At 61.0% G+C, this 56,044-nt stretch carries 54 protein-coding genes and 1 other RNA gene (2 of these 55 cut by a window edge); 24 read left to right on the forward strand and 31 right to left on the reverse strand.

Annotated features, from left to right (window positions below; translation table 11 throughout):
* The 4 genes from GXB78_RS13235 to GXB78_RS13250 all read right to left on the reverse strand — a co-directional run.
* A protein-coding gene (locus GXB78_RS13235; RefSeq protein ID WP_329515697.1) for a sulfonate ABC transporter substrate-binding protein crosses the window boundary here: on the reverse strand, positions 1-543 show its 5' portion. The gene continues 432 nt to the left of window position 1, outside the view; the window shows 543 of its 975 coding nt (coding positions 1-543); it begins with the start codon at positions 541-543; the stop codon falls past the left edge of the window.
* Between the two features lie 89 nt (positions 544-632).
* A complete protein-coding gene (ssuE, locus tag GXB78_RS13240; protein WP_042607062.1) occupies positions 633-1,226 on the reverse strand; it encodes an NADPH-dependent FMN reductase in 594 nt (197 codons plus the stop codon).
* Positions 1,227-1,541: 315 nt separating this feature from the next.
* Entirely contained in the window at positions 1,542-2,180 is a 639-nt protein-coding gene (locus tag GXB78_RS13245; protein ID WP_024014725.1) for a peroxiredoxin, read from the reverse strand.
* Between the two features lie 292 nt (positions 2,181-2,472).
* Entirely contained in the window at positions 2,473-3,846 is a 1,374-nt protein-coding gene (locus tag GXB78_RS13250) for an OprD family porin (RefSeq protein WP_329515698.1), read from the reverse strand.
* 364 nt (positions 3,847-4,210) lie between these two features.
* On the opposite strand from GXB78_RS13250, the gene tauA reads away from it, so the two are divergent.
* Positions 4,211-5,200 carry a taurine ABC transporter substrate-binding protein gene (tauA, locus tag GXB78_RS13255; protein WP_329515746.1) on the forward strand — a complete coding sequence of 330 codons (990 nt, stop codon included), beginning with the start codon at positions 4,211-4,213 and terminating at the stop codon, positions 5,198-5,200.
* Between the two features lie 84 nt (positions 5,201-5,284).
* Here the strand turns inward: tauA and argA are convergent, their stop codons facing one another.
* Both argA and argE read right to left on the reverse strand, forming a co-directional pair.
* Positions 5,285-6,586 (reverse strand): amino-acid N-acetyltransferase, encoded by a 1,302-nt coding sequence (gene argA, locus GXB78_RS13260; protein ID WP_016772647.1) that lies wholly within the window; start codon positions 6,584-6,586, stop codon positions 5,285-5,287.
* 262 nt (positions 6,587-6,848) lie between these two features.
* Positions 6,849-8,003, reverse strand: a complete 1,155-nt coding sequence (gene argE, locus GXB78_RS13265; RefSeq protein WP_329515699.1) for an acetylornithine deacetylase — start codon at positions 8,001-8,003, stop codon at positions 6,849-6,851.
* 156 nt (positions 8,004-8,159) lie between these two features.
* Here argE and GXB78_RS13270 point away from each other — a divergent pair, with 156 nt between their 5' ends.
* Positions 8,160-9,530, forward strand: a complete 1,371-nt coding sequence (locus GXB78_RS13270; RefSeq protein WP_329515700.1) for a CYTH domain-containing protein — start codon at positions 8,160-8,162, stop codon at positions 9,528-9,530.
* A gap of 89 nt (positions 9,531-9,619) precedes the next feature.
* Here GXB78_RS13270 and GXB78_RS13275 read toward each other — a convergent pair whose 3' ends face one another.
* Positions 9,620-10,084, reverse strand: coding sequence for an Lrp/AsnC family transcriptional regulator (locus tag GXB78_RS13275; RefSeq protein ID WP_024014730.1), 465 nt, complete (start codon positions 10,082-10,084; stop codon positions 9,620-9,622).
* 126 nt (positions 10,085-10,210) lie between these two features.
* On the opposite strand from GXB78_RS13275, the gene GXB78_RS13280 reads away from it, so the two are divergent.
* The 3 genes from GXB78_RS13280 to GXB78_RS13290 all read left to right on the forward strand — a co-directional run bounded on the left by GXB78_RS13280 (position 10,211) and on the right by GXB78_RS13290 (position 12,811).
* Positions 10,211-10,549, forward strand: coding sequence for a hypothetical protein (locus tag GXB78_RS13280; protein WP_329515701.1), 339 nt, complete (start codon positions 10,211-10,213; stop codon positions 10,547-10,549).
* Positions 10,550-10,641: 92 nt separating this feature from the next.
* The gene (locus tag GXB78_RS13285) at positions 10,642-12,426 is read left to right on the forward strand and encodes a GspE/PulE family protein (protein ID WP_329515702.1); all 1,785 of its coding nucleotides are present in this window, start codon (positions 10,642-10,644) and stop codon (positions 12,424-12,426) included.
* A gap of 64 nt (positions 12,427-12,490) precedes the next feature.
* Positions 12,491-12,811 carry a DUF2388 domain-containing protein gene (locus GXB78_RS13290; protein WP_172667868.1) on the forward strand — a complete coding sequence of 107 codons (321 nt, stop codon included), beginning with the start codon at positions 12,491-12,493 and terminating at the stop codon, positions 12,809-12,811.
* A gap of 139 nt (positions 12,812-12,950) precedes the next feature.
* Here the strand turns inward: GXB78_RS13290 and gcvP are convergent, their stop codons facing one another.
* From gcvP to GXB78_RS13335, 9 genes are all read right to left on the reverse strand, one after another.
* Positions 12,951-15,824, reverse strand: a complete 2,874-nt coding sequence (gcvP, locus tag GXB78_RS13295) for an aminomethyl-transferring glycine dehydrogenase (RefSeq protein WP_329515703.1) — start codon at positions 15,822-15,824, stop codon at positions 12,951-12,953.
* A gap of 236 nt (positions 15,825-16,060) precedes the next feature.
* The gene (gene gcvH / locus GXB78_RS13300; protein WP_329515704.1) at positions 16,061-16,444 is read right to left on the reverse strand and encodes a glycine cleavage system protein GcvH; all 384 of its coding nucleotides are present in this window, start codon (positions 16,442-16,444) and stop codon (positions 16,061-16,063) included.
* A gap of 49 nt (positions 16,445-16,493) precedes the next feature.
* On the reverse strand, positions 16,494-17,576 hold the full coding sequence (gene gcvT / locus GXB78_RS13305; protein WP_329515705.1) for a glycine cleavage system aminomethyltransferase GcvT: 1,083 nt from the start codon (positions 17,574-17,576) through the stop codon (positions 16,494-16,496).
* A gap of 155 nt (positions 17,577-17,731) precedes the next feature.
* Complete coding sequence (locus GXB78_RS13310; protein WP_329515706.1) at positions 17,732-19,348, reverse strand: ABC transporter permease; 1,617 nt, start codon at positions 19,346-19,348, stop codon at positions 17,732-17,734.
* Between the two features lie 244 nt (positions 19,349-19,592).
* On the reverse strand, positions 19,593-20,597 hold the full coding sequence (locus GXB78_RS13315) for an extracellular solute-binding protein (RefSeq protein WP_329515707.1): 1,005 nt from the start codon (positions 20,595-20,597) through the stop codon (positions 19,593-19,595).
* A gap of 221 nt (positions 20,598-20,818) precedes the next feature.
* Complete coding sequence (locus GXB78_RS13320; protein WP_329515747.1) at positions 20,819-22,036, reverse strand: 2-octaprenyl-3-methyl-6-methoxy-1,4-benzoquinol hydroxylase; 1,218 nt, start codon at positions 22,034-22,036, stop codon at positions 20,819-20,821.
* 109 nt (positions 22,037-22,145) lie between these two features.
* Positions 22,146-23,333, reverse strand: a complete 1,188-nt coding sequence (ubiH, locus tag GXB78_RS13325) for a 2-octaprenyl-6-methoxyphenyl hydroxylase (RefSeq protein ID WP_329515708.1) — start codon at positions 23,331-23,333, stop codon at positions 22,146-22,148.
* Positions 23,330-24,664, reverse strand: coding sequence for a Xaa-Pro aminopeptidase (gene pepP, locus GXB78_RS13330; protein WP_329515709.1), 1,335 nt, complete (start codon positions 24,662-24,664; stop codon positions 23,330-23,332). Before pepP ends, ubiH begins: the two co-directional genes overlap by 4 nt.
* Before the next feature lie 27 nt (positions 24,665-24,691).
* Positions 24,692-25,252, reverse strand: a complete 561-nt coding sequence (locus tag GXB78_RS13335; RefSeq protein ID WP_329515710.1) for a YecA/YgfB family protein — start codon at positions 25,250-25,252, stop codon at positions 24,692-24,694.
* Between the two features lie 125 nt (positions 25,253-25,377).
* On the opposite strand from GXB78_RS13335, the gene GXB78_RS13340 reads away from it, so the two are divergent.
* The 4 genes from GXB78_RS13340 (at position 25,378) to GXB78_RS13355 (ending at position 26,796) form a co-directional block, all read left to right on the forward strand.
* Positions 25,378-25,587: a TIGR02449 family protein gene (locus GXB78_RS13340; RefSeq protein WP_007911197.1), complete on the forward strand. Its 210-nt coding sequence runs from the start codon at positions 25,378-25,380 to the stop codon at positions 25,585-25,587.
* A complete protein-coding gene (locus tag GXB78_RS13345) occupies positions 25,584-25,901 on the forward strand; it encodes a cell division protein ZapA (RefSeq protein ID WP_042607079.1) in 318 nt (105 codons plus the stop codon). The genes GXB78_RS13340 and GXB78_RS13345 overlap by 4 nt, the downstream gene beginning before the upstream one ends.
* A gap of 30 nt (positions 25,902-25,931) precedes the next feature.
* Positions 25,932-26,110: non-coding RNA, 6S RNA (ssrS, locus tag GXB78_RS13350), on the forward strand.
* An 80-nt stretch (positions 26,111-26,190) separates the two neighbouring features.
* The gene (locus GXB78_RS13355; protein ID WP_024014742.1) at positions 26,191-26,796 is read left to right on the forward strand and encodes a 5-formyltetrahydrofolate cyclo-ligase; all 606 of its coding nucleotides are present in this window, start codon (positions 26,191-26,193) and stop codon (positions 26,794-26,796) included.
* Positions 26,797-26,831: 35 nt separating this feature from the next.
* On the opposite strand, the gene GXB78_RS13360 is transcribed toward GXB78_RS13355, so the two are convergent.
* On the reverse strand, positions 26,832-26,987 hold the full coding sequence (locus GXB78_RS13360) for a hypothetical protein (protein ID WP_007911192.1): 156 nt from the start codon (positions 26,985-26,987) through the stop codon (positions 26,832-26,834).
* Between the two features lie 197 nt (positions 26,988-27,184).
* Between GXB78_RS13360 and GXB78_RS13365 the strand changes: the two genes are divergently transcribed.
* Positions 27,185-27,637, forward strand: coding sequence for an EVE domain-containing protein (locus GXB78_RS13365; RefSeq protein WP_329515711.1), 453 nt, complete (start codon positions 27,185-27,187; stop codon positions 27,635-27,637).
* 141 nt (positions 27,638-27,778) lie between these two features.
* Here GXB78_RS13365 and GXB78_RS13370 read toward each other — a convergent pair whose 3' ends face one another.
* Entirely contained in the window at positions 27,779-28,186 is a 408-nt protein-coding gene (locus tag GXB78_RS13370) for a flagellar basal body-associated protein FliL (protein ID WP_253497019.1), read from the reverse strand.
* A 150-nt stretch (positions 28,187-28,336) separates the two neighbouring features.
* Here GXB78_RS13370 and GXB78_RS13375 point away from each other — a divergent pair, with 150 nt between their 5' ends.
* Both GXB78_RS13375 and glpT read left to right on the forward strand, forming a co-directional pair.
* A complete protein-coding gene (locus tag GXB78_RS13375; protein WP_329515712.1) occupies positions 28,337-29,314 on the forward strand; it encodes an NADPH:quinone oxidoreductase family protein in 978 nt (325 codons plus the stop codon).
* Between the two features lie 256 nt (positions 29,315-29,570).
* Entirely contained in the window at positions 29,571-30,920 is a 1,350-nt protein-coding gene (glpT, locus tag GXB78_RS13380) for a glycerol-3-phosphate transporter (RefSeq protein WP_329515713.1), read from the forward strand.
* On the opposite strand, the gene GXB78_RS13385 is transcribed toward glpT, so the two are convergent.
* The 6 genes from GXB78_RS13385 to GXB78_RS13410 all read right to left on the reverse strand — a co-directional run bounded on the left by GXB78_RS13385 (position 30,896) and on the right by GXB78_RS13410 (position 37,095).
* Positions 30,896-31,564 (reverse strand): gamma-glutamylcyclotransferase, encoded by a 669-nt coding sequence (locus GXB78_RS13385; RefSeq protein ID WP_186530856.1) that lies wholly within the window; start codon positions 31,562-31,564, stop codon positions 30,896-30,898. The genes glpT and GXB78_RS13385 overlap by 25 nt on opposite strands.
* 195 nt (positions 31,565-31,759) lie before the next feature.
* Positions 31,760-32,728, reverse strand: a complete 969-nt coding sequence (locus tag GXB78_RS13390; protein WP_329515714.1) for a CDP-6-deoxy-delta-3,4-glucoseen reductase — start codon at positions 32,726-32,728, stop codon at positions 31,760-31,762.
* Positions 32,728-34,194 (reverse strand): 4-hydroxy-3-polyprenylbenzoate decarboxylase, encoded by a 1,467-nt coding sequence (ubiD, locus tag GXB78_RS13395; protein WP_329515715.1) that lies wholly within the window; start codon positions 34,192-34,194, stop codon positions 32,728-32,730. The genes GXB78_RS13390 and ubiD overlap by 1 nt, the downstream gene beginning before the upstream one ends.
* A 239-nt stretch (positions 34,195-34,433) precedes the next feature.
* Positions 34,434-35,693, reverse strand: coding sequence for a transcription termination factor Rho (gene rho, locus GXB78_RS13400; RefSeq protein WP_003229334.1), 1,260 nt, complete (start codon positions 35,691-35,693; stop codon positions 34,434-34,436).
* Positions 35,694-35,940: 247 nt separating this feature from the next.
* On the reverse strand, positions 35,941-36,270 hold the full coding sequence (gene trxA, locus GXB78_RS13405) for a thioredoxin TrxA (protein ID WP_003206727.1): 330 nt from the start codon (positions 36,268-36,270) through the stop codon (positions 35,941-35,943).
* Positions 36,271-36,390: 120 nt separating this feature from the next.
* Complete coding sequence (locus GXB78_RS13410; protein ID WP_329515716.1) at positions 36,391-37,095, reverse strand: FadR/GntR family transcriptional regulator; 705 nt, start codon at positions 37,093-37,095, stop codon at positions 36,391-36,393.
* Positions 37,096-37,351: 256 nt separating this feature from the next.
* Here GXB78_RS13410 and GXB78_RS13415 point away from each other — a divergent pair, with 256 nt between their 5' ends.
* The 5 genes from GXB78_RS13415 to ppx all read left to right on the forward strand — a co-directional run bounded on the left by GXB78_RS13415 (position 37,352) and on the right by ppx (position 41,899).
* The gene (locus GXB78_RS13415; RefSeq protein WP_329515717.1) at positions 37,352-38,137 is read left to right on the forward strand and encodes a transporter substrate-binding domain-containing protein; all 786 of its coding nucleotides are present in this window, start codon (positions 37,352-37,354) and stop codon (positions 38,135-38,137) included.
* A gap of 21 nt (positions 38,138-38,158) precedes the next feature.
* On the forward strand, positions 38,159-38,827 hold the full coding sequence (locus tag GXB78_RS13420; RefSeq protein ID WP_329515718.1) for an amino acid ABC transporter permease: 669 nt from the start codon (positions 38,159-38,161) through the stop codon (positions 38,825-38,827).
* A complete protein-coding gene (locus GXB78_RS13425) occupies positions 38,824-39,474 on the forward strand; it encodes an amino acid ABC transporter permease (RefSeq protein ID WP_016772621.1) in 651 nt (216 codons plus the stop codon). The genes GXB78_RS13420 and GXB78_RS13425 overlap by 4 nt, the downstream gene beginning before the upstream one ends.
* The gene (locus GXB78_RS13430) at positions 39,461-40,198 is read left to right on the forward strand and encodes an amino acid ABC transporter ATP-binding protein (protein WP_007911148.1); all 738 of its coding nucleotides are present in this window, start codon (positions 39,461-39,463) and stop codon (positions 40,196-40,198) included. Before GXB78_RS13425 ends, GXB78_RS13430 begins: the two co-directional genes overlap by 14 nt.
* A 198-nt stretch (positions 40,199-40,396) precedes the next feature.
* Positions 40,397-41,899: an exopolyphosphatase gene (gene ppx, locus GXB78_RS13435; protein WP_329515719.1), complete on the forward strand. Its 1,503-nt coding sequence runs from the start codon at positions 40,397-40,399 to the stop codon at positions 41,897-41,899.
* 347 nt (positions 41,900-42,246) lie between these two features.
* Here the strand turns inward: ppx and ppk1 are convergent, their stop codons facing one another.
* Both ppk1 and hemB read right to left on the reverse strand, forming a co-directional pair.
* A complete protein-coding gene (ppk1, locus tag GXB78_RS13440) occupies positions 42,247-44,472 on the reverse strand; it encodes a polyphosphate kinase 1 (RefSeq protein WP_312999760.1) in 2,226 nt (741 codons plus the stop codon).
* An 18-nt stretch (positions 44,473-44,490) separates the two neighbouring features.
* Positions 44,491-45,504, reverse strand: a complete 1,014-nt coding sequence (gene hemB, locus GXB78_RS13445) for a porphobilinogen synthase (protein ID WP_329515720.1) — start codon at positions 45,502-45,504, stop codon at positions 44,491-44,493.
* A gap of 207 nt (positions 45,505-45,711) precedes the next feature.
* Between hemB and GXB78_RS13450 the strand changes: the two genes are divergently transcribed.
* Together GXB78_RS13450 and elbB are read left to right on the forward strand one after the other, a co-directional pair.
* Entirely contained in the window at positions 45,712-46,371 is a 660-nt protein-coding gene (locus GXB78_RS13450; protein ID WP_329515721.1) for a DedA family protein, read from the forward strand.
* A gap of 167 nt (positions 46,372-46,538) precedes the next feature.
* A complete protein-coding gene (elbB, locus tag GXB78_RS13455) occupies positions 46,539-47,207 on the forward strand; it encodes an isoprenoid biosynthesis glyoxalase ElbB (RefSeq protein WP_016772616.1) in 669 nt (222 codons plus the stop codon).
* Positions 47,208-47,312: 105 nt separating this feature from the next.
* On the opposite strand, the gene GXB78_RS13460 is transcribed toward elbB, so the two are convergent.
* The 3 genes from GXB78_RS13460 to GXB78_RS13470 form a co-directional block, all read right to left on the reverse strand.
* A complete protein-coding gene (locus GXB78_RS13460; RefSeq protein WP_042607095.1) occupies positions 47,313-47,768 on the reverse strand; it encodes a YaiI/YqxD family protein in 456 nt (151 codons plus the stop codon).
* A gap of 103 nt (positions 47,769-47,871) precedes the next feature.
* A complete protein-coding gene (locus GXB78_RS13465) occupies positions 47,872-49,770 on the reverse strand; it encodes an FTR1 family protein (RefSeq protein ID WP_329515722.1) in 1,899 nt (632 codons plus the stop codon).
* Positions 49,771-49,828: 58 nt separating this feature from the next.
* On the reverse strand, positions 49,829-49,960 hold the full coding sequence (locus GXB78_RS13470) for a hypothetical protein (protein WP_329515723.1): 132 nt from the start codon (positions 49,958-49,960) through the stop codon (positions 49,829-49,831).
* A gap of 61 nt (positions 49,961-50,021) precedes the next feature.
* On the opposite strand from GXB78_RS13470, the gene GXB78_RS13475 reads away from it, so the two are divergent.
* The 5 genes from GXB78_RS13475 to GXB78_RS13495 all read left to right on the forward strand — a co-directional run bounded on the left by GXB78_RS13475 (position 50,022) and on the right by GXB78_RS13495 (position 54,770).
* Positions 50,022-51,410: a COG3014 family protein gene (locus tag GXB78_RS13475; RefSeq protein WP_329515724.1), complete on the forward strand. Its 1,389-nt coding sequence runs from the start codon at positions 50,022-50,024 to the stop codon at positions 51,408-51,410.
* A gap of 207 nt (positions 51,411-51,617) precedes the next feature.
* Positions 51,618-53,012 (forward strand): COG3014 family protein, encoded by a 1,395-nt coding sequence (locus tag GXB78_RS13480; RefSeq protein WP_329515725.1) that lies wholly within the window; start codon positions 51,618-51,620, stop codon positions 53,010-53,012.
* A 16-nt stretch (positions 53,013-53,028) separates the two neighbouring features.
* Positions 53,029-53,400 (forward strand): YcfL family protein, encoded by a 372-nt coding sequence (locus GXB78_RS13485; RefSeq protein WP_329515726.1) that lies wholly within the window; start codon positions 53,029-53,031, stop codon positions 53,398-53,400.
* Positions 53,401-53,435: 35 nt separating this feature from the next.
* Positions 53,436-54,023 (forward strand): penicillin-binding protein activator LpoB, encoded by a 588-nt coding sequence (lpoB, locus tag GXB78_RS13490; protein WP_039757415.1) that lies wholly within the window; start codon positions 53,436-53,438, stop codon positions 54,021-54,023.
* A 3-nt stretch (positions 54,024-54,026) separates the two neighbouring features.
* Positions 54,027-54,770: a penicillin-binding protein activator LpoB gene (locus GXB78_RS13495; protein WP_329515727.1), complete on the forward strand. Its 744-nt coding sequence runs from the start codon at positions 54,027-54,029 to the stop codon at positions 54,768-54,770.
* 59 nt (positions 54,771-54,829) lie between these two features.
* Here GXB78_RS13495 and GXB78_RS13500 read toward each other — a convergent pair whose 3' ends face one another.
* On the reverse strand, positions 54,830-55,462 hold the full coding sequence (locus tag GXB78_RS13500; protein ID WP_329515728.1) for a LysE family transporter: 633 nt from the start codon (positions 55,460-55,462) through the stop codon (positions 54,830-54,832).
* Positions 55,463-55,613: 151 nt separating this feature from the next.
* Positions 55,614-56,044: the 3' portion of a mechanosensitive ion channel family protein gene (locus tag GXB78_RS13505; protein WP_101161538.1), read on the reverse strand. It continues 151 nt past the right edge of the window; only the last 431 of its 582 coding nucleotides appear in the window; the start codon falls outside the window, past its right edge — the gene reads right to left on this strand; the stop codon is at positions 55,614-55,616.

Genomic DNA, 56,044 nt, shown 5'->3' on the forward strand with positions numbered 1-56,044 from the left:
GTCGACACTGCCACGTTCGAACGCGGCGCGGGCATCGGCCGGCGGCAGGAACACGGTCTGGATGTCGCTGTACTTGAGACCGGCGTCTTCCAGTGCGCGCACCAGCAGGTAGTGAACGTTGGAGCCTTTGTTCAGGGCGACTTTCTTGCCCTTGAGATCGACCACCGATTTGATCGGCGAGTCTTTCGGCACAAGGATCGCTTCGCTGTTCGGCGCTGGCGGCTCGTAGGCAACGTAGAGCAGATCAGCGCCAGCGGCTTGAGCAAAGACTGGCGGAGTTTCGCCAGTAACGCCGAAATCGATCGAGCCGACGTTGAGGCCTTCGAGCAGCTGCGGGCCGCCGGGAAACTCAGTCCATTGCACGTCGACGCCTTGCGCCGCCAGACGTTTTTCCAGCGTGCCTTTGGCTTTGAGCAGCACCAGTGTGCCGTACTTCTGATAACCGATCCGCAATGTCTCGGCTTGGGCTTGAGTGATGGCGCCGAAGGACACAGCCGCAGCAAACAGAGCGACCAGACCACGACGCAAAAATACAGTGCGCATAGCGCTCTCCTTTTTGCTGTTGGGTTTTGGCTGCACCTGCTTGCCCGTTGGCGGGCGAGTAAGGCCAGTACTTCAAATTCCGATGAGGCTTAAATGCTCCAGCGAGCACTCAACAAACGTTCGTTCAACAGGCCCGGCTCCAGCGGTTTCGGCCGACGCGCCATGGCGCCGATGAACTGGTCCAGCGCCTCGTGCAACCGTTGCTCGAGGGCCGGGGCCAATTGCGCGGCGGCACTGCCTTCGCCGTAAGCGATCTGGCTGTCCTCGGCGAAAATGCCCTGGAGCATTTCCTGGGCCTTGAGTGCCGACAGCACAGGCTTGAGGGCGTAATCGACCACCAGCATGTGGGCGATGCTGCCGCCGGTGGCCATCGGCAAGACGATCTTGTGGTTCAAGGCGCGCTCGGGGAGCAGATCCAGCAGAGTCTTCAGCGCACCGGAAAACGACGCCTTGTACACCGGTGTGGCGATCAGCAGGCCATCGGCGTTTTCGATCTGTTGCAGCAGGTCGAGGACCTTCGGGCTGTCGAAGCGGGCGTGGAGCAGATCCTCGGCCGGGAAGTCCCGTACCTGATAACTCACCACTTCCACCCCTTGCTGTTGCAACCAGCGTTGCGAACGCTCCAGCAGCACCCCGGAACGGGAGCGCAGGCTGGGGCTGCCACCGAGTGAGACGACCAGCATTGCAGATTCCTTTAAGCGTTACAGGCGATTCGCAGGCTGCGATCTCGCTTCAATGGCAGTGACCTTACCAGCTGATTTATATATCCATAAATCATATTTATTCATTTGGTTATGCATTTAAGAGATATACCGTTCAGCAGATTTCAGGCGAAAAAAAAGGCCGTCGAAACGGCCGAAATTCCCCTGCGTTGTGATTCCGGATTCTCAATTGCCTGGGCTGGCGCCTTCGCGAGCAGGCTCGCTCCCACAGGGGAATGCATTGCAAATGTGGGAGCGAGCCTGCTCGCGAAAGCGGCGGTGGCTACACCGCTGAAATTATTTGTTCGGCTGCGGCGTCAGGCGCAGGTACGGCTTCACCGCGCGATAGCCTTTCGGGAAGCGCTGCTTGATCTCGTCTTCGTCCTTGAGCGACGGCACGATCACTACTTCTTCACCGTCCTGCCAGTTGGCCGGAGTGGCGACTTTGTAGTTGTCGGTGAGTTGCAGCGAGTCGATCACCCGCAGGATCTCGTGGAAGTTGCGCCCGGTGCTCGCCGGATAGGTGATGGTCAGGCGGATCTTCTTGTTCGGATCGATCACGAACAGCGAACGTACGGTCAGCGTGTCATTGGCGTTCGGGTGGATCAGATCGTAAAGATCGGACACCTTGCGATCGGCATCGGCGAGGATCGGAAAGTTGACGATAGTGTTCTGGGTTTCGTTGATGTCCTCGATCCACTTGTGGTGCGAGTCCACCGGGTCGACCGACAGCGCGATGGCCTTGACGCCGCGCTGGCTGAACTCATCCTTGAGCTTGGCGGTGAACCCCAGCTCGGTGGTGCACACCGGGGTGAAATCCGCCGGATGGGAAAACAGCACGCCCCAGCTATCGCCCAGCCATTCGTGAAAACGAATCTTGCCGGCGCTGGAGTCCTGTTCGAAATCGGGGGCGATGTCGCCGAGTCTGAGGCTCATGGTGCTGCTCCTGATGAGGGATGGGAGACAACAACTGTAGCTCGGGATCGATCAGTGTGAAAAAGAATAAATAACTAGATATCTAGATCATTTAAGAATATTAAACATCTGTTCATTGGACACCGGCCGGCATCGCGACGAACATCCAGCGCAAGGTTCGAGAAGGCCTTGAGTTGCAGCAAAGAGGGAATCGAGAAGGGCTTACGGGGGTGAGCCTGACTCGAAACGCAAAAGCCCCGTCCGGCGCGATGCCGGACGGGGCTTTTTTTGCTTCAGTTACTTGAGCGCGCGATTACAGCAGCGGGATCGAGTAGCTGAGGATCAGGCGGTTTTCGTCCTGGTCGCGTTGACCGGCGATGTCGTTGCGCCACGTAGCGTTTTTCCACATGAAGCCGACGTTCTTCAACGGGCCTTCCGGAACAACGTACGCCACGGTCAGATCACGTTCCCACTCGGAAGCGCCATTGGAGGTCTGAACGCGACCAGCGTTGTAGGTATCAATGTTGTCGCCACGCAGGTAAACCATACCAGCGGTCAGGCCAGGTACGCCAACCTTGGCGAAGTCATACGAGTAGCGCGCTTGCCAGGTGCGCTCGCCGGCACGGTTGAACTTCTGGATCTGCATGTCGGTTATGGTGTAGTTCGACGAACCGTCGCCCTGGTTCAGCCACGGGAAGTCGCTGCTGCCATTGCTCACCTGATAACCGCCACCAAAAGTGTGACCAGCAACGGTGTACAGGAACAGGCCGCTGTACAGGTTGTTGTCGACTTTGCCTTTGCCGTTTGCCGCGTGGCTGTAGGCGCCAGAACTGAAATACGCAGGGTCGTGACCATTTGCGCCATCGTCGGAACTGTTGAAGTAACGGAAGTCAGACTTCAGCACGCCTGGACCGATTGCCCAATTATGAACGAGGCCCAAGAAGTGTTGCTTATAAAAGTCTTCCAGGTTGCCGTAGTAATACTGCGCGGTCAGGTCTTTGGTGATTTTGTAATCGCCACCAGCGTAGATGAACTTGTTGCTATCCCGACCCGTAATAGTAGGACTGTTGGCACCGCCGATGGATAGTTGTTCTTGGTTGCTCGAATTTCGGCCTTTGACGGACTCAATCTGGCCACCGACCAGAGTCAGGTCTTTGATGTCGCCCGAAGTGATTTGACCGCCCTGCCAGGTTTGCGGCACCAGACGACCGTCGTTGGTTACGATGACCGGGTTCTTCGGCTGCAGTGTTCCCAGTTTCAACTCAGTCTGAGAGATCTTGGCTTTGGCAGTCAGACCCAGGCTGGAAAAATTATCAACTGCTTCGCCGTTGGACTTGCTCGGAAAGACGGTACCGCCATACGAGGTGGCTGTTGCGCCGTTGGTGCCGCCACCCGAATCAAGCTTGATGCCCAACAGACCGATGGCATCGATACCGAACCCGACAGTGCCTTGGGTATAACCGGAGATAAAGCGAAGATCGAAAGCCTGGCCCCATTCTTCGTTTTTGCTCTGTACGCCGTTGGCCTTGTTGGCCGGAGTACCAGCAGCGCTATCACGGTTATCGTTGTTGATGTAGAAGTTGCGCAGACCCAGAGTAGCCTTGCTGTCTTCGATGAAACCGGCGGCGCCTGCCTGCTGCGCCATAACCCCAACGGCCACAGCCAGGGCCAAGGTGGACTTGTTCATGTATCGCTCCTCTCGTTCTAATTCTTGTGTTCCTGGTTCGGGGTCGATTTGCCCTGAATCCTAAGATTCGCGATTAGCGCCAGACCGTGACTGCCAAGTCAATCGTAACCTTGTATGTCTACGACCATCGTCTAATCGCAAGTGATTTGGTCCCTGCAGCGTAAAGACTTCCTGATAATCCCAAAAAGAATTTATTCATTCTTTTTCATACCATTCGGGTATATGGCCCATTAATGGCCATCCGCGCCGGGAAACAGCGTATCGGCGCCTAAGCTCATTCCTAAATGGTATTTGCTGACCTTTTTTTAGATCGATTAGCTTTGCCGTACTCCCAACACGGCAAAACCCATCGAAAAGGCGACGCATCATGGCGAAACGCGCACTATCAAGTCAATTTGTTACAGTTTGTGTGTCGGCACTGTTTTCTTTTTCCGCACACGCCGCCGGTCTGACTGTGGGCTATCAAACCGGCATCGATCCGAGCAAGGTGCCGCAGGCCGACGGCGTCTATGAGAAAACCATTGGCGAGAAGATCGACTGGCGCCGCTTCAACAGTGGTCCGGAAGTAGTGACAGCCATCGCCTCCGGCGACGTGCAGATCGGCAACCTCGGCTCGAGTCCCTTGGCTGCGGCGGCCTCCCGTAATCTGCCGATCGTCGCGTTTATCGTTTCGGCACAGATCAATGCCGCCGAAGCCTTGGTGGTGCGCAACGGCAGCGGCATCGAAAAACCGCAGGATCTGATCGGCAAGACCATCGCCACACCGTTCGTGTCGACCTCGCACTACAGTCTGCTCGGCGCACTGAAGCACTGGGGCCTGAATACTTCGCAAGTCAAGGTGGTCAACCTGCAACCAGCAGAAATCGCCGCTGCGTGGAAGCGTGGCGACATTGACGGGGCGTTTGTCTGGTCACCGGCGCTGGGTGAGATCCGCAAGACCGGCAAGACCCTGACCGACGCCGCACAAGTCGGCCAGTGGGGTGCGCCGACCTTCGAAGTGTGGGTGGCGCGCAAGGACTTTGCCGAGAAGCATCCCGAGGTGGTGGCCAAGTTTGCCAAGGTCACCCTGGACTCCTTTGCTGATTACGCCGCGCACAAGGACAGCTGGACGACCGACTCGGTGCCTGTGCAGAAAATCGCCAAACTGACTGGTGCCAACGCGGCGGATGTTCCAGAACTGCTCGCCGGTTCGGCATTCCCTGACGCGAAGGCGCAGCAAACCACTGCGCTGCTGGATGGCGGCACCGCGAAGGCAATTGCTGAAACGGCGAAATTCCTGAAGGAACAGGGCAAGGTCGAGACGGTGCTGCCGGATTACTCGCCGTACGTCAGCGCCAAATTCATCACACAGTAACAAGCTTCGCGAGCAGGCTCGCTCCCACAGGGAAATGCATTCCAATGTGGGAGCGAGCCTGCTCGCGAATGGAGCGACACGGTTTTACAGAGTCTTTTCGAATATCTTCGAGTTGCGCTGATAGTTGTACAGCGACGCCCGCGCCGCTGGCAGGCGTTCGACGCTGCTTGGCTCGAACCCGCGCTCGCGGAACCAGTGCGCGGTGCGAGTGGTGAGCACGAACAGGGTTTTCAAACCCTGCGCCCGCGCCCGGGTTTCGATGCGCTCGAGCAATTCGTCGCCGCGTCCGCCATGGCGATACTCCGGATTCACCGCCAGACACGCCAGCTCACCGGCATCGGAATCGGCAATCTGATACAGCGCCGCACAGGCGATGATCATCCCTTCACGCTCGACCACGCTGAATTGTTCGATCTCGCGCTCCAGCACTTCCCGCGAGCGGCGCACCAGAATGCCTTGCTCTTCCAGCGGACTGATCAGGTCGAGCAGGCCACCGACGTCTTCAATCGCCGCCTCGCGCACCAGTTCGAATTGCTCTTGCGCCACCAGCGTCCCGCCACCGTCACGGGTGAACAATTCGGTCAACAAGGCACCGTCTTCGGCATAACTGACGATGTGGCTGCGCGCCACGCCGCCACGGCAGGCTTCGGCGGCGGCATCGAGCAACTCGGCCTGATAGTTGCTCATGCCGAGGCGCTGCAAATGTGCCGGCACTTGTTGCGGGCGCAGTTCACGTACCAGTTTGCCGTTCTCGTCGATCAGGCCAAGCTCGGCGCCGAACAACAGCAGCTTGTCCGCGCCCAGATCGATCGCAGCGCGGGTCGCGACGTCTTCGCAGGCAAGGTTGAAGATCTCGCCGGTCGGCGAATAGCCCAGCGGCGACAGCAGCACGATCGAGCGCTCGTCGAGAAGGCGGTTGATGCCCTTGCGATCAACCCGACGCACTTCACCGGTGTGGTGATAGTCGACACCTTCCAACACACCGATCGGCCGCGCGGTAACGAGGTTGCCGCTGGCCACGCGCAGGCGCGAGCCCTGCATCGGCGACGAGGCCATGTCCATCGACAGCCGCGCTTCGATGGCGATACGCAGTTGGCCGACGGCGTCGATCACACATTCCAGGGTCGCGGCATCGGTGATGCGCATGCCGTGGTGGTAATGCGGGGTCAGGCCACGGGCGGCGAGGCGGGTTTCGATCTGCGGGCGCGAGCCGTGGACCAGCACCAGACGCACGCCGAGGCTGTGCAGCAGGACCAGGTCGTGGACGATATTGCCGAAATTCGGATGCTCGACGCCGTCGCCGGGAAGCATGACGACGAAGGTGCAATCGCGGTGGGCATTGATGTAGGGAGACGCGTGGCGAAGCCAATTGACGTATTCGGGCATGAACCTGGGCCTGTAATAAAGAGCAGCCGAAAAAAGGGGCGAAACGAAAAACGCACAGCGGGCTGATGGTTATCGTCGGAACAGGCTTGGCGACACGCGCGCTCTCCTCATGAATACGGGTTGGGGTACAGGCAATTTACCGGGTTGATGCAAGACATTTAACCCTGTGGGAGCGAGCCTGCTCGCGAAAACGGTGGATCAGGTTGATCAACGGCGACTGACGAAACGCTTTCGCGAGCAGGCTCGCTCCCACACAGGGCCATCATCGTTCGTCTGTCGTCAGGCAGTAATGTTCAATCAACTGCCGAATCAGATGCACGGTAGGCTGCAAACGTGACATTTCAAGGTACTCGCCCGGTTGATGCGCGCAGGCGATGTCGCCGGGGCCAAGCACAATGGTTTCGCAGCCGAGGCGCTGAAGATAAGGCGCTTCGGTGCCAAACGCTACTGCTTCGGCACGATGGCCGGTGAGCTTTTCGGCGATGCGCACCAACTCCGCATCTGCGCCCTGCTCGAAGGGCGGCACTTCCGGAAACAGTGGCTTGTAGTCGATCTTCACCTTGTGCCGCTCGGCCACCGGGTTGAGCTTGCGCAGGATTTCCGCACGCAGCACGCTCGGGTCCATGCCCGGCAGCGGCCGCAGGTCGAACTCCAGCGAACACTGGCCGCAGATGCGATTGGGGTTGTCGCCGCCATGAATGCAGCCAAAGTTCATCGTCGGTTGCGGCACGCTGAATTGCGCATTGCTGAATTCGCGCTGCCACAACAGGCGCAGGCCGCGCAGTTCGCCGATGGCATCGTGCATCGCCTCAAGGGCGCTGTGGCCCAGACGCGGATCGGACGAGTGGCCGCTCTGCCCGAGGATGTCGATGCGCTCCATCATGATGCCCTTGTGCATGCGGATCGGCTTGAGCCCGGTCGGTTCGCCGATCACCGCCGCGCGGCCCAGCGGTTGCCCAGCCTCGGCCAGCGCGCGGGCGCCGGACATTGAGCTTTCTTCGTCGCAGGTGGCGAGAATCAGCAGCGGTTGCCTGAACGGCTGATCGAGCAGCGGCCGTACGGCTTCTATGATCAGCGCGAAGAAACCTTTCATGTCGCAACTGCCCAGCCCGATCCAGCGGCCATCGACTTCGGTGAGTTTCAGCGGGTCGGTTTGCCAGAGCGCATCGTCGTAGGGAACCGTGTCGCTGTGCCCGGCCAGCACCAGGCCACCGGGGCCGCTGCCGAAGCTGGCGAGCAAATTGAATTTGCCGGGGCTGACCTGCTGGATATCGCAGCTGAAACCCAGGTCACCGAGCCAACCCGCCAGCAGATCGATGACGGCGCGGTTGGATTGATCGAGGCTCGGCTGGGTACAGCTGACCGACGGCGCAGCAATCAGCGCGGCGAATTGATCTTGCATGGACGGCAATGGCATCACTGACTCCAACTCCCGGATTGAGGCCCACTATAGAACCATCCGGCGCGGGGAATAAACCGCCGCAGGGCGTAGGAAGTTTGACTCCTGTACACTGCACGGCCTTGGCAGCCACACATTCCCCCGGCTGCGCTCCCGATTCTGGATGTTCCGGCCATGCAAAAAGAAACCGAAATCAAACTCCGCGTCAGCCGCGAAACCCTCGCTGCCCTGCGCGAGCACCCGCTGCTGAAGAAACGCAACAAAAGTGGCTGGGAACGCCGTGAGTTGATGAACCAGTATTTCGACACCCCCGAGCGCGATCTGGCCCAGGCCAAAGTCGCCCTGCGCCTGCGCAAGGACGGTGACGAAGTGATTCAGACCCTCAAGACCCGTGGCCACAGCGTCGCCGGTCTGTCCGAGCGTAACGAGTACGACTGGAAACTGCCGAAAGCCAAACTCGACGTGAAGAAACTCGACGGCGAATGCTGGCCCGAGGCGCTGGCCGAGCTGGACAAGAAAACCCTCAAGCCGATCTTTACCACTGATTTCGTCCGCGAGCGCGCTGAACTCGCCTGGGGCCGGGGCAAGACCAAAGTGGTCATCGAAGCGGCGCTGGACCTCGGCCACGTGGTGGTCGGCAAGCAGAAGGAAGAAATCTGCGAGCTGGAACTGGAACTGCGCGAAGGCGAACCTGCCGCGCTGCTGGAACTGGCTGCCGAACTGGCCGAAACCCTGGCGCTGATGCCATGCGATATCAGCAAGGCCGAGCGCGGTTATCGTCTGCACGACGCCAACAGCTACTCGCTGAGCCTGCCAGCGCCGCAGCTGACCACCGAAACCCGTCTCGACGACGCCTTTGCCGCGCTGAGCTGGCATTTGCTCGGCAGCAGCCAGCGTCTGGCCGAGCAATATCGCTTCAACGGCCACTGGCGTCTGTTGCAGGACTGGGTCGAGAACCTCGCGGAAATGCGCGCCCTGCTCAGCAGTCTCGGCCAGGCCGCGCCGCGTCAGTCGACTCACGATTTGCGCGTGGCCCTCGATGCCTTGCTGGAAGACTGGCGTCCGCTGGTGCAGGTCGGCATCGAAGACGAGGACGTGCGCAAAGCCGCGCCCGAGCAGTTCCTCGAAGAGCTGGAAGACCCGCGCTGGGGCCAGTTCTCGCTGAACGCTTCGCGCTGGTTGCTGGCGCGCACCTGGACCGCCGACCGCAACACTCGCGGCAATCGTCAGGGTGATGCGCAACTGCACAGCTGGCTGCCGCGTCTGTTGGGCGAAGAAGCCACCGCTCTGCAGTTGCAACGCTATCAGCAGCAGCCGGAAGATCTTGCTGAACAACTGCCGCGTATCGAGCGCATTCAGGTCTGGTTGCACCACGCGCGCAACGTGCTGGACATTCCGGAAATGGATCGCCTCTACGGCGAGCTGAACAAACTGGCGCAACTGGCCAACGAGCCGACCATCACCGACGAACTGCTCGATGCGCGCAAGCATCAGGCGATTGCGGTGTACCAGAATCGCGCCTGGAAGATCCTCCTGCGCATGTAATACCGCTTTCGCGAGCAGGCTCGCTCCCACATTGGAATGCAATCCCCAGTGGGAGCGAGCCTGCTCGCGAAGAGGCCAGCTGCCTTACCTCAGACCGGCAGGCTGGTGGTGGACTTGATCTCCGACAGCGCCACGATCGAATTCACTTCCTGTATCCCCGGCACCAGCGACAGCTTCTCGAAGAAGAACCGCTCGTACGCCTCGATGTCCGCCGCAACGATGCGCAACATGAAGTCCACCGCGCCCATCAGCACATAACACTCCAGCACTTCCGGAAAGCCGCGAATCGCCTCGGTGAATTCGGTGAAGTTCGACCGGCCGTGGGCGTTGAGTTTGATCTCGGCGAAGATCTGCGTGTTCAGGCCGATCTTCTTGCGATCCAGCAAGGTCACCTGACCGCGAATGATGCCCTCCTCTTTCATCCGCTGAATCCGCCGCCAGCACGGCGATTGCGACAGGCCCACCTGTTCGGCGATCTGCGCGCTCGACAGCGAAGCGTCTTCCTGCAGCAAGGCGAGGATCTTGCGGTCGTAGGCGTCCAGCTCGCTGTGCATAAAAAATCCTCAAATATCAGCTTTGGCGAATCATGTCTTTCGATAATTCGCTTTAAACGCCGATCATAGCCAAGAAATACCCCGCACCGAATGTAAAAATTTCTCCAGTGATTCTGGAGACTCGCCATGCCACACCTTGAAGCCGTGAACAGCCCCGCCACTCGCGCCGATGTCTGGAACATCAGTAACGCGCACTGCCTGGCGCAATACCAGATCCTCGCCGAGGCCGAGCCGGATCTGCTGGTGCGGGTATTGAATCTGTTCGCCTTGCAGTTCCTGACGCCGGAGCAGGTCAACGTCCAGCGGCAGGACGACCTGCTGTCGATCGATCTGCTGATGAGCGGCCTGAGCTGGCATCGCGCGCAGGTGATCGCGGAAAAACTGCGCAACCTGATCAGCGTCTGCTCGGTGGATCTGCACAACGCCGACGCGGCGTGGCAGGCAACCGTGCAAGCCGCCGGCTGACAAATCCGGCAACGGCTTCGTCGGGTAGTGGCCCAACGGTCAGCAGGGCCACGACTATCCTTTTGTGCATGTCGTTCAAAAAGGAAAGCCGCATGTCCGTTCAATTTGTCACCCAGGACCGCTGGCTGGACCTCAACGATGTACTGCGTGAACTGGTCGCCCAGGGCTTCATCTGCCAGGACGCCGCGGAACAGGCGCTCAATGCCCGCCGGCGCCATGCTGCTCACGGGCAGATGCATCCGCTGGAGTTCATCGCCAGCCAGCAACTCGACGACCTCAGCCGTCCGGGCAAACATCTGGATCTGGAAAGCCTGACCCTGTGGCTGGCGCAACAGGCCGGCCAGCCGTATTTGCGCATCGATCCGCTGAAGATCAACGTCGCAGCGATCACGCCACTGATGTCGTATGCCTTCGCCCAACGGCACAAGATTCTTGCCGTCGCCGTGGATCGCGATGCGGTGACCGTGGCCAGCGCCCAGCCTTACGTCAACGGCTGGGAAGCCGACCTGACCCACGTATTGAAGCTGCCGATCAAACGGGTCGTGGCCAACCCGGTGGATATCCAGCGCTTCAGCGTCGAATTCTTTCGTCTGGCCAAGTCGGTCAGCGGCGCCAGCAACGCCGACGCCCAGGGCGGCAACCTCGGCAACTTCGAACAGCTGCTCAACCTCGGCGCCAGCGACCAGGAGCCGGACGCCAACGACGCGCACATCGTCAACATCGTCGACTGGCTGTTCCAGTACGCCTTCCAGCAGCGCGCCAGTGATATCCACATCGAACCGCGCCGCGAGCACGGCACCGTGCGTTTTCGCATCGACGGCGTGCTGCACAACGTCTATCAATTCCCGCCGCAGGTAACCATGGCGATCGTCAGTCGCCTGAAAAGCCTCGGTCGCATGAACGTCGCGGAAAAGCGCAAACCCCAGGACGGCCGGGTCAAGACCAAGACCCCGGACGGCGGCGAAGTGGAGTTGCGTCTGTCGACCCTGCCGACGGCGTTCGGCGAAAAAATGGTCATGCGGATTTTCGATCCGGAAGTCCTGCTGAAGAATTTCGACCAGTTGGGTTTCAGCGCCGACGACCTGCGCCGCTGGCAGGACATGACTCGTCAGCCCAACGGCATCATTCTGGTCACCGGGCCGACGGGTTCGGGCAAGACCACCACCCTCTACACCACGCTGAAAAAACTGGCGACGCCGGAGGTCAACCTCTGCACCATCGAAGACCCGATCGAAATGATCGAGCCGGCCTTCAACCAGATGCAGGTGCAGCACAACATCGAACTGACCTTCGCCGCCGGGGTGCGCGCGCTGATGCGACAGGACCCGGACATCATCATGATCGGCGAGATCCGCGATCTGGAAACTGCGGAAATGGCGATTCAGGCCGCGCTCACCGGGCACCTGGTCCTGTCGACGCTGCACACCAACGATGCGCCGAGCGCCATCAGCCGTTTGCTCGAACTCGGCGTGCCGCATTACCTGATCAAGGCGACTGTGCTGGGGGTCATGGCCCAGCGTCTGGTGCGCACATTGTGCCCGCATTGCAAGGCACCGCTGACGCTCGAGGATGAAGACTGGCAAACCCTGACCCGGCCCTGGCAGGCGCCGCTGCCGAGCCATGCGCAGCGGGCGATCGGTTGCCTGGAATGTCGCGACACCGGCTATCGCGGCCGCGCCGGGGTCTACGAAATCATGCAACTGAGCGACAGCCTGAAAGCGCTGATCACCCCGGATACCGACCTCACCGCGATCCGCCGCCAGGCCTTCAAGGAAGGCATGCGCAGCCTGCGCCTGTCCGGCGCGCAGAAAGTCGCGGCGGGGCTGACCACGGTGGAGGAAGTGTTGCGGGTCACACCGCAAAGTGAGTTGAAATAAGTCGGCACGGAACTGGATTGGGGATCGGCTATCCAACGCCGTAGTCAATCCCAGGAGTCACCTCATCATGCGTCTCAAACTTGCTGTCGCCACCTTGGCCCTGCTGTCGCTTCCCGTTGGTTCGGCCATGGCGGACAGCTTTTGGCGTAACGTCATCTCCTCCGGTGCCACCACCGGTTCGACCTACCTGACCTTCAAGGACCACAAGCTGATCGTCGCCGCCCAGGACGACGCCGGCAGCTTCGTCGCCAGCGACGGCGGCATCCGTGGCCCGTACCTGGAAGCAGCGATGCAAAAAGTCCGCGCCGACAACCCGGGCCTGCAGGCTTCGGACATGGAACTGGCGAACGCGATTCTGGCGAAGAACGCCGTGGCGTCCGAGTAAGCCTCACCCCATGAAAAATACCGCTCAAAAGAGCGGTATTTTTTTGCGCCAGAATCAAAAGATCGCAGCCTTCGGCAGCTCCTACCTTTGGAATGCATTCCTACTGTAGGAGCTGCCGAAGGCTGCGATCTTTTGATCTTCAGCGGTAATCATCCACCGGCACACAGGCGCAATACAGGTTGCGATCGCCGTAGACGTTATCCACCCGATTCACTGCCGGCCAGTACTTGTGCGCCCGAGTGTGCGCATCCGGGGTGATGGCCTGTTCGATACTGTAGGGCCGTTCCCAGATTCCAGTGACATCGGCCAGGGTATGCGGCGCGCGTTTGAGCGGGTTGTCTTCGCCCGGCCAGTTGCCCTTCTGCACTTCATTGATCTCGGCACGAATGCTCAACATTGCGCCGATAAATCGATCCAGTTCCGCCTTCGATTCGCTCTCGGTCGGCTCGACCATCAACGTGCCCGGCACGGGGAAAGACATGGTCGGCGCGTGGAAACCGTAATCCATCAGACGTTTGGCTACGTCTTCCTCACTGATGCCGGTCTGCGCCTTCAGTGGGCGCAAATCGAGGATGCATTCATGTGCCACCCGACCATTGCGCCCGGTATAGAGCACCGGGAACGCGCCGGACAAATGCTGCGCCAGATAATTCGCCGCCAGAATCGCCACCTCGCTGGCGTCCGCCAGTTGCGGGCCCATCATGGCGATGTACATCCAGCTGATCGGCAAAATGCTCGCGCTGCCCCACGGCGCTGCGCTGACTGCACCGTTCTGCGCCAGCGGCCCGTCAATCGGCACCACCGGGTGGTTGGCCACAAACGGCGCCAGATGCGCGCGAACTCCGATCGGGCCCATGCCCGGCCCACCGCCGCCATGGGGAATGCAGAACGTCTTGTGCAGGTTCATGTGTGACACGTCGGCGCCGATGTCCGCCGGCCGGGCGAGACCAACCTGGGCATTGAGGTTGGCGCCATCCATGTACACCTGGCCGCCATGCTGGTGAATCACTGCGCAGATTTCGCTGATGCCCTCTTCATACACGCCGTGGGTCGATGGATAGGTCGCCATCAGGCACGACAACTTGTTCCCGGCCTCGGCGGCTTTCAGCTGCAAATCATCCAGATCGACATTGCCGGCCTCATCGCACTCGACAATGACCACGCGCATTCCGGCCATCTGCGCCGATGCCGGGTTGGTGCCATGGGCCGACGACGGAATCAGGCAGATATCCCGCGCGCCCTCGCGTCGGCTCTCGTGATATTTGCGAATCGCCAGAAGCCCGGCGTACTCGCCCTGCGCGCCGGAGTTGGGCTGCATGCAAATCGCATCGAAACCAGTGATCGCGCAGAGCCAACGCTCGAGTTCGTCGATCATCAGCGTGTAACCGACGGCCTGCTCCCTTGGCACGAACGGATGCAGATTGGCGAACTGCGGCCAGGTGATCGGGATCATTTCGCTGGTGGCGTTGAGCTTCATCGTGCACGAGCCCAGCGGAATCATCGACTGGTTAAGCGCGAGATCCTTGTTTTCCAATTGCTTGAGATAACGCAGCATCTCGGTTTCGCTGTGGTGCGCATTGAACACCGGATGGCGCAGATAAGGCGTGCTGCGCTGAAGATGCTCGGGGATTGCAGAAGTCATGTCTTCGCCATCCAGCGCGTCGACGCTCAAGCCGTGATCGGCGCCGAGCAGCACATCGAACAGTTTCGCCACCGTATGTTCATCACAGGTCTCGTCCAGACTCAGACCAACGCGGCCGCGACCGAGAATGCGCAGGTTGATCTGCGCCGCCTGAGCGCTTTCGATGATTGCGGTTTGTGCGCCGCCGACCTCCAGGGTCAGGGTGTCGAAGAACTGTGCGTTGAGCCGTTTGATGCCGTTGCGCTCAAGGCCTGCGGCGAGGATGCAGGTCAGGCGATGCACGCGCTGGGCGATACGCTTCAAACCCTCGGGGCCGTGATACACCGCATAGCAACTGGCAATATTGGCCAGCAGCACCTGCGCTGTGCAGATGTTCGAGTTGGCCTTCTCGCGGCGGATATGTTGCTCGCGAGTCTGCAGGGCCATGCGCAGCGCGACGTTGCCGCGAGCATCTTTTGACACGCCGATGATCCGTCCCGGAATCGCCCTCTTGAACTCTTCGCGGCTGGCGAAGAACGCCGCGTGCGGTCCGCCGTACCCCATCGGCACACCAAAACGCTGGGACGAACCGAACACCACATCGGCACCCAGCTCACCCGGCGGCGTCAGCACCAGCAGGCTGAGCAAGTCGGTGGCGACGCAGGCCAGAGCCTGTTGCGCGTGCAACTGATCGATCAGCGGTTTCAGATCGCGGATTTCGCCGTGGGTATCGGGATATTGCAGCAGCGCGCCGAACACCTCGTGCTGCGCGAGGTTATCCACCGCGTCGACGATGAGCTCGAAGCCGAAACCTTCGGCGCGGGTCTGCACCACGGACAGGGTTTGCGGATGGCAGTTTTCATCGACAAAAAACACATTGCTCTTCGACTTCGCCACGCGCTTGGCCAGGGCCATGGCTTCGGCCGCTGCGGTGGCCTCATCGAGCAGCGAGGCATTGGCCAGTTCCAGTCCGGTGAGGTCGATGGTCAGCTGCTGAAAATTCAGCAGCGCCTCGAGCCGGCCTTGGGCGATCTCTGGTTGGTATGGAGTGTACGCGGTGTACCAGCCGGGATTTTCCAGCACATTGCGCAGAATCACGGTGGGCGTGACGGTGCCGTGGTAGCCCATGCCGATCAGGCTGGTGAACAGCTGGTTCTGTTCGGCATAACCGCGCAGTTTCGCCAGCGCAGCCTGTTCGTCGAGGGCTGGTGGCAGATCCAGCGCGCGATTGAAGCGAATCCCCGGCGGCACGGTCTGCTCGATCAACTCGGCGCGACTGCCCAGGCCCAGGCTGTCGAGCATCGCCTGCTGCTCGGCAGCATCCGGGCCGAGGTGACGGCGCAGAAAGGCTTCGGGATCGCGTAACTGGCTCAGGGACGGCGACTGGGGCATGACGGGCTCTCCTGGCTGGGGCTTGGCGTCAATCGACACGGTCAAACCAGCATAGCAGGCGAATTTTCAAGATCACGCCGCCCCTGTGGGAGCGAGCCTGCTCGCGAAAGCGGTGTTTCAGAAACCTTGGCATTGACTGATACGGCGCTTTCGCGAGCAGGCTCGCTCCCACAAAGGGATATTCGGCGCCCATAAAAAAGCCCCGACGAATCGGGGCTTTGGGTCATGCCGGCAAGTTACTCACCGATGGCAGCCTTGTACGCACCAGCATCGAGCAGCTTGTCCAGCTCGGCCTTGTCGCTTGGCTTGAGCTTGAAGATCCACGCGCCGTACGGGTCGGAGTTCAGCAGCTCGGGCGAGCCGCTCAGCTCTTCGTTGACTGCGATCACTTCGCCGCTGACCGGGGCGTAGATGTCGGAGGCGGCTTTCACCGACTCGACCACGCCGGATTGGTCACCGGCGGCGAATACCTTGCCGACTTCGGTCAATTCGACGAACACCACGTCGCCCAGCGCTTCCTGCGCGTGATCGCTGATGCCCACGGTGACAGTGCCGTCGGCTTCCAAACGTGCCCATTCATGACTTTCGGCAAAACGCAGTTCGGCAGGGATATCGCTCATCTTCGGTTTCCTCAGGAATTGGTCAGCGGTTGTGCCCGCCAGAAAAAGGTTAGATCAAAGTCTTGCCATGGCGTACGAAGGTCGGTTTGACCACTCGTACCGGGTACCACTTGCCACGGATTTCCACTTCGGCGCGGTCGGCAGTTGCCATCGGCACACGCGCCAGGGCAATCGATTTGCTCAGCGTAGGAGAGAAACTACCACTGGTGATCTCCCCTTCGCCAACATCGGCGATGCGAACCACTTGGTGAGCGCGCAAAACGCCGCGCTCTTCCAGCACCAGACCGACCAGTTTGTGCGCCACGCCAGCGGCTTTTTCCGCCTCCAGCGCCGCGCGACCGATGAACTGGCGCGAGGCCGGCTCCCAGGCGATGCTCCAGGCCATGTTCGAGGCTAGCGGTGAAACGTCCTGATGGATGTCCTGACCGTAAAGGTTCATCCCGGCCTCGACACGCAAGGTGTCGCGGGCGCCGAGGCCGATCGGCGAAATGCCGGCGCCGACCAGGTCGTTGAAGAAGCCCGGCGCCTGATTCGCCGGCAGGCAGATTTCCAGACCATCCTCGCCGGTGTAACCGGTGCGGGCGATGAACCAGTCACCGTCGATGGCGCCTTCGAAAGGTTTGAGTTGCTGGATCAGTGTGGCCCGGGACTGAGTCACCAGTTCGGCGATCTTGTGCCGGGCCTGCGGGCCCTGAATGGCGAGCATCGCCAGCTCGGAGCGCTCGTGCAGTTGCACGTCGTAAGCACCGCGCTGGGCGTTCATCCAGGCCAGATCCTGATCGCGGGTCGAGGCGTTGAACACCAGCCGGTAGGCGTCGTCGAGGCGGTAGACGATCATGTCGTCGACGATGCCGCCACGCTCGTTGAGCATGGTGCTGTACAACGCCCGGCCGGGGCTGTGCAGACGTTCGACGTCGTTGGCCAGCAGATGCTGGAGCCAGGCCTTGGCCTGGGCGCCGGTGACATCGATCACGGTCATGTGGGAAACATCGAACACCCCGCAATCGCGGCGCACTTCGTGGTGCTCCTCGACCTGCGAGCCGTAATGCAGTGGCATGTCCCAACCGCCAAAATCGACCATCTTCGCGCCGAGCGCGAGGTGCAGGTCATACAGAGGCGTACGCTGTCCCATGGGTTTCTCCTTCCGGGCGTGGCGAGGGTGCGGACCGCCGCTATACAGCTGAAAGCCTTGATAAATAAGGCTTGCAGCCGATTCCAGCGCACGGGTCTGTCAGACGAACCGCACCGAATGCCGCGCATTGTAGCCGCATGATGTAGGACTCACTACTAAGTGTTTCGGTGCGCTGAGCGTCGAATCAATCCGATCACCGGCAACAGGCCGACCAGCACAAGCGTCAATGCCGGCAATGAGGCACGCGCCCACTCGCCTTCACTGGTCATTTCAAAGATCCGCACCGCCAGCGTGTCCCAGCCAAACGGGCGCATCAGCAGGGTCGCGGGCATTTCCTTGAGCACATCGACAAATACCAGCAACGCGGCGCTCAGGGTGCCGGGCAGCAACAGCGGCAGATACACTTTGAAAAACAGTCGCGGCCCACTGACACCCAGGCTACGTGCCGCTTCGGGCAAAGATGGCCGTATACGCGCCAGACTGCTTTCCAGCGGCCCGTAAGCGACGGCGATAAAGCGCACCAGATAGGCCATGAGTAACGCGGCGAGGCTGCCGAGCAACAGTGGTTTGCCGGCACCGCCGAGCAACGCGGAGAGCGGAATCACCAGTTCACGATCCAGATAACTGAAAGCAAGCATGATCGACACCGCCAGCACCGAACCGGGCAAGGCGTAGCCGAGATTGGCCAGGCCGACGCCGGAGTTGATTGCAGGTGTCGGCGCAAGGCGCCGGGCGAATGCCAGCAACAACGCAACGCTGACGGTGATCAGCGCCGCCATCGCGCCGAGGTACAGCGTGTGCAGGATCAGCCCGGCGTAGCGCTCATCCAGATCGAAGCGCCCGCGCTGCCAGAACCACACGATCAGTTGCAGCAGCGGAATGACGAAGGCGCAGGCGAACACCAATCCACACCAGCCCGTCGCCGCGAATGCCTTGATCCCGCGCAGGTGATACAGCGCCTTCACCCGTGGCCGCTCATTGCTGGCCCGGTTCGCCCCGCGCGCACGGCGCTCGCCGTACAGCACCAGCATCACCACCAGCAGCAACAGACTCGCCAGTTGCGCGGCGCTGGGCAGGCTGAAGAAGCCGTACCAGGTTTTGTAGATGGCGGTGGTGAACGTGTCGAAATTGAACACCGACACCGCGCCGAAATCCGCCAGGGTCTCCATCAGCGCCAGCGCCACACCTGCGCCAATCGCCGGACGCGCCATCGGCAACGCGACCCGCCAGAACGCCTGCCACGGCGATTGCCCGAGCACCCGCGCCGCTTCCATCAGGCCTTTGCCCTGGGCCAGGAACGCGGTGCGCGCCAGCAGATAAACGTAGGGATAAAACACCAGCACCAGCACCACGATCACCCCGCCGGTAGACCGCACCCGCGGCAGGCGCAGGCCGGTGCCGAACCATTCGCGCAACAGGCTCTGCACGGGGCCGGCGAAATCGAGCAGGCCGACGAAGACGAACGCCAGCACATAGGCAGGGATGGCGAAGGGCAGCATCAGCGCCCAGTCGAGCCAGCGCCGACCGGGAAATTCGCAAAGGCTGGTCAGCCAGGCAAGGCTGACACCCAGCAGGGTCACGCCGACACCGACGCCGAGGATCAGCGTCAGGGTATTGCCGAGCAGCCGCGGCATCTGGGTTTCCCACAGGTGCGACCAGATCTGCTGATCGATGGTCTGCCACGACAGCAGCAGCACGCTCAGCGGCAACAGCACCAGCGCAGCGATGGCGAAGACGATGGGGTACCAGCGGCGTTGGGCGGGGTGGGCCACTTTTGGGTCTCTGGAGGGATTGGCGTGTTCTTGGATTGCGTATTTCAGGTTGGGATTGCTGCCCTCACCCTAGCCCTCTCCCGGAGGGAGAGGGAACTGACCGCGTCGCTTTTACGTATTATGCCGATCTGAGGTACCGAGCCGAACTCAGGTTCGAATCCAACACAAATCGGCTCCCTCTCCCTCCGGGAGAGGGCTGGGGTGAGGGAGCGATCTTGAAGGATGAACAGTTATACGAAAAGCCCTAGTTCCAACCCGCCCGATCCATCATCCGGATCGCCTCAGCCTGACGCTTGCCCGCCACTTCCACCGGCAGGGTATCGGCCACGAACTTACCCCACGCCGCCACTTCTTCCGATGGCGCCACCGCCGGGTTGGCCGGGAATTCCTGGTTCACGTCGGCAAAAATCTTCTGCGCCTCAGGGGTGGTCATCCATTCAACCAAGGCCTTGGCTGCTTCCGGATGCGGCGCATGTTTGGTCAGGCCGATGCCCGACAGATTCACATGCACGCCGCGATCAGCCTGATTCGGCCAGAACAGCTTCACCGGCAATTCAGGCTTCTGCTTGTGCAGGCGACCGTAGTAATAGGTATTGACGATGCCGACGTCGCACTGCCCGGCGTTGATCGCCTCCAGCACTGCAACGTCATCGGAGAACACGTCGGTGGACAGGTTGTTGACCCAGCCTTTGAGGATCTTCTCGGTCTTCTCGGCGCCGTGGACTTCGATCATGGTCGCGGTCAGTGACTGGTTGTAGACCTTCTTCGCCGTGCGCAGGCACAAACGGCCTTCCCAGTTCTTGTCGGCCAGTGCTTCGTAAGTGGTGAGCTCGCCCGGCTTCACCCGCTCAGTGGAATAGGCGATGGTCCGCGCGCGCAGGCTCAGGCCGGTCCAGGCGTGAGTGGACGAGCGATATTGCAGGGGGATGTTGGCGTCGATGGTTTTCGAAGTGAACGGCTGGAGGATGCCCATCTGCTCGGCCTGCCAGAGGTTGCCGGCATCGACGGTGAGCAGCAGGTCGGCGGTGGCGTTCTCGCCTTCGGCCTTGATGCGCTGCATCAGCGGCGCTTCCTTGTCGGTGATGAATTTGATCTTCACGCCGGTCTTGGCGGTGTAGGCATCGAATACCGGTTTGATCAGCTCATCGATGCGCGACGAATAAACCACCACCTCATCGGCAGCCTGGGCAGTGCTGCTGCCGATCAGGGTCAAGGCCAGTGCGGTCAGAAGACGCTTGGGTGCCAACATGGGAGTGGTCTCTCGGTCGGGAAATGTGGGCCAAATGATAAGGACTCACATTTACCACCACAATCGAACACTCGGGGAAGGCGTTACCAGATGTTGCACAGGTTGAAATGTGCTGTGACTGGACTGGCGCCATCGCGAGCAGGCTCGCTCCCACATTGGAATGCATCTCAACTGTGGGAGCGAGCCTGCTCGCGAAGAGGCCATCAGCCTCAATGAGGCGGTCAGGGCTTTGCCAGAGTTGGAAGATCCCCGGTCAACCCCAGCGCCTCGCGCACAAACAAGGCCTTCGCCTCGGGCATCTGCTCGACCAGCTTCAACCCGGTATTGCGCAGCCAGCGCAGCGGCAGCGGATCGGCCTGGAACAAGCGCTCAAAGCCTTCCATCGCCGCCATCAGCGCCAGGTTATGCGGCATGCGCCGACGCTCGTAGCGGCTCAGCACTTTCACGTCCGCCAGCCGCTCACCGCGCTCATGCGCTTGCAGCAGCACTTGCGCCAGCACGGCAGCATCGAGGAAACCAAGGTTCACACCCTGCCCCGCCAACGGATGAATGGTGTGCGCCGCATCGCCGATCAGGGCCAGGCCTTCAGCGACATAGCGTTTGGCGTGACGCTGACGCAGCGGCACGCACAGCCGCGGATCGGCACTGATGACTTCACCGAGGCGTCCTTCAAAGGCCCGCTCCAGTTCAGCGCAAAACGCGACGTCGTCCAGCGCCATCAAGCGCTCGGCTTCACCCGGTGTGGTCGACCAGACGATCGAGCACCAATCCTGCTGATCATCACGCTCCAGCGGCAGAAACGCCAACGGCCCGTGATCGGTAAAACGCTGCCAGGCGGTTTTGCGATGCGGCTGGCTGCAACGCACGCTGGTGACGATGGCGTGATGCAGATAATCCCACTCGCGAGTCGCCACGCCGGTGAGACGGCGCACAGCAGAATTAGCGCCATCGGCCGCGATCACCAGTGGCGCGCGCAAGATGCGGCCATCGGCCAGGGTCAGCAGCCAGTCATCGCCGGAGCGACGCATCTGCTCCAGCCGCGCATTGGCCAACATGCCCAAGTCGCAGTCATGCAAGCGCTCGAGCAGCGCATCCTGGACCACGCGGTTTTCGACGATATGGCCGAGCACATCGGCATGCACGCTGCTTGCCGAGAAATGAATCTGCCCGGTGCCGCTGCCGTCCCAGACATGCATGTCGGTGTACGGGCTGCTGCGCCGTTGCGCGATGCCGTCCCAGACGCCGAGGCGTTCGAGGATGCGCTGACTTGCCGCCGACAACGCACTGACCCGCGGTTCAAACGCCGCTTCGGCATCGAACGGTTTCACGCTCATCGGGCTGCCGTCGAGCAGCAGCACTTCCAGGCCGCTGTCCTGTAGCGCCAGCGCCAGGGCGCTGCCGACCATTCCAGCTCCGACTATCAGCAGATCTGCGCGCATTTCCATGCTTTAGGCCTGTCTCGCTTGCGGCTTGCGCCGCACGTAAAGGGTTTTACCGAGCGCGCCAGTTAGCGGCGCGATCCTGAAAATGAAAGTGCCGGCCAGCCACTCAAGCATCCGGACGCGTCCCCAAGCCCATCGCCTGACGGGCGAACCAGCGTTTGGCCGGCGGCAGCAGGTCGAGGCCGAGCAGGCCGAGGTTGCGCCCCAGCGACACCAGCGGCTGGGTGCTGCCGAACAGGCGGGTAACCTGATCGGAGAAGCCCACGGTCAGGTCCTGATCGAGGCGCTGCCGCTCGCGATAGGCCTGCAACGTGGCGAAGTCGCCCAGCGGCTTATCACTGGCCAGCAGCGCTGCCGCCAAGGCGTCGGCGTCACGCAGCGACAGGTTGAAGCCCTGCCCGGCAATCGGATGCAGGCTGTGCGCGGCGTTACCGAGCACGGCCAGATGCGAGCGCACCTGTTCTTCAGCCTCGATCAGTGACAGCGGATACAGATGCCGTGCGCCGACCTGTTTCAAAGTGCCGAGGCGGTAACCGAACACGCTTTGCAATTCGCTGAGAAAATCACGCTCGCTCAACTCGGTCAGACGCTGCGCGTCCATGCCCAGTCGGGTCCAGACCAACGCACAGCGGTTGTCCGGCAGCGGCAGCAGGGCCATTGGGCCTTCGTCGGTAAAGCGCTCGAAGGCCATGCCGTTGTGCGCTTCGCTCGGAGTGATATTGGCGATCAGCGCGCTTTGGTTGTAGGGGCGCGTGCGCACGTTGATGCCCAACTGTTCGCGCAACCCGGAGCGACCGCCATCGGCGAGCACCGCCAGGTCGCATTCCAGCGTGGTTTCATCGTTGAGGGTCAGGCGATAGCCATCGGCCAACGGCTCCATGCGCGTGACTTCCGCCGGGCAGCGCCAAGTGATCACGTCTTTGTCGAGGTGCTGCCACAAGCACTGGCCGAGCCAGGCGTTTTCCACCACGTAACCGAGCGCGGGTACGCCCTCTTCCATCGCCGACAAACGTGCGGTGGAGAAACGGCCGCGGTCGGAGACGTGAATCTGTTTGATCGGCTCGGCGCGGCGGGAAATTTCCTGCCAGACGCCCAGGCGCTGGTAAATCTGCCGCGAGCCGAACGACAGTGCCGAAGAGCGAGCGTCGTAGCTTGGCTGCCAGCTGTCGCCGGGAGCGAACGGTTCGATCAGGACGATTTTCCAGCCTTGCGCCTTGGCTCCGGCCTGCAATGCCAACGCCAGACTGGCGCCGACCAGACCGCCACCGATGATTGCCAGATTGACTCGACTCATGCTGCGTGTGTCCTTGCCTGTGCCATCAGCGCTTCGATCTCGGCGACGGTTTTCGGCACGCCTGCGGTGAGAATTTCACAACCGGATCGGGTCACGACCACGTCATCCTCGATGCGCACGCCAATGCCGCGCCATTTCTTCGCTACGTTCTGGTTGTCCGGGGCGATGTAGATGCCCGGTTCCACGGTCAGCGCCATGCCGACCTCCAGCACGCGCCATTCGCCGCCGACCTTGTACTCGCCGACGTCATGCACATCCATGCCCAGCCAATGGCCGGCGCGGTGCATGTAAAAAGCCTTGTAGGCTTCGCTGGCGATCAATTCATCGACCTCGCCTTGCAACAAGCCGAGTTTCACCAGCCCTGTGGTGATCACTCGCACTGTGGCTTCATGCGCCTGGTTCCAGTGCTTGTTCGGGGCGATTTCGGCGAACGCGGCTTCTTGCGAGGCCAGTACCAATTCGTAGATCGCTTTCTGCTCGGGCGAAAACTTGCCGTTGACCGGCCAGGTGCGGGTGATATCGCTGGCGTAGCAGTCGATCTCGCAGCCGGCGTCGATCAACACCAGATCGCCATCCTTGAGCAACGCGTCATTCTGCTGGTAATGCAGGATGCAGCTGTTGCGCCCGGCGGCGACGATCGAGCCGTAGGCTGGCATCTTCGCCCCGCCCTTGCGGAACTCGTAATCGAGTTCGGCTTCGAGGCTGTACTCGTAGAGCCCGGGCCGACTGGCCTGCATCGCGCGGATATGCGCCTGGGCTGAAATCCGCGCGGCTTCGCGCATCACCTTCACTTCTGCCGCCGATTTATACAGGCGCATGTCGTGCAGCAGATGATCCAGGGCAACGAATTCATTCGGCGGCTGCGCGCCGAGGTGCGCCTTGGAGCGGATCACGTTGATCCAGTCCATCAGGTGCCGATCGAATTCCGGGTTGCTGCCCATCGCCGAATAGACCCGGTCGCGGCCTTCGATCAGGCCGGGGAGGATGTCGTCGATGTCGGTAATCGGAAAGGCGTCGTCGGCGCCGTACTCGCGGATCGCGCCTTCCTGCCCGGCGCGCAAGCCATCCCACAACTCGCGTTCGGCGTTGCGTTCACGGCAGAACAGGATGTACTCGCCATGCTCGCGCCCGGGCATCAGGACGATGACGGCTTGCGGCTCGGGAAAACCGCTGAGGTACTGGAAGTCGCTGTCCTGACGGTAGACGTGCTCGACGTCGCGGTTGCGGATTGCGACCGCGGCGGCGGGCAGGATCGCGATGCTGTTGGGTTCCATCTGCGCCATCAGGGCCTTGCGGCGACGGCTGTATTCCGCTTTGGGGATATGGGTCATGGGCAGATGGCTTTCCCTGGCACGCGATTAATGCAGCGACGGCTTGGCGGCTGGCGGCACATCGGCTTTTTTGGTTTCCGAGAACAGCAGCAGCGGCGCGACGCGCAGGTATTCCATGACTTCCATGTAGTCGTTTTCGCCGTCATCGGACTCTTCAAGGGCATCTTGCACCTGAGAAATGGCGGCCAGATCCTGCAGCACTTCGGTGGCTTCAGTGCTGAGCGTGCTGCTGTCACGGCAGTTCAGGCCGAAACCGCTGAGGAAGCCCTGGCACCATTCGCCCAGAGCAGCGGCGCGGTCGGCCAGCGGCGCATCGTCGGTCGGCAGCAGCAGAACGACGGTGACGTCGTCGCCGGTCAGCTCGCCCTTGACCATCTCCTGGAGGCCGATCAGGGCGTTGCGGACGTTGTCCTGGATATCGCCTTCGAGCAGTTCGGCGGCGTCGATCAGCCAGCCTTCGTGATCGAAACCGGCACCGGCGCAACTGCGCCCGAGCAGCACGCCGTGCAGTTCGGCAGGCGAGACGTTGTGGCCGCTGGCAGTCAGCAGGGTGGCAAAGGCTTGGTACGGGGAATTCGCAATGGTCATGGGCAGCTAGGCGCCAGACGGCGCTATGTCTAGAATGAAGGCCTTGTATCCTACATCGACAGCCCCGCCAAGACCATTAAAGGCTGTCCGCCAGTCACCACCCATCAGACGAACACGTGGACCCAATGGAAGACACCGACCTGCAAGCGCTGATGGCCAGACTCGAACTGCTGATTGGCCGAGTCGAGCAACTTAAGAGTCAAAACGCACTCTTACTAGCTCAGGAAAAAACCTGGCGCGAGGAACGCGCTCACCTCATTGAAAAAAACGAAATCGCCCGGCGTAAGGTCGAATCGATGATTTCGCGCCTCAAGGCCCTGGAGCAAGACTCATGAGTTCAAGCAATAGCGTTACCGTGCAGATCCTCGACAAAGAGTATTCGATCATCTGCCCGCCAGAGGAACGCAGCAATCTGGTCAGTGCCGCCCGCTACCTGGATGGCAAGATGCGCGAGATCCGCAGCAGCGGCAAAGTCATCGGCGCCGACCGCATTGCCGTAATGGCCGCGCTGAACATCACCCACGACCTGTTGCACAAAGAAGAGCGCCCGGACATCCAGGCCAGCGGTTCGACCCGCGAACAGGTGCGCGACTTGCTCGATCGTGTCGATCTGGTCCTCGCCGACGATCAGAGTACCGCCAAGGGCTGATTCGACTGGCAGCTTGAGGTATACTCGCCCCACTCCCTGGGGTGCTTGCCAGTTGACGATGTCCCGGAGCCGATTCGCACTACCCTGGAAGTTGCACGTTGGGCTGGTGTGCATGTCCGCTAGACGGAAAGCCTTAAAGTCTACTGCTTCTTCCACCTTGAACTTTCGGGTTCAAGGGCTGAGTTGACAGCGGTTCATCCGGGGAGCCTGATTCGAATCCGATGTCGGTACATGCCGACATCGGATTTTTTATGCGTACGTTTTTGCATCCACCTGCCGAAGCCGAACCATGACCGAACCCGCGCTGCTGCCCCGCCCGCAACTCCGCCGCCTGCTGCGCAAGGCGCGCCGCGCACTGACGCCAGGCGAACAACGCCAGGCTGCCAAAGGCCTGTTCCGGCAATTGGCTCAGGACCCGCACTTTCGCCGGGCAAAACATATCTCTCTGTATTTGCCCACCGACGGTGAAATCGATCCGCGCCTGCTGCTGCGCGAAGCCCAGCGTCGTGGCAAGGCGACTTATCTGCCGGTACTCAGCGCCTGGCCGCGAACGAAGATGGTCTTCCAGCGTATTCGTCCCGGCGAAAAGCTCACTCCCAATCGTTTCCGCATCCTTGAGCCTCGGGCCAATCTGGCTCGACAACGCAAGGTCTGGGCGCTGGATCTGGTGCTGTTGCCGCTGGTGGGGTTTGACGATGTTGGCGGGCGACTGGGCATGGGCGGCGGATTTTATGATCGCAGCCTCGCCTATCTGGCCCGACGCAAGAACTGGCGCAAGCCGACGCTGCTGGGCCTGGCCCATGAATGTCAGAAGGTCGAACGTTTGGCGCAGGCGAGCTGGGATGTCCCGTTACAAGGCACGGTTACTGACAAGGCGTGGTATTTCGCAGAGTAGACGCCGCACAGAAAAGCGGCGTCGATGAGACAGGTTCAGCGTTTGAAAGCGGTCGACTGTTGCACCTGTTGCGCCACTTCAATCGGCGCGTCGGCCTTGTTGGCCCACAGGCTCTGCGCGTAACCGGTGGTTACCACGCCCAGGCCAAACAAAATTACCAAAGTCCATAGCAAATCCGGTTTGCGTTTCATCGATTGCCCCCCTCAAGGCACATCATCACGATGACAGCAGCGGTTTCCGTTCGTAGGCCGTGCAGCAGCGTCAAGCTTTAAAGGCCGGCATTTTGCGGCAACGTGAACCTGTGCGCAAACGCTGACGTCAACCGACTGTCGGTTTGTCATAAAATTGCCCGACAACCTGCCCAATGACCGTTTCAGGAGCACAAGACATGGCCTATTGGCTGATGAAATCAGAGCCGGACGAGCTTTCGATCAAGGGTCTGGAAAAGCTTGGCAAGGCGCGCTGGGACGGGGTTCGCAATTATCAGGCGCGCAATTTCCTGCGGGCGATGGCCGTGGGTGACGAGTTCTTTTTCTATCACTCCAGCTGCCCAGAGCCGGGGATTGCCGGGATCGGCAGAATAATCGAAGCAGCGTATCCCGATCCGACGGCGCTGGAGCCCCAGAGTCATTACTTCGATCCCAAGGCCACGCCGGAGAAAAATGCCTGGAGCGCGATCGATGTCGAACATGTCGAGACGTTTGCGCGGGTGTTGAAGCTCGATTACCTGAAGCAGCAGACCGCGTTGGCAGAGATGCCACTGGTGCAGAAAGGGTCGCGGTTGTCGGTGATGCCGGTGACGGCGGAGCAGTGGGCGGCGGTTATCGCGCTCAAACCCTGATTCATTTTTGCCTGATAAATAGCTTTCGCGAGCAGGCTCGCTCCCACAGTGGATTGGGGGTGATGCACATTTTTGCATTCACCGAATAACCCTGTGAGAGCGAGCCTGCTCGCGAACAGGCCTGCCCGGACAGCGAACGACTTACTGAATGATCAGGTTGTTGAACAACAGATCCTCAACAACAGGCTTGCCGGTCTCGTCATTCATGACCTGCTGGGTCTGCTTCAACGCTTCCTGACGCAGCTTTTCCTTGCCTTCGATGCTGCCCATCGCCTCGGTGGTCTGCTGAGTGAACAGCGCCACCAGTTGATTGCGGATCAGCGGCTCGTTGGCCTTGACCAGTTTGCTCGCCTCTTCGCCAGTGACGCGCAGGGCCACGTCGGCCTTGTAGACCTTGAGCTTGGCGGTGCCATCGAGGCCGTAATTGCCGACGAACGGCGGGCTCAGGGTGATGTAATTGACCTTCGGCGCCTCGCCTTCTTTGGCTTCTTCGGCCAGTGCTGCCACAGGCAGAGACAGGGCCAGCAACAACATGATCCACGCTTTCACAATTCGCTCCTTATCCGGTTTGCGGCCTAGCATAACGACCCGCCGCGCAAGCACAAGCTTATGGCTGACTATCAGGGTCGGGCATGCTCGTTGACCCGTTGATTCACACACCTACACTTATCGGCCATCACTCCCAAAGGAATAGCCCTGATGAAAGCCGTGCTGTGCAAAGCCTTCGGCCCTGCCGAATCGCTGGTGCTGGAAGACGTCGCCAGCCCCGCCCTGAAGAAGAATGAAATCCTGCTGGACGTGCACGCCGCCGGGGTCAACTTCCCGGACACGCTGATCATCGAGGGCAAATACCAGTTCAAACCGCCCTTCCCGTTCTCGCCGGGTGGCGAAGCAGCGGGCGTGGTGCGCGAAGTCGGGGAAAAGGTCAGTCACCTGAAAGTCGGCGACCGAGTCATGGCGCTGACCGGCTGGGGCAGTTTTGCCGAGCAGGTTGCGGTGCCGGGCTACAACGTCCTGCCGATTCCGCCGTCGATGGATTTCAACATCGCCGCTGCATTCAGCATGACCTACGGCACCTCGATGCACGCGCTCAAGCAACGCGCCAACCTGCAAGCGGGCGAAACCCTGCTGGTGCTCGGCGCCTCTGGCGGCGTCGGACTCGCCGCAGTGGAAATCGGCAAAGCCATGGGCGCCCGCGTGATCGCCGCCGCCAGCAGCGCCGAGAAACTCGCGGTGGCCAAGAATGCCGGGGCTGATGAGTTGATCAACTACAGCGAATCGAGCCTCAAGGACGAAATCAAACGCCTCACCGACGGCCAGGGCGCCGACGTTATTTACGACCCGGTCGGCGGCGACCTGTTCGACCAGGCCATTCGCGCCATCGCCTGGAACGGCCGCCTGCTGGTGGTCGGCTTCGCCAGCGGACGCATCCCCGAACTGCCGGTCAACCTCGCCCTGCTCAAAGGCGCGGCGGTGCTCGGTGTGTTCTGGGGCTCGTTCGCCCAGCGCCAGCCCCAGGACAACGCAGCCAACTTTGCGCAACTGTTCGGCTGGTTTGCCGAGGGCAAGCTCAAGCCACTGGTATCCCAGGTATACCCGCTGAGCAATGCCGCGCAGGCGATCGATGATCTTGGCCAGCGCAAGGCTGTGGGCAAGGTTGTCGTTCAGGTTCGTTAAAAAATGGAGCGATCCGGAGCAACCATCCGGATCGCTTTAGCGTTGAGATTCGCCTCGCCAATACGTTAAACCGCAGAAACTCACCGGAGCCACCATTCCCTCCGCGCCCCGTACTTGTCTCACAGCGACATGTTCATAAAGGAACGCTCAACAGCACAAATTTCCGCTGTTTCGCCGACGTGAAGCGATGCTATTTTCGGTAACGAAACTGTAACATTCGCATCCGCAGTCAAAACAAGAAAACTGGAGCTCTTGAATGTTTGCTTTCTTTCGTCCTGCCGCACATCAGGCTCCATTGCCTGAAGAAAAAATAGACAGCACCTACCGCCGCCTGCGCTGGCAGATCTTCGCCGGCATCTTTATCGGCTACGCCGGTTACTACCTGTTGCGCAAGAACTTCTCCCTGGCCATGCCGTACCTGATCGACGAAGGCTACAGCCGTGGCGACCTCGGTCTGGCCATGTCGGCGATCGCCATCGCTTACGGTCTGTCGAAGTTCCTCATGGGCCTGGTGTCCGATCGTTCCAACCCGCGCTTCTTTCTGCCGTTCGGCCTGCTGGTCTCGGCCGGGGTGATGTTCATTTTCGGTTTCGCGCCGTGGGCAACTTCCAGCGTGACGATGATGTTCATTCTGTTGTTCATCAACGGCTGGGCGCAGGGCATGGGCTGGCCGCCAAGCGGGCGGACCATGGTGCATTGGTGGTCGCAGAAGGAACGCGGTGGCGTGGTGTCGGTGTGGAACGTGGCGCATAACGTCGGCGGCGGTCTGATCGGCCCGCTGTTCCTGATCGGCATGGGCCTGTTCAATGACTGGCACGCGGCGTTTTACGTCCCGGCAGCGGTCGCGCTGGGCGTGGCGGTATTCGCCTTTATCACCATGCGCGACACCCCGCAATCGGTCGGCCTGCCGCCGATCGAGCAGTACAAGAACGATTACCCGGAAGGCTACGACGCCAGCCACGAAGACGAATTCAGCGCCAGGGAAATCTTCGTCAAATACGTGTTGCGCAACAAAATGCTCTGGTATGTCGCCATGGCCAACGTTTTCGTCTACTTGTTGCGCTATGGCGTTCTGGACTGGGCGCCGACTTATCTGAAGGAAGCCAAGGGTTTCACCGTGGATAAAACCTCGTGGGCCTATTTCTTCTATGAGTGGGCGGGCATTCCGGGCACGTTGCTGTGCGGCTGGATGTCGGACAAGCTGTTCCGTGGCAACCGAGGCCTGACCGGCATGGTATTCATGGCCCTGGTGACTGTGGCGACCCTGGTCTACTGGCTCAATCCGCCAGGCAACCCGGCAGTCGACATGATCGCGCTGTTTTCCATAGGCTTCCTGATCTATGGCCCGGTGATGCTGACGGGCTTGCAGGCGTTGGAACTGGTACCAAAGAAAGCTGCCGGTACTGCGGCGGGCTTCACCGGTCTGTTCGGTTACCTGGGTGGTTCGGTCGCGGCGAGTGCCGCAATGGGCTACACCGTGGACCACTTCGGCTGGGACGGTGGTTTCATACTGCTGGTGGGCGGCTGCATCATGGCGATGGTTTGCCTGGCCCCGACGCTATGGCACAAACAAGCCGCCAGTCAGAGCCGTGAAGCGGTCGCCTGATCGCTGTGTGATTTACAGCGCTTGAGCCGCGCCTCCAGATTGCGGTCTGGCATGGCGTGGCTGCGCAGGGCGTGCGCGGTCTGCTCGACATAATCGCGTGTGGTGCCGTAGCGCCCACTGGCGCTGGCGAACACCTGGCTGAGCACATGATCCGGCAGGTTGCCGGCATAGCTCGGCAGGTGACGCTCCAGCACGAATCCCAAGGCCTGCACCTGAGTGCCATCTTCGAGCCGGCAATTGAGCCAGTGCGGGCGATACGACGGAAACGGCATCTCACGTTTCCACAGCGCATACAGCGCGGTATCGAGATTGTCTTCCGGCAAGCGGTAGGCAAAGCCACTGCAGGAACCGCCGCGATCCAGACCGAACACCAGGCCGGGCATTTCCGGCGTACCACGGTGCTCGTGGGACCACAGGTACAAGCCGCGATGATAGCCATGCACGCGACCGCGCACACGCTCGACTGCCGTGCATTCCGGCCGCCAGATCAGCGAACCATACGCGAACAGCCACACCGGCCCGCCCTTGTGGCGTGCCATGGTCGATTGCATGGAAGCGAGAAGTTGTTCGTGCGTCAGCTGCGGCCCAAGATCGAGCCGCGGAGGGTAAGCCAGATTCAGAATTGCGTTTTCAATGGCGCTCATGGCGAATAGCGTTCAGCTCCCCGCGGGTGAAGAATTACTTAATAGAACGCACCGCTGTAACAATAAGGCACATATGTTTCGAGGCAAATTAAGTGCCATGACACTGGCGCTGATTAATTACCTGATTGATATATAACCTAGCGGTATTTGTGCAATTACATAAATACCGATCGGCTATATACCAAGTTATAAGTATCAGCCGCGCGGGGCATAGGCGAACACGTCGGCGCGCATTTGATGCGCATCCATGCCCGCCTCGACCAGCGCGTCCAGCGTGCCGTAGACCATCGCCGGCGAACCGCTGGCATAGACGTGCAGCGGCTTCAGATCGGGGAAATCCTCGCAGACCGCCTCGTGCAACATACCGCAGCGCCCTTCCCAGCCGCACTGGTCGCTGACGACCCTGTGCAGAAACAGGTTGGGCAGCTTCAGCCATTCGTCCCAGTGCTCGATCTGATAGAAATCTTCCGGGCGGCGCACGCCCCAGTACAGATGCACCGGATGCTTGAAACCTTCGGCGCGGCAATGTTCGATCAGGCTGTGAATCTGACCCATGCCGGTGCCGGCGGCGATCAGTACCAACGGGCCGTCGGGCAACTCGGCAAGATGTGTATCGCCGAATGGAAGCTCGACACGCACCATCGGGTTGCGTTGCAGCTGTTCGATCAGGCTCAACGCACTGGCTTCGCGCGCCAGCACGTGGATTTCCAGATCACGCCCGCCGTGGGGTGCCGAAGCCATGGAGAATGCGGATTTCTCGCCGCTCTCACGCTCGATCATCAAATACTGCCCGGCGTGATAACGCGGTGGCTTGCCCGCCGGTGCACGCAGACGCACGCGCCAGGTATCGCCGCCCACCTCGCGACACTCGATAACCTGACACGACAGGCTGCGCACCGGCAGCTCACCGAGTGCGAGCACGCCATCCCACAGCAGCACGCAGTCTTCCAGCGGTTCGGCGATGCAGGTGTAGAACTCGCCGTGATCGTGGACTTTGCCGGCCTGCTCGACGCGGCCTTCGACCAGCAGCGCTGCACACACGTGGCAATTGCCGTTGCGGCAGCTTTGCGGGCAGTCATAGCCCAGGCGCCGCGCGCCGTCGAGAATGCGCTCACCGGGTTGTATCTCGAGCACCGCTCCGGAAGGCTGCAGGGTTACACGCATCAATCTATTCCTAACTGATTCCAGATGGCATCGATCCGTTGGGTGACGGCGTCGTCCTTGACGATCACGCGGCCCCACTCGCGGGTAGTTTCGCCCGGCCACTTGTGGGTGGCATCCAGGCCCATTTTCGAGCCCAGGCCGGAGATCGGCGAGGCGAAGTCGAGGTAGTCGATCGGCGTATTATCGATCATCACCGTGTCGCGCTTGGGGTCCATGCGCGTGGTGATGGCCCAGATCACGTCGTTCCAGTCGCGGGCGTTGATATCGTCGTCAGTGACGATAACGAATTTGGTGTACATGAACTGTCGCAAAAACGACCAGACGCCGAGCATCACGCGCTTGGCATGCCCCGGATACGACTTCTTCATCGTCACCACGGCCATGCGGTACGAGCAGCCTTCCGGCGGCAGATAGAAGTCGGTGATCTCCGGGAACTGCTTCTGCAGGATCGGCACGAACACTTCGTTCAGCGCCACGCCGAGAATCGCCGGCTCATCCGGCGGCCGGCCGGTGTAGGTGCTGTGATAGATCGGTTTGATCCGGTGGGTGATGCGCTCGACGGTGAACACCGGGAAGCTGTCGACTTCGTTGTAATAACCGGTGTGGTCGCCGTACGGACCTTCGTCGGCCATTTCACCTGGGTGGATCACGCCTTCGAGGATAATTTCGGCGGTGGCCGGCACTTGCAGATCGTTGCCCCGGCACTTGACCAGTTCGGTGCGGTTGCCGCGCAAGAGACCGGCGAAAGCGTACTCGGAGAGGCTGTCCGGCACCGGGGTTACAGCGCCAAGGATAGTCGCCGGATCAGCGCCAAGGGCCACGGACACCGGGAACGGCTGCCCCGGATGCTTCTCGCACCACTCGCGGAAGTCGAGAGCACCGCCACGGTGGCTGAGCCAGCGCATGATCACCTTGTTGCGGCCGATCACTTGCTGACGGTAGATGCCGAGGTTCTGGCGTTCCTTGTTCGGGCCTTTGGTGACGGTCAGGCCCCAGGTGATCAGCGGGCCAACGTCGCCGGGCCAGCAGGTCTGCACCGGCAGCATCGCCAGATCGACATCATCGCCTTCGATGACCACTTCCTGACACACCGCGTCTTTGACCACTTTTGGCGCCATGGAAATGATCTTGCGGAAGATCGGCAGTTTCGACCACGCGTCCTTCAAGCCCTTCGGCGGCTCCGGCTCCTTGAGGAAGGCCAGCAGCTTGCCGATTTCGCGCAGTTCGCTGACCGCCTCGGCGCCCATGCCCATGGCCACGCGCTCGGGGGTGCCGAACAGGTTGCCGAGCACCGGAATGTCATAACCCGTAGGCTTCTCGAACAGCAGCGCCGGGCCCTTGGCCCGCAGCGTGCGATCGCACACCTCAGTCATCTCCAGCACCGGCGAGACGGGAATCTGGATGCGTTTCAACTCTCCGCGCTGCTCAAGCTGCTGCACGAAATCCCGAAGATCCTTGAATTTCATTGACGATGGCACCCTCAAAATAGGCGTACATCCTACCTGCTCTGACGGGCAAACAGCAGCCCGTCATTGCTCGATCGTGGCCCCCGCGCTCCGGTGAAGGGGCAAGCCTGGGACTCAGCAGTGCGCCGCCGACGCCGCAGAATCGGCCCATCAACAGATATCTGTGATGGCCGCGAGATTTTTCGGGGGCAAAAAAAACGCCCCCTCGCGGGAGCGTCCTTTGTTGAAACGCCAGCGTACTACTTGCGCTTCATCGACAAGAAGAACTCGTCGTTGGTCTTGGTCGTCTTCAGCTTGTCGACCAGGAACTCGATGGCGGCGACTTCGTCCATCGGGTGCAGCAGCTTGCGCAGAATCCACATGCGCTGCAGTTCGTCGTCGGCAGTCAGCAACTCTTCGCGGCGAGTGCCGGAGCGGTTGATGTTGATCGCCGGGAACACACGCTTCTCGGCGATCTTGCGATCCAGAGGCAGTTCCATGTTGCCGGTACCCTTGAACTCTTCGTAGATCACTTCGTCCATCTTCGAGCCGGTTTCAACCAGCGCGGTGGCGATAATGGTCAGCGAGCCGCCTTCTTCGATGTTACGCGCGGCACCGAAGAAACGCTTCGGTTTCTCCAGGGCGTGGGCATCGACACCACCGGTCAGGACCTTGCCGGAGCTCGGGATCACGGTGTTGTAGGCACGGGCCAGACGGGTGATGGAGTCGAGCAGGATGACCACGTCTTTCTTGTGTTCGACCAGGCGCTTGGCCTTCTCGATCACCATTTCAGCGACCTGCACGTGACGGGTCGGCGGCTCGTCGAAAGTCGAGGCAACCACTTCGCCGCGCACGGTGCGCTGCATTTCGGTCACTTCTTCCGGACGCTCGTCGATCAACAGCACGATCAGGTGAACTTCAGGATTGTTACGGGCGATGTTCGCTGCGATGTTCTGCAGCATGATCGTTTTACCGGCTTTCGGCGGTGCGACGATCAGGCCACGCTGGCCTTTGCCGATCGGTGCACACAGGTCGATCACACGACCGGTGAGGTCTTCGGTGGAACCGTTGCCCGCTTCCATCTTCATGCGCACGGTCGGGAACAGCGGGGTAAGGTTCTCGAAGAGAATCTTGTTTTTCGCGTTCTCGGGACGATCGAAGTTGATCGTATCGACCTTGAGCAGGGCGAAATACCGCTCGCCTTCCTTCGGAGGGCGGATCTTGCCAACGATGGTGTCACCGGTGCGCAAGTTGAAGCGGCGGATCTGGCTCGGCGAGACGTAGATGTCGTCAGGGCCGGCGAGGTAGGAAGCGTCTGCGGAGCGCAGGAAGCCGAAGCCGTCCTGGAGAATCTCCAGCACGCCATCACCGGAGATTTCCTCGCCGCTTTTCGCGTGCTTTTTCAGCAGGGAGAAAATCACGTCCTGCTTGCGCGAACGGGCCATATTTTCTATGCCCATCTGTTCGGCCAATTCGAGCAGTTCGGTAATCGGCTTTTGCTTGAGTTCAGTCAGATTCATATAGGAATGACGTAATCATTTATGGAGGGGGGAAATTAAGCTTTTGGCTTAATGAGGCCGCGCCGCGGAGAAGGCGACAGGATCGCGAACTAATTCGAAAAGGAGTGCGTCGGCGACGGCTAGCAGGGGGCATTGGAGAAACCAGTGCGGGGCCGAATGTACCACCTGAGTTTCGGAGCGTCTAGCCCTGAATACGCAAAAAGCCCCGCGATTTGCGGGGCTTTTTTTCAGCGTTTTACTGCGACGCTCAGATGTTGGCGTCGAGGAAAGCCGCCAGCTGCGACTTCGACAGTGCGCCGACCTTGGTCGCTTCAACGTTGCCGTTCTTGAACAGCATCAGCGTCGGGATACCACGCACGCCATGCTTGGCCGGGGTTTCCTGGTTTTCGTCGATGTTCAGTTTGGCAACGGTCAGCTTGCCTTTGTAAGTCTCGGCAATCTCGTCGAGAACCGGTGCGATCATTTTGCAAGGGCCGCACCATTCAGCCCAGTAGTCGACCAGGACAGCGCCTTCGGCCTTGAGTACGTCGGCTTCGAAGCTAGCGTCGCTAACGTGTTTGATCAGATCGCTGCTCATGGAATTCTCCAGGTTGTAAGCAAAAAAACGTGGCCCATCATAGCCGCCCTTCCCTTGTTCAGGAAGCCGCAGATGATTGAGTGTTGCTATGGCCCCTGATGAGTTTGGGTATAGCTCAAGTCACGCCGTGGCGGGAGCGATGAAGGCGATTCCGGTGCGCAGGGCGGCGTTGCGCACGTGTTCCTGCATGGCTTTCTGCGCCGCCCCCGACGCGCGGCGCGCCAGGGCACGGAGGATCTTGCGGTGTTCCTGCCAGGTTTCCATGGCGCGTTCGGCGCGGATGAACGGCAGTTTCTGGCTCTCGAGAAAGATCTCGGCGCTGGCGGTGAGGATGCTCAGCATCGCCTGATTGCCGCTGGCCAGCAGGATGCGCCGGTGAAATTCGAAGTCGAGTTTCGCCGCCGCCTCGAAGTCGCCGCTGCGCAATTGCTCGCGCATCGCCGCGACGTTGTCTTCCAGTGCGTCCAGATCAAACGTACTCAAGGTTGTCGCGGCGAGCCCGGCGGCAAAGCCCTCCAGCGCGTAGCGCAGCTGGAAGATGTCCAGCGGCGAGGCCTGCGCCGCGAATGGCCAGCCCGGCGCTTCGCCGCGCGACAATTCGACCGGCGACTGTACGAACACGCCTTTGCCCGGCTGAATGCTGACCACGCCCAGTGCACTGAGCGACGACAACGCTTCACGCAACGATGCCCGGCTGACACCCAGTTGCAGCGCCAGATCCCGTTGCGAAGGCAACGCATCGCCGGCGCCGAAGCCCTGTTCAGTGATCAGTTTGCGGATCGCTTGCAGCGCCACTTCGGGTACGGCGCGGGAGATCGAATTCATGATGTGCGGACGCGTCAGGGCCAAGGTCCGGCTAGTTGTAAAGCTATTCGCCGAGTCCGGCAAGTCGTGCCCCAGCGGGGTTCGGCGCGTGCAGCCGATGCGCCATCGCAGTGCGAAAACCGAGTTGACTGTTCAGACCAGTAAGACCGAACGAAGCCGCTGATACCGCGGCGTGCCGGGGCGAAATCCGCCTCTTGGCACGGCCCATGCTCTGTCCGATCGCAGCAACCACTTCCCGCCGATCCGGAGATTGTCCATGACCCAGCGTTACAGCGCCCTCCTCGCTTCCCTGTTTGCCGGCCTGCTGCTGTGCCAGGCTCCCGCTCATGCCGACGGTCTGGACGACGTGGTCAAACGCGGCACGCTGAAAGTTGCCGTGCCCCAGGATTTCCCGCCATTCGGCTCGGTCGGCCCGGACATGAAGCCGCGTGGCCTGGACATCGACACGGCGAAACTGCTCGCCGACCAGCTCAAGGTCAAACTCGAGCTGACCCCGGTCAACAGCACCAACCGCATCCCGTTCCTCACCACCGGCAAGGTTGATCTGGTGATTTCCAGCCTCGGCAAAAACGCCGAGCGCGAGAAGGTCATCGACTTCTCCCGCGCCTATGCGCCTTTCTATCTCGCCGTGTTCGGCCCGCCAGACGCTGCGATCACCAGCCTCGACGACCTCAAGGGCAAGACCATCAGCGTCACCCGTGGCGCCATCGAAGACATCGAGCTGAGCAAAGTCGCCCCCGACGGCCTCACCATCAAACGTTTCGAAGACAACAACTCGACCATCGCCGCTTATCTGGCAGGCCAGGTCGACCTGATCGCCAGCGGCAACGTGGTGATGGTCGCCATCAGCGAGAAGAACCCGAAGCGCGTACCGGCGCTGAAAGTGAAGCTCAAGGATTCGCCGGTCTATGTCGGCGTGAACAAGAACGAAGCGGCGTTGCTGGCCAGGGTCAACGACATCCTCAACAGCGCCAAGGCTGACGGCGCGCTGGAAAAGAACTCGCAGACCTGGCTGAAAGAGCCGCTGCCGGCCGATCTCTGATCGACTGCGCGGGAGACCTTCATGGCTTATCAGTTCGATTTCCTGCCGGTGGTGGAAAACACCGACCTGCTGCTGCGCGGCGCGCTGTTCACCCTTGAACTGACCGCTATCGGCGCACTGCTCGGGGTTGGCGTGGGCATTGTCGGCGCGCTGGTGCGGGCGTGGCACATCCGCCCGTTCTCGGCGATCTTCGGCGTCTACGTCGAGTTGATCCGCAACACGCCGTTTCTGGTGCAGCTGTTCTTCATCTTCTTCGGCCTGCCATCGCTCGGCATGCAGATCTCCGAGTGGCAAGCGGCGGTGCTGGCGATGGTGATCAACCTGGGCGCCTACTCGACCGAGATCATCCGCGCCGGCATCCAGGCGATTCCGCGCGGGCAACTGGAAGCGGCGGCGGCACTGGCGATGAGCCGTTTCGAAGCGTTCCGCCACGTCGTCCTGCTGCCGGCGCTGGGCAAGGTCTGGCCGGCACTGAGCAGCCAGATCATCATCGTTATGCTCGGTTCGGCGGTGTGTTCGCAGATCGCCACGGAAGAATTGAGCTTCGCTGCCAACTTCATTCAGTCGCGCAACTTCCGCGCCTTCGAAACCTACGCGCTGACGACGTTGATCTATCTGTGCATGGCGCTGCTGATCCGCCAGTTGCTCAACTGGTTCGGCCGGCGGTTCATTGCGAGGAGCAGCCAATGAGCGACTTCACTTTCTGGGACATTCTGCGCAATCTGCTCACCGGCCTGCAGTGGACGCTGGCGCTGTCGCTGGTGGCGTTCATTGGCGGCGGCCTGGTCGGCCTGCTGATTCTGGTCATGCGCATCTCGAAGAACACCCTGCCAAGCAGCATCGCCCGCACCTGGATCGAGCTGTTCCAGGGCACGCCACTGTTGATGCAATTGTTTCTGGTGTTCTTTGGCGTGGCGCTGGCCGGGATCGAGATTTCGCCGTGGATGGCTGCGGCGATCGCTTTGACCTTGTTCACAAGCGCCTATCTGGCGGAGATCTGGCGCGGTTGTGTCGAGGCCATTCCCCACGGTCAGTGGGAAGCCTCGTCGAGCCTGGCGCTCAATCCGCTTGAGCAGTTGCGCTACGTGATCCTGCCGCAAGCGCTGCGCATCGCCGTGGCGCCGACCGTGGGTTTCTCGGTGCAAGTGGTCAAAGGCACAGCCGTAACCTCGATCATCGGTTTCACTGAACTGACCAAGACCGGCGGCATGCTCGCCAATGCCACGTTCGAACCGTTCATGGTCTACGGCCTCGTCGCCCTCGGCTACTTCCTGCTCTGCTACCCCTTGTCCCTCAGTGCGCGCTACCTGGAAAGGAGACTGCATGCCTCTGCTTAGAATTTCCGCCCTGCATAAATACTACGGCGATCACCACGTACTCAAAGGCATCGACCTCAGCGTCGAGGAAGGCCAGGTGGTGGCGATCATCGGCCGCAGTGGCTCGGGCAAGTCGACCCTGTTGCGCACCCTCAATGGCCTGGAGTCGATCAACGACGGCGTGATCGAAGTCGACGGCGAGTACCTCGACGCCGCCCGCGCCGATCTGCGCAGCCTGCGACAGAAGGTCGGCATGGTCTTTCAGCAGTTCAACCTGTTCCCGCACCTGACCGTCGGCGAAAACGTCATGCTCGCGCCGCAGGTGGTGCAGAAAGTGCCCAAGGCCAAGGCAGCCGAACTCGCGCGGGAAATGCTCGAGCGAGTCGGGCTCGGGGAGAAATTCGATGCCTTTCCGGACCGCTTGTCCGGCGGTCAGCAGCAGCGGGTGGCGATTGCCCGGGCCCTGGCGATGTCGCCGAAGGTGCTGCTGTGCGATGAAATCACTTCGGCACTGGACCCGGAACTGGTCAATGAAGTGCTCAGCGTGGTGCGGCAATTGGCCAAGGAAGGCATGACGCTGATCATGGTCACCCACGAGATGCGCTTTGCCCGCGAGGTGGGGGACAAACTGGTGTTCATGCACCATGGCAAGGTGCATGAGGTAGGCGATCCGAAGGTGTTGTTTGCTAATCCGCAGACGGCCGAGCTGGCGAACTTTATTGGCACGGTGGAAGCGACAGCCTGAAGCAGCCTCATCCTGATCGTTCCCACGCTCCGCGTGGGAATGCCTCACCGGACGCTCTGCGTCCGCTTTTGGGACGCGGAGCGTCCCGGGCTGCATTCCCACGCAGAGCGTAGGAACGATCAGGTTTGAACCATGCGCGTTGGCGTCAGCGTTTGATCGTGGCACGATGTCGGGGTTATCGACCGAGACCCCCTGACCATGCCGCAATCCCAAGCCAAGAATCTGTCCCTGATCGCCGCAATCGACCTGGGCTCCAACAGCTTTCACATGGTCGTGGCCAAGGCCCGGAACGGCGAAATCCGCATCCTCGAGCGCCTCGGCGAGAAGGTGCAACTGGCCGCCGGCATCGACGACGCGCGCCAGCTCAACGAAGAATCGATGCAGCGCGGCCTCGATTGCCTCAAGCGCTTTGCCCAACTGATCAACGGTATGCCGCTCGGCGCCGTGCGCATCGTCGGCACCAACGCCCTGCGCGAAGCGCGCAACCGTGGCGAATTCATCCGCCGCGCCGAGGAAATCCTCGGCCACACGGTAGAAGTCATCTCCGGCCGTGAAGAAGCGCGCCTGATCTATCTCGGCGTTTCGCACACGCTCGCCGATACCCCGGGCAAACGTTTGGTCGCCGACATCGGCGGCGGCAGTACCGAATTCATCATCGGCCAGCGCTTCGAGCCTTTACTGCGCGAAAGCCTGCAAATGGGCTGCGTGAGTTTCACCCAGCGCTACTTCAAGGACGGCAAGATTACCCCGGCCCGCTACGCCCAGGCGTATACGGCGGCGCGGCTGGAAATCATGAGCATCGAACACGCCCTGCATCGCCTGACCTGGGATGAAGCCATCGGCTCCTCCGGTACGATTCGCGCCATCGGCCTGGCCCTGAAGGCCGGCGGCCACGGCAGCGGCGAGGTCAACGCCGAAGGCCTGGCATGGCTCAAGCGCAAGCTGTTCAAGCTGGGCGACGCCGACAAGATCGATTTCGAAGGCATCAAGCCTGATCGCCGGGCAATTTTCCCGGCGGGTCTGGCGATTCTCGAAGCGATCTTCGACGCCCTCGAACTGCAACGCATGGATCACTGCGAAGGCGCGCTGCGTGAAGGCGTGCTGTATGACCTGCTCGGACGTCATCATCACGAAGACGTGCGCGAACGCACCCTGACCTCGCTGATGGAGCGCTATCACGTCGATCTGGAACAGGCGGCGCGGGTCGAACGCAAAGCCGTGCACGCGTTCGATCAGGTCGCTGTGGACTGGGAGCTGGATGACGGCATCTGGCGCGAGCTGCTCGGCTGGGCGGCGAAAGTCCACGAAGTCGGCCTCGACATCGCTCACTATCACTACCACAAGCACGGTGCCTACCTGATCGAGCACTCGGACCTGGCCGGCTTCTCCCGCGAGGATCAGCAGATGCTCGCGCTATTGGTGCGTGGCCACCGGCGCAATATCCCCAAGGACAAGTTCGCCGAATTCGGCGATGACGGCATCAAGCTGATTCGCCTGTGCGTGCTGCTGCGTTTTGCCATTCTGTTCCATCACATCCGCGGAACCCAGGCGATGCCGCAGGTGGCGCTGCACGCAGATGGTGATCATCTCGATGTGCAATTCCCGGAAAACTGGCTGGATGAAAATCAGCTGACCCAGGCGGATTTCGCACTGGAGGCGGACTGGTTGACGCGGGTGGGCATCGTCCTCACGGTGCACTGAACGCCCCCGTAGGAGCCGCCGAAGGCTGCGATCTTTTGATTTTTTCAAGATCAAGATCAACAGATCGCAGCCTCGTTGCACTCGACAGCTCCTACAGGTTGGTGTGTCAGGCACAAAAAAGGCGATCCGTCGGGATCGCCTTTTTTATTGGCTCCGGTTTGAGGAACTGCGTGAGCCTTGCCCCTCACCCCAGCCCTCTCCCGAGGGAGAGGGAGCCAAGCTGTGTGCTGTTCAAACCTGAGCTCGACTCGATTTCTCAAGTCGGCGTATAGCGTAAGACACCACGGTCAGTCCCCTCTCCCTCCGGGAGAGGGCTAGGGTGAGGGGCTTTTGCTCTTGGCTTTGCTTTAGCTGCTAACAGGCAATATCGGGCTACCCAACCGCTCCAGCAACGTCGCCTGCGCACTGCGCGGGTTCTGGTTGCCGGTGGGCGTGTTGCGAATGTAGCGGCCGTCCGACTGCAGGCTCCAGCTGTGGGTGTTGTCGGTCAGGTACAGCTCCAGCTCTTTCTTGACTCGGGTCAACAGCTTCTTGCCTTCTACCGGGAAGCAGGTCTCGACGCGCTTATCGAGGTTGCGCTCCATCCAGTCGGCGCTGGAGAGGAACATCTGCTCGTCGCCGCCGTTGAGGAAGTAGAACACCCGCGTGTGCTCGAGGAAGCGGCCAATGATCGAGCGCACATGAATGTTGTGCGAGACCCCGGCGATGCCCGGACGCAGGCAGCACATGCCGCGCACCACCAGATCGATGCGCACGCCCGACTGGCTGGCCTTGTACAGCGCGCGGATGATCTTCGGATCGGTCAGCGAGTTGAACTTGGCGATGATGTGCGCCGGTTTGCCCTCGAGGGCGAACTGGGTTTCGCGGGCAATCATGTCGAGCATGCCCTTCTTCAGGGTGAACGGCGCATGCAGCAGCTTTTTCATGCGCAGCGTCTTGCCCATGCCGATCAACTGGCTGAACAGTTTGCCGACGTCCTCGCACAAGGCGTCGTCGGAGGTCAGCAGGCTGTAGTCGGTGTAGAGTTTGGCGTTGCCGGCGTGATAGTTGCCGGTACCGAGGTGGGCGTAACGGACGATTTCGCCAGCCTCGCGGCGCAGGATCAGCATCATCTTGGCGTGGGTCTTGAAGCCGACCACACCGTAGATCACCACCGCACCCGCCGCTTGCAGACGGCTGGCCAGTTGCAGGTTGGACTCTTCATCGAAGCGCGCGCGCAGCTCGATGACTGCGGTGACCTCCTTGCCGTTACGCGCGGCGTCCACCAGCGCATCGACGATCTCGGAGTTGGCCCCGGAGCGGTACAGCGTTTGCCGCACGGCCAGCACATGCGGGTCTTTCGCCGCCTGACGCAGCAGGTCGACCACCGGCGTGAACGACTCGAACGGGTGCAGCAAGAGGATGTCCTGCTTGCTGACCACGCTGAAAATGTTTTCGCTGTTTTGCAGCAGTTTCGGGATCTGCGGGGTGAACGGCGTGTATTGCAGCTCCGGATGGCTGTCCAGACCGGTGATACTGAACAAACGCGTCAGGTTGACCGGGCCGTTGACCTGATACAGCTCGGTCTCGCTCAGGTTGAACTGCTTGAGCAGGTAGTCCGAGAGGTGTTTCGGGCAAGTGTCGGCGACTTCCAGACGCACCGCGTCACCGTAGCGCCGCGAGAACAGCTCGCCACGCAGGGCGCGGGCCAGGTCTTCGACGTCTTCGGAATCGAGCGCCAGGTCGGCGTTTCGGGTCAGACGGAACTGGTAGCAGCCTTTGACCTTCATGCCCTGGAACAGGTCATCGGCGTGGGCATGGATCATCGACGACAGGAACACATAGTTGTCGCCGGCGCCGCCGACTTCTTCCGGCACCTTGATGATCCGTGGCAGCAGACGCGGCGCCGGGATGATCGCCAGACCAGAGTCGCGACCGAAGGCGTCGATGCCTTCGAGCTCGACGATGAAGTTCAGGCTCTTGTTCACCAGCAGCGGGAACGGGTGCGTCGGGTCGAGGCCGATCGGGGTGATGATCGGGGCGATTTCGTCGCGGAAATAGCGGCGGACCCAGGTTTTGAGCTTGGTCGTCCAGTTGCGCCGACGGATGAAGCGCACCTGATGCTTTTCCAGCTCCGGCAGGAGAATGTCGTTGAGGATCGCGTACTGGCGGTCGACATGACCGTGAACCAGTTCGCTGATCCGCGCCAGCGCCTGATGCGGCTGCAAGCCATCAGCGCCGGCCTGTTCGCGGGCGAAAGTGATCTGCTTTTTCAGCCCGGCGACGCGGATCTCGAAGAATTCGTCGAGGTTGCTGGAGAAGATCAGCAGGAACTTCAGCCGCTCCAGCAACGGGTAGGACTCGTCCAGCGCCTGTTCCAGCACGCGGATGTTGAACTGCAATTGCGAGAGCTCGCGGTGGATGTACAGGCTGCTGTCATCCAGACCGGGAATGGCGATCGCCGGCACCGCCGCGGCGGTTTCGGCAACCGGCGCGGGTGGCGCAGGCTCCAGTTCCGGCGGGGTTTCGGTGACTTGCTCGACCACCGGCTGAGCTTCTTTTACGGCAACTTCAGTGAGTCCTTCGGTATTCATGGAATGTTCCTGGGAGGGCTATTTCTGCTCTCGTAACAATTGAGCGGCACGAACGGCAAAGTAAGTCAGGATGCCATCTGCACCGGCACGTTTAAAGGCGGTCAGTGACTCGAGGATCACCGCTTCGCTCAACCAGCCATTCTGGATAGCGGCCATGTGCATGGCATATTCGCCACTGACCTGATAGACGAAGGTCGGCACCTTGAAGGCATCTTTGACCCGAAAAAGAATGTCCAGGTAGGGCATGCCCGGTTTGACCATGACCATGTCCGCGCCTTCAGACAAGTCGGCACCGACTTCGTGCAGGGCTTCGTCGCTGTTGGCCGGGTCCATCTGATACGAGGCCTTGTTCGCCTTGCCGAGGTTCGACGCCGACCCCACTGCATCGCGGAACGGGCCGTAGTAGGCGCTGGCGTACTTGGCCGAGTAGGCCATGATGCGCACGTTGACGTGACCGGCAATTTCCAGCGCTTCACGAATCGCCTGGATGCGGCCGTCCATCATGTCCGATGGCGCCACCACCTGCGCGCCCGCTTCGGCGTGGGACAGCGCCTGACGCACCAGCGCATCAACGGTGATGTCGTTCTGCACGTAGCCGTGTTCGTCGAGAATGCCGTCCTGACCGTGGGTGGTGAACGGGTCCAGCGCCACGTCAGTGATCACGCCCAGTTCAGGGAAGCGCTCACGCAACGCGCGAGTGGCGCGCTGGGCGATACCTTCGGGATTCCAGGCTTCGGCGGCATCGAGGGATTTCAGTTCGGGCGGGGTGACCGGGAACAGCGCCAGCGCCGGAATGCCCAGCTCGACCCACGTGGCGGCTTCTTCAAGCAACAGATCAATCGTCAGTCGCTCGACGCCTGGCATCGAGGCCACGGCTTCGCGGCGGTTTTCACCGTCGAGGACGAATACCGGCAGGATCAGGTCATCGACCGTCAGCACGTTTTCACGCACCAGCCGCCGGGAAAAATCATCACGACGGTTGCGGCGCAGGCGGGTGGCAGGGAACAGACGATTGGCGGGGGTAAAGCTCACGGCAGACTCCTGAGCCCGGGCAAACGGGCGAGCGTGACAGTTATAGACGGCCATTATGACCAACAGATGACAGTTGTGTGTGCCCTGTGACAGGTAGCCGCAATCCATTGTCAGTGCGGTAAATGTTCACGTCGAGACACATTTGGACACTTTCATGAATGTGTCCGAAGGGTTAGGCTGCGCGTTCACTTCGCCAGCACCCAGACAATGCTCCAACAATTTCTGCACGACTTTGGCTACTTTGCCTTGTTTCTCGGCACGTTCTTCGAAGGCGAAACCATCCTGGTGCTCGCAGGCTTCCTCGCGTTCCGTGGATACATGGACATCAACCTGGTGGTGGTCGTGGCGTTCTTCGGCAGTTATGCCGGCGATCAGCTGTGGTACTTCCTGGGACGCAAGCACGGGCGCAAATTGCTCGCGCGCAAACCGCGCTGGCAGATGATGGGCGACCGCGCGCTGGAGCACATCCGCAAGCATCCGGACATCTGGGTTTTGAGCTTCCGTTTCGTCTACGGCCTGCGTACGGTGATGCCGGTGGCGATCGGGCTGTCCGGTTATCCGCCGGGACGCTACCTGCTGCTCAACGGCATCGGCGCGGCGATCTGGGCGACGGCGCTGGCGGCGGCTGCCTACCACTTCGGCGCGGTCCTGGAAGGCATGCTCGGCAGCATCAAGAAATATGAGCTGTGGGTGCTCGGCGCCTTGCTGATCCTCGGGCTGGGCCTGTGGCTGCGGCGCCGCTTCAAGAACGCGCAACTGGCGAAGAAGATCTATCAGGACGAACAGATCGCCAAAGCCAACGAAGCCGAGCAGTTGCGCCAGGCCGAAACGACCTCCCCTGCCGGGCCGAAAACGCCAGCCGAATAAGCCATTCGCTGGCGGCTGCCCAACGCAGCCAAGGCAAATAATGAACACCCCGCCGCCGTTGCGATCCATTGAGAGAGCGCTCTGCCCCCGCGTGCGTCGCCCATGCCCCTATGGCAACGCGCGACAATTTAAGGGACATTGAGCGCCATGAATCTGGAGAGAAGCCCATGAGCAAAAAAGTTGCAGTGATCCTGTCCGGCAGTGGCGTGTACGACGGCGCCGAAATCCAGGAAAGTGTCATCACCCTGTTGCGCCTGGACCAGCGCGGCGCGCAGGTGCAGTGCTTTGCGCCGAACATTGCGCAATTGCATGTGATCAATCACCTGACCGGCGAAGAAATGCCGGAATCGCGCAACGTACTGGTGGAATCGGCGCGGATTGCCCGTGGCAACGTCAAGGATATCCGCGACGCGGACGTCGAAGACTTCGATGCGCTGATCGTGCCTGGCGGTTTCGGCGCGGCGAAGAACCTGTCGAACTTCGCCATCGAAGGCGCCGGTTGCACCGTGCAACCTGAAGTGCTGGCCCTGGCCGAGGCGTTTGCCGAAGCGGGCAAACCGGTCGGGCTGATCTGCATCTCCCCGGCTCTGGCCGCGAAAATCTACGGTCCCGGCGTGACCTGCACCATCGGCAACGATGCCGACACCGCTGCGGCCATGAACAAGATGGGCGCCACCCACGAAGAGTGCGCAGTGACGGAAATCGTCGAAGACAAGGCGCGCAAACTGGTCACCACCCCGGCGTACATGCTGGCGCAGACCATCAGTGAAGCGGCTTCGGGCATCAACAAACTGGTCGACCGCGTGCTCGAACTGACCCACGAAAACGACGCCTGAAATCAAAAGATCGCAGCCTTCGGCAGCTCCTACAGATTCCGTGTCGCGCCGTGATATTGCGACATGCACCGCTCCTTGTAGGAGCTGCCGCAGGCTGCGATCTTTTCAAGGCTTGCGGGTGAGTCGGGTCAGAATCCGGTCCAAAGCATTGGCAAACGCCTGCTTCTCGCGCTCGCCAAACGGCGCCGGGCCGCCGCTCATCTGGCCCTGTTCGCGTAAATCGGTAAACAGATTCCGCACCGCCAGGCGTTCGCCCATGTTTTGCGCATCGAACTCCTTGCCGCGCGGATCCAGCGCCGCCACGCCCTTCTTCACCAGCCGATCGGCCAATGGAATATCGCTGCAAATCACCAGCTCACCCGGCACCGCGTGCTCGACCAGATAATCATCCGCCGCGTCCGGCCCGCTCGGCACTACGATCAGTTTGACGATGGCCAAACCCGGTTTGATCTGCGGCTGCCCGGCCACCAGGACCACTTCGAACTGGCGCTTGAGCGCGAACTTCACCACCAGATCCTTCGCTGCCCGCGGACAGGCGTCGGCATCGATCCATACACGCATGTTCTTGCCTCCAAAAAAATTCGCGAGCAGGCTCGCTCCCACAGGATACAGACCGAACCTGTGGGAGCGAGCCTGCTCGCGAATATGAGCGCAGCGAATGCTTTCAGGCAGCCGAAACCCGGCGCTTCTCAGCCACCCAGCTACGCCCATACAACAGCACAATCGCCACGATCGCTACCGCCTGCGCAATCAGCGAATAGGCATCGGCATGGATCCCCAGCCAGTCGAATTCAAAGAATGCGACCGGCCGTGTGCCGAAGATTCCGGCTTCCTGCAAGGCCTTCACGCCATGCCCGGCGAAGACCACCGACAACGCGCACAGCAGCGCGGCGTTGATGCTGAAGAACAAGGTCAGCGGCAGTTTCGCCGAGCCGCGCAGAATCACCCACGCCAGGCCGACCAGCAGCACCAGCGCCGTCGCGCCGCCGGCCAGCACAGCGTTGTGCCCGGCAGGACCGGCCTGCAGCCACAGGGTTTCGTAGAACAGGATCACTTCGAACAATTCGCGATACACCGAGAAGAACGCCAGGATCGCGAAGCCGAAACGTCCCCCGCCGCCAACCAGACTGCTCTTGATGTAATCCTGCCAGGCCGCCGCATGACGGCGGTCATGCATCCATACGCCGAGCCACAGCACCATGACGCTGGCAAACAGCGCAGTGGCGCCTTCCAACAACTCACGTTGCGAACCGCTGACGTCGATGACATACGCCGCCAGCGCCCAGGTACCCAAGCCCGCCAGCAATGCCAGCCCCCAACCAACGTTGACGCTGCGAACGGCCGATTGCTGGCCGGTGTTGCGCAGGAAGGCGAGGATTGCCGCAAGCACCAGGATCGCTTCCAGACCTTCGCGCAGCAGAATCAGCAGACCGGAGATGTAGCTCAGCGACCAGCTCAGACCATCGCTGCCCAGCAGGCCGGCGGATTCCTTCAGCTTGGCCTTGGCCGCGTCCAGACGTTGCTCGGCCTGCTCGACCGGCAAACCGTCCTGCAATGACTGCCGATACGCCATCAGCGATTTTTCGGTGTCCTTGCGCACGTTGGCATCGACGTTATCCAGCGAGCTTTCGACCAGCTCGAAGCCTTCCAGATACGCCGCTACTGACAGGTCATAGGCCTGATCATGCTCACCGGCGCGGTAGGCGGCGAGGCTCTTGTCCAGCGTGGCGGCGGTGTAATCGAGCAACTGCGCCGGGCCGCGCTTGACCTGCGGCGGTTGCGCGCGCTGGGCACGGAACGTCGCCGCCACTTCTGCGCCTTCCGCCGCCTGCACTTCGGCCGGCGTCTGGCGGGCCAGATCGGCGATGTTGTAGACCTTGTCGGACTTGGCCGCTGCCGCATCGGCACTGAAGCCGGCGATGTAGGTGGCCAGATCCCAGCGCTGGCGATCATCGAGCTGATCGGCAAATGCCGGCATATCGGTGCCCTCGACGCCTTGGCCGAGGGTGCTGTAGATGGCGTACAGGCTCAGGTGATCCATGCGCGCAGCGTCGCGCAGGTTGGCTGGCGCGGGGGTCAGACCGACGCCGGCCGGGCCGTCACCAGCGCCTGTATCGCCGTGGCACACCGAACAGTTCTGCGCATACAACGGCGCGCCGCGTGTCGGGTCCGGGGTAATGATCGGCGCTTGGCTGACTTCATACGCCACCGCCAGCTTCGCCCCCAGCTGCCGGGCCTGACGCGCGACATCGGCGCCGTCCTGCTTGGCACTGATGGCGGCATGCAACGACTCGACGCCCTGCTCCAGCGCGGCTTTTTCCGGTTTCGCTGGCAATGCGGTGATCAAGCCTTGCAGGACCTGGGTGAATTCCAGCTGTTCGCGGTATTCGCCGTCGTCAATGACTTTGCCTGCCGCGACCGTCGGCGGGTAATCGGCACTGATGTAATCGAGCAGGTGCAACGCTTGCGGCGCGCCTTCCACGGTATCGGCCAGCAGCGGCAGGCTGCTCAGGGACAATAACGGGAACAGCAGCCAGGCCAGCAATCGGGACGAGGCAGTCATGAACGAATCTCAAATGGAAATGCGAAGTTACATATTGTTCACTTCGAAGACATTTCTCTCAAGCTTTGTCGGCGTTTCGCTTTGATTGGCAGGAAATACCCGGCAGACGGCAGCAGCGTTTGTCGCCCAGTATTGCCGCGCTGCCCGCTGCCGATTGAGCCTCGACACGCTCGTTGAAGATCACAGCCATTTGCCATCATCCACTTTATACTGCCCGCCCCAGAGCATTTGCGCGCAAGGAATCAACCTCAATGCGGAGTCTTCCGTTCGTTTTGCTGCTTTGCGTCGCTGTTCAGTTGAGCGGTTGTGCCGCTTATCGCAACTACGACCTTGAAATGCAGCAGACCACCGAGCAAATGACCCGGGGCAATCTGACCGGGGCTCTGGCCCTGGTGGAAATGCACAACCCGTGGGAAGACAAGGATCTGCTGTATTACCTGGAAAAAGGCGCGATCCTCAGCGCTGGCAATGCCCTGCCCGACAGCCAGGACGCCTTGCGCAGTGCCGACCGGATGATCTTCCAGCGCGAGGAGGCCAACCCGTCCGGCGCGATGAAATTACTCGCGCGCTTCGGTGATGAAATGGGCACGATGCTGGTCAACGACAAGCTACGGCGCTACGAAGGCTACGATTACGAAAAGGTCATGCTGACCACACAGATGGCCTTGAACCAGCTGTCCGTCAATGACTTCGCCGGCGCCCGCGCAGACATCAAGAAAACCCACGAACGCGAAGCATTGATCGCCCGCCAGCGGGAGAAGCAATACGAAGCGGCCGAGGAACAGGCCAAAGCCCAGGGCCAGACCCTGCATTACAAGGATCTGGAGGGCTACCCGGTCGCCCTGCTCGAGGCGCCGCAGGTCGTGGAATTGAAAAACGGCTACCAGAGTGCGTTCAGCCACTATCTGGCCGGTTTCACTTACGAAGCCCTCGGCGAGCGCGCCCTCGCCGCGGCAGGTTATCGCCAGGCGATCGAATTGCGGCCGGACATGCCCTTGCTGCAAAAGGCCCTGCGCAACCTCGACAAACCGCCAGCGAAAGCCGATGAAAGCGATGTGTTGCTGATTATCCAGAGTGGCCTGGCCCCGGCTCGCAGCTCGGTGCAGGTGCCGATCCCGGTTCGTCTGAACGAAACGCTGGTCATCATTGCGCCCATTTCATTCCCGGTGATGGTGCCGGACGCGGTCACGCCTAACTTCAGCCATATCACCCTGGACGGCCGCAAACAGCCGTTGTTGGTGATCAACAGCGTGACCGACATGGCCATGCGCACACTGCGCGACGACATGCCGGAAATCATCTCGCGGGCGATGTTCCGCGCCAACATGGCCGCCATCGGTCAGGCGCAGGAAAACGAGCGCAACCCGGCGAAAGCATCGTTGATCGTCACTCAGCATGACCCGTTCGAAGAAGCCGACACCCGCACATGGCGAGCGCTACCGGACAAGACGCTGGTCGCCCGCCTGCGCCTGAAAAAAGGCCTGCACACCTTCCGTTTTGCCACTGCACCCATCGACCATCCTTTTGAATTGCGCGTCGACCAGGATCGCCAGATTCTGCACCTGCGGGTATTTCGGGATCAGGTCTATACCGTCGGATCCGGGTTCGTACCGAATAAACCCGCTTCATCGGACAAGTGATGGCACAGCATCTGCAAATGCAACCAAAAAGCTATTACATAGCCATCACTCGCCGTTTATAATGCCGCGCCCTCGCCCAGCGAGCCGGCTATGAAGCTCCTCACGCATGAGGAATTGGCAGGAGGCCAACGCCGCCGTCGATAGGTCACACCAGCCCGACCAGCACCCGCGGCTGCAAGTTTTTCGTCACTCAGGGAAGAAGTACCCATGGCATTCCGCGCTCCCATGCTGCTCGCGCTCAGCGCCGTCACGCTGTTGTCCGGCTGTGCAGCGTTTCGCAATTACGATTCCGAGCTGGCCCAGACCAACCAGCAACTGGCTTCCGGCAACGTCGACGCTGCTCTGACCCTGCTGGAAAAGAACAACACCGGCACCGATAAAGACCTGCTCTATTACTTCGAGAAAGGCGAGCTGTTGCGCGCCAAGGGCGATCTTTCAGGCAGCCAGAACGCCTGGGGCAGCGCCGATCAGGTGGTCGGTCAGTGGGAAGACGCGGTCAAGCTCGACTCGGCCAAGTACCTGGCACAGTTCGGCAGCTTCATCGTCAACGACAAGGTGCGTCGCTACGAAGGCTATGACTACGAGAAAGTCATGCTGACCACGCAGATGGCCCTGAACCTATTGGCGGTCAACGATTTCGATGGCGCCCGCACTGCGATCAAAAAGACCCACGAACGCGAAGCGGTGATCGCTGATCTGCGCGACAAGGAATACCTCAAGAGCGAAGAACAGGCCGAGAAAGAAGGCATCAAGACCCAGTACAAGGATCTGCAGGGTTATCCGGTTGCCAGCCTCGACGCCCCGGAAGTGGTCGGTCTGAAAAACAGCTACCAGAGTGCGTTCAGCCATTACCTGGCCGGTTTCGTCTACGAAGCTCTGGGCGAGAAAGACCTGGCCGCGCCGGGTTATCGCAAAGCTGCCGAACTGCGCCCGAATACGCCGCTGCTCGAACAGGCGCTGGTCAATCTCGACAAGCCGTCCAAGTCCGACGACAGCGACATTCTGATCGTGGTGCAGAGCGGTCTGGCTCCGGCCCGCGATTCGATTCGCGTACCGCTGCCGCTGCCGATTTCCAACAACGTGGTGATCACCCCGTTGTCGTTCCCGATCATCAAACCGGACACCTCCACCGCGCCGTTCGCGCAGATCGGCGTCGACGGCAAGCAGGTCGACCTGACTTCGCTGAACAGCACCACCGCCATGTCCCGCCGCGCCCTGCGCGATGACATGCCGGGGATCATCGTGCGCACCACCGTACGCGCAATCACCAAAGGCGTGGCGCAGAAACAGATCAACGAAACCAACCCGCTGGCCGGCCTCGCCGTAGGCATTTCTTCAGCGGTGCTCGAAGGTGCCGATACCCGTACATGGCGCACCCTGCCGGACAACACCCAAGTGGTGCGTCTGCGCCTGAAAAAGGGTGAGCATCAGGTTACCCTGCCGAGCGCCGTCGGCGGCTCGGTGGTCAAGGTCGCCGTCGATCAGCGTTACCAAGTGGTCAGCCTGCGTGCCGTGGGCAACCAGGTGTTCGCTGGCGGCATCGCTGCTCACGTTATGCCGAGCGCTGCCGCGACCAACGTCGCCAGCCTCAAACAACCTTAAGAACGGAGTCTTTGCAATGCCCTTGAAGATCATCGCCGTCGCCGCCCTCGCCTTGCTGGCCGGCTGCGCCACCCCGCCACCGCCAGAGCCGGGCAGCGCCGCAAGCAAGGTCGTGGCCATGGGCCCGCAGAAACACATCGTCGTCGGCGCCATGCGTGTGGCCCGCGAAAACGGCTTCATGACCGTCAATGTGCAGTTGAGCAACACCCTCAACAGCAACAAGATCTTCTACTACCGCTTCGCCTGGCTTGGCGCAGAAGGCTTCCCGGTTGCCGAAGAAGAGGTCTGGAAAAGCCAGATGATGTACGGCGCCCAGACCAGCTTTATTCAGGCCATCGCGCCGACCCCGAAAGCCGTGGATTTCCGTCTGGAAATCAAGACGCCTTAAGCCCGCCACCTTTTTTTGATTGAGAGAGCTTTCTCATGTTTGCACGCTTTTCCTGCATCGCCGTCATCGCCCTGCTCGCCTCCGGTTGCGCCAACACCTCGCCGACCCTGGGCAGCAAGAACATCAGCTACGGCGACACCAAAGCGGTTGAAACCGTGACCAACGAATTCGGATCGACCGACCTGCAAATGATCGCCGAGTCGATGACCCGCTCGCTGGCCCAGTCCGGCATCCTGCAAGGCCGTCCGGTGGTTCAGGTCTATGACGTGAAGAACAAGACCAGCGAGTACATCGACACCCGCGAAATCACCACCAGCATCAAGACCCAACTGATGAAAACCGGTGTCGCGCGCTTCGCCAGCGACAACAATGCGATGCAGAGCCAGGTTGACCAGCTCAAGCTGCAAAACCAGAGCGGTCTGTACAAGAAAAGCACCGTAGCCAAGACCGGCAACATGATCGCCGCCAAGTACCGCATCGAAGGTTCGATCAGCTCGATCGTCAAGCGCAGCAGCGATTACAAGGACGTCTTCTACAAATTCAGCCTGCAGTTGATCGACGTCGAAAGCGGTCTGGCCGAGTGGATGGACGAAAAAGAGATCCGCAAAACCACGGAGCGTTAATCAATGCGCACATGGATTGGCATGATGGCCCTGGCTTGCGCATTCAGCGCGCAGGCGGCCCCGAAAGTGGCGGTGACGGATCTGGCGTATCAGGAGCGCGTGGAGCAATACATCCACATCGTTTCGGCGCAGAGCAATCACCGCGAGAATTACTACAGCGCCAGCGGATCTTCGAGCTATAACGAAATCGAAGCGACCACCAGCTACATCGAACAGGGCGAGCTGCGCAAATTCACCGGCGACATCAAAGGTGAAATCCTGCGTACCGGCATGTTCCAGCTGGTGCAGGGCACGCCCTACACCGCCTCGTCCAAGGGTGACGTCTACGATGTGATCAAGCGCATCAAGGCCGGCAACTTCAAGGGCGCCGACTACGTGCTGTTCGGCACCGTGTCGGACATCGACTTCACCCAGGACATCAACGAGCTGGCGCACACTGACAGCTACTCGGCGGTGCTGGGCCTGACGTTGGTGGCGGACTTCAGCCTGATCAACACCAGGACCTACGAGATCACCTCGGCCTTCACGGCGATGGGCGAAGCGCAGGACACCAAACTGGTTAACCATCGCGACATCAAGATCTCGCTGAACCGTCCGCGGGTGGTGCGTGACGTGTCCAAAGCTTTGGGCGAGGACGTGGCCGGGCAATTGAGCATGCAGCTGGGTGGTGATGGCCATGAGCAACAGCGTGAAGCGCCGCAGCGCAATAATCTGCCGCGTGATACCGCGCCGGTGATCCTGCGCTGACTGCCCGAGAGAAACAAAAAAGGCGACCCGCGAGGTCGCCTTTTTTCTGCCTGAACGGTTTACACCGGCGCTTTGCGCAACGTCGCCATAAACGCCGCCGCGCCAATGAACAACCCGGCAAAGGTGCGGTTCATGCGCTTCTGTTGCTTGGGCGTGCGCAACAGACGCAGTACCTTCGACGCCAGCCCGGTGTAGCCGGCCATGACGATCAGATCGACGAACACCATGGTCACGCCGATCACCACATACTGAATCAGCAGCGGCGCGTGAGGGTTGATGAACTGCGGCAACACCGCAAGCATGAAGATCAATGCCTTGGGGTTGCTGATGTTCACCAGAAAACCGCGGAACACCAGCGCCAGCGGTTTACCGATCGGCCGTACCGCGGCGTCATCGCTCATGTCCATGGGCAGCGCCCGCCACTGCTTGATCGCCAGATAAACCAGATAGGCGACGCCAAACCATTTGATCGCATGGAACGCCGTGGCCGAAGCGGTGAGCACGGCGCCAACACCCGCGCCGACAATCGCAATCTGCACCGCCAGACCGATCTGCAGGCCCAGTGCGTTCCAGTAGCCGCGCCAGAATCCGTATTGCAGACCGCTGGACATCGACGCGATGGCGCCCGCGCCCGGCGACAGACTGATCACCCAGCAGGCGGCAAAGAATGCCAGCCATGTTTGAAGCTCCATCGCATACCTCGACTCTGAATCGTGACAGACGCTCAAGCTAATGCGCTTTGGGCTTAAAAGCAAAAGATCGCAGCCTTCGGCAGCTCCTACGGGATCGCATTCCAAATGTAGGAGCTGCCGAAGGCTGCGATCTTTGGATCTTGCCTGAAATCTATTTCTCGAACCCGCTCGACGGCAACACATCGGTCCCGCGCCAACGCCGCACCGAGCGCTGGAAGAACAGGCTGTTGGGCACCTGCACCATGGCGCTGCCGGTGCCCAACTCTTCGGCTTCGACCAGCGTGGTGTAGAGCAGATTGATCGCGATCACACGGCCTTTGACGCCAGGCTTGTCGGTGGTGTCCACCAGCTCGACTACGTCGCCGAGGCGGAACGGCCCGACGGTGAATATCAGGATCGCGCAGAGCAGGTTCGACAGCACGCTCCACATGGCGAAGAACGCCACCGCCGCCACCGCGACAAATCCCGACAGCGCCGTCCACAGCACCGTGGCGGAGACGCCGAGGCGCTCGAGCACGAAGAGCAGCGCGCTGCCCATGATCAGCCAGCGCAACACGCCGCGCAGCGGCATCAGCAACTGCG

This window comes from Pseudomonas moraviensis subsp. stanleyae, assembly GCF_036283065.1.
Taxonomy (GTDB): Bacteria; Pseudomonadota; Gammaproteobacteria; order Pseudomonadales; family Pseudomonadaceae; genus Aquipseudomonas; species Aquipseudomonas stanleyae.

What these genes read in the sequence shown, in the direction of transcription:
- ssuE (WP_042607062.1), bottom strand. Translation starts at nt 1,226, where the DNA reads ATGCTGGTCGTCTCACTCGGTGGCAGCCCCAGCCTGCGCTCCCGTTCC.
- GXB78_RS13245 (WP_024014725.1), bottom strand. Translation starts at nt 2,180, where the DNA reads ATGAGCCTCAGACTCGGCGACATCGCCCCCGATTTCGAACAGGACTCC.
- GXB78_RS13250 (WP_329515698.1), bottom strand. Translation starts at nt 3,846, where the DNA reads ATGAACAAGTCCACCTTGGCCCTGGCTGTGGCCGTTGGGGTTATGGCG.
- argA (WP_016772647.1), bottom strand. Translation starts at nt 6,586, where the DNA reads ATGCCCGAATACGTCAATTGGCTTCGCCACGCGTCTCCCTACATCAAT.
- argE (WP_329515699.1), bottom strand. Translation starts at nt 8,003, where the DNA reads ATGCCATTGCCGTCCATGCAAGATCAATTCGCCGCGCTGATTGCTGCG.
- GXB78_RS13270 (WP_329515700.1), top strand. Translation starts at nt 8,160, where the DNA reads ATGCAAAAAGAAACCGAAATCAAACTCCGCGTCAGCCGCGAAACCCTC.
- GXB78_RS13275 (WP_024014730.1), bottom strand. Translation starts at nt 10,084, where the DNA reads ATGCACAGCGAGCTGGACGCCTACGACCGCAAGATCCTCGCCTTGCTG.
- GXB78_RS13280 (WP_329515701.1), top strand. Translation starts at nt 10,211, where the DNA reads ATGCCACACCTTGAAGCCGTGAACAGCCCCGCCACTCGCGCCGATGTC.
- GXB78_RS13285 (WP_329515702.1), top strand. Translation starts at nt 10,642, where the DNA reads ATGTCCGTTCAATTTGTCACCCAGGACCGCTGGCTGGACCTCAACGAT.
- gcvP (WP_329515703.1), bottom strand. Translation starts at nt 15,824, where the DNA reads ATGCCCCAGTCGCCGTCCCTGAGCCAGTTACGCGATCCCGAAGCCTTT.
- gcvH (WP_329515704.1), bottom strand. Translation starts at nt 16,444, where the DNA reads ATGAGCGATATCCCTGCCGAACTGCGTTTTGCCGAAAGTCATGAATGG.
- gcvT (WP_329515705.1), bottom strand. Translation starts at nt 17,576, where the DNA reads ATGGGACAGCGTACGCCTCTGTATGACCTGCACCTCGCGCTCGGCGCG.
- GXB78_RS13315 (WP_329515707.1), bottom strand. Translation starts at nt 20,597, where the DNA reads ATGTTGGCACCCAAGCGTCTTCTGACCGCACTGGCCTTGACCCTGATC.
- GXB78_RS13320 (WP_329515747.1), bottom strand. Translation starts at nt 22,036, where the DNA reads ATGCGCGCAGATCTGCTGATAGTCGGAGCTGGAATGGTCGGCAGCGCC.
- ubiH (WP_329515708.1), bottom strand. Translation starts at nt 23,333, where the DNA reads ATGAGTCGAGTCAATCTGGCAATCATCGGTGGCGGTCTGGTCGGCGCC.
- pepP (WP_329515709.1), bottom strand. Translation starts at nt 24,664, where the DNA reads ATGACCCATATCCCCAAAGCGGAATACAGCCGTCGCCGCAAGGCCCTG.
- GXB78_RS13335 (WP_329515710.1), bottom strand. Translation starts at nt 25,252, where the DNA reads ATGACCATTGCGAATTCCCCGTACCAAGCCTTTGCCACCCTGCTGACT.
- GXB78_RS13340 (WP_007911197.1), top strand. Translation starts at nt 25,378, where the DNA reads ATGGAAGACACCGACCTGCAAGCGCTGATGGCCAGACTCGAACTGCTG.
- GXB78_RS13345 (WP_042607079.1), top strand. Translation starts at nt 25,584, where the DNA reads ATGAGTTCAAGCAATAGCGTTACCGTGCAGATCCTCGACAAAGAGTAT.
- GXB78_RS13355 (WP_024014742.1), top strand. Translation starts at nt 26,191, where the DNA reads ATGACCGAACCCGCGCTGCTGCCCCGCCCGCAACTCCGCCGCCTGCTG.
- GXB78_RS13360 (WP_007911192.1), bottom strand. Translation starts at nt 26,987, where the DNA reads ATGAAACGCAAACCGGATTTGCTATGGACTTTGGTAATTTTGTTTGGC.
- GXB78_RS13365 (WP_329515711.1), top strand. Translation starts at nt 27,185, where the DNA reads ATGGCCTATTGGCTGATGAAATCAGAGCCGGACGAGCTTTCGATCAAG.
- GXB78_RS13375 (WP_329515712.1), top strand. Translation starts at nt 28,337, where the DNA reads ATGAAAGCCGTGCTGTGCAAAGCCTTCGGCCCTGCCGAATCGCTGGTG.
- glpT (WP_329515713.1), top strand. Translation starts at nt 29,571, where the DNA reads ATGTTTGCTTTCTTTCGTCCTGCCGCACATCAGGCTCCATTGCCTGAA.
- GXB78_RS13385 (WP_186530856.1), bottom strand. Translation starts at nt 31,564, where the DNA reads ATGAGCGCCATTGAAAACGCAATTCTGAATCTGGCTTACCCTCCGCGG.
- GXB78_RS13390 (WP_329515714.1), bottom strand. Translation starts at nt 32,728, where the DNA reads ATGCGTGTAACCCTGCAGCCTTCCGGAGCGGTGCTCGAGATACAACCC.
- ubiD (WP_329515715.1), bottom strand. Translation starts at nt 34,194, where the DNA reads ATGAAATTCAAGGATCTTCGGGATTTCGTGCAGCAGCTTGAGCAGCGC.
- rho (WP_003229334.1), bottom strand. Translation starts at nt 35,693, where the DNA reads ATGAATCTGACTGAACTCAAGCAAAAGCCGATTACCGAACTGCTCGAA.
- trxA (WP_003206727.1), bottom strand. Translation starts at nt 36,270, where the DNA reads ATGAGCAGCGATCTGATCAAACACGTTAGCGACGCTAGCTTCGAAGCC.
- GXB78_RS13410 (WP_329515716.1), bottom strand. Translation starts at nt 37,095, where the DNA reads ATGAATTCGATCTCCCGCGCCGTACCCGAAGTGGCGCTGCAAGCGATC.
- GXB78_RS13415 (WP_329515717.1), top strand. Translation starts at nt 37,352, where the DNA reads ATGACCCAGCGTTACAGCGCCCTCCTCGCTTCCCTGTTTGCCGGCCTG.
- GXB78_RS13420 (WP_329515718.1), top strand. Translation starts at nt 38,159, where the DNA reads ATGGCTTATCAGTTCGATTTCCTGCCGGTGGTGGAAAACACCGACCTG.
- GXB78_RS13425 (WP_016772621.1), top strand. Translation starts at nt 38,824, where the DNA reads ATGAGCGACTTCACTTTCTGGGACATTCTGCGCAATCTGCTCACCGGC.
- GXB78_RS13430 (WP_007911148.1), top strand. Translation starts at nt 39,461, where the DNA reads ATGCCTCTGCTTAGAATTTCCGCCCTGCATAAATACTACGGCGATCAC.
- ppx (WP_329515719.1), top strand. Translation starts at nt 40,397, where the DNA reads ATGCCGCAATCCCAAGCCAAGAATCTGTCCCTGATCGCCGCAATCGAC.
- ppk1 (WP_312999760.1), bottom strand. Translation starts at nt 44,472, where the DNA reads ATGAATACCGAAGGACTCACTGAAGTTGCCGTAAAAGAAGCTCAGCCG.
- GXB78_RS13450 (WP_329515721.1), top strand. Translation starts at nt 45,712, where the DNA reads ATGCTCCAACAATTTCTGCACGACTTTGGCTACTTTGCCTTGTTTCTC.
- elbB (WP_016772616.1), top strand. Translation starts at nt 46,539, where the DNA reads ATGAGCAAAAAAGTTGCAGTGATCCTGTCCGGCAGTGGCGTGTACGAC.
- GXB78_RS13460 (WP_042607095.1), bottom strand. Translation starts at nt 47,768, where the DNA reads ATGCGTGTATGGATCGATGCCGACGCCTGTCCGCGGGCAGCGAAGGAT.
- GXB78_RS13465 (WP_329515722.1), bottom strand. Translation starts at nt 49,770, where the DNA reads ATGACTGCCTCGTCCCGATTGCTGGCCTGGCTGCTGTTCCCGTTATTG.
- GXB78_RS13470 (WP_329515723.1), bottom strand. Translation starts at nt 49,960, where the DNA reads ATGGCTGTGATCTTCAACGAGCGTGTCGAGGCTCAATCGGCAGCGGGC.
- GXB78_RS13475 (WP_329515724.1), top strand. Translation starts at nt 50,022, where the DNA reads ATGCGGAGTCTTCCGTTCGTTTTGCTGCTTTGCGTCGCTGTTCAGTTG.
- GXB78_RS13480 (WP_329515725.1), top strand. Translation starts at nt 51,618, where the DNA reads ATGGCATTCCGCGCTCCCATGCTGCTCGCGCTCAGCGCCGTCACGCTG.
- GXB78_RS13485 (WP_329515726.1), top strand. Translation starts at nt 53,029, where the DNA reads ATGCCCTTGAAGATCATCGCCGTCGCCGCCCTCGCCTTGCTGGCCGGC.
- lpoB (WP_039757415.1), top strand. Translation starts at nt 53,436, where the DNA reads ATGTTTGCACGCTTTTCCTGCATCGCCGTCATCGCCCTGCTCGCCTCC.
- GXB78_RS13495 (WP_329515727.1), top strand. Translation starts at nt 54,027, where the DNA reads ATGCGCACATGGATTGGCATGATGGCCCTGGCTTGCGCATTCAGCGCG.
- GXB78_RS13500 (WP_329515728.1), bottom strand. Translation starts at nt 55,462, where the DNA reads ATGGAGCTTCAAACATGGCTGGCATTCTTTGCCGCCTGCTGGGTGATC.